This is a genomic window from Pseudomonas extremaustralis, from assembly GCF_900102035.1.
GTDB classification, from domain to species: domain Bacteria; phylum Pseudomonadota; class Gammaproteobacteria; order Pseudomonadales; family Pseudomonadaceae; genus Aquipseudomonas; species Aquipseudomonas extremaustralis.
The window spans coordinates 4,835,001-4,890,766 of sequence record NZ_LT629689.1; the positions used below are offsets into that span (position 1 = coordinate 4,835,001).

Annotated in this window: 54 protein-coding genes and 1 pseudogene (2 of these 55 cut by a window edge); 32 read left to right on the forward strand and 23 right to left on the reverse strand. The window is 60.7% G+C overall.

Annotated features, from left to right (window positions below; genetic code table 11):
* Positions 1-835, reverse strand: partial view of a CaiB/BaiF CoA transferase family protein gene (locus BLR63_RS22160; RefSeq protein WP_010566750.1) — the 5' portion only. 386 nt of this gene lie to the left of the window's left edge; the window shows 835 of its 1,221 coding nt (coding positions 1-835); its start codon is at positions 833-835; the stop codon falls past the left edge of the window.
* Positions 836-848: 13 nt separating this feature from the next.
* A complete protein-coding gene (locus BLR63_RS22165) occupies positions 849-2,030 on the reverse strand; it encodes an acyl-CoA dehydrogenase (RefSeq protein WP_010566749.1) in 1,182 nt (393 codons plus the stop codon).
* Between the two features lie 157 nt (positions 2,031-2,187).
* On the opposite strand from BLR63_RS22165, the gene BLR63_RS22170 reads away from it, so the two are divergent.
* From BLR63_RS22170 to BLR63_RS22260, 19 genes are all read left to right on the forward strand, one after another.
* On the forward strand, positions 2,188-3,087 hold the full coding sequence (locus tag BLR63_RS22170) for a LysR family transcriptional regulator (protein WP_010566748.1): 900 nt from the start codon (positions 2,188-2,190) through the stop codon (positions 3,085-3,087).
* Between the two features lie 452 nt (positions 3,088-3,539).
* Positions 3,540-4,661 (forward strand): Re/Si-specific NAD(P)(+) transhydrogenase subunit alpha, encoded by a 1,122-nt coding sequence (locus BLR63_RS22175; protein ID WP_010566747.1) that lies wholly within the window; start codon positions 3,540-3,542, stop codon positions 4,659-4,661.
* A gap of 15 nt (positions 4,662-4,676) precedes the next feature.
* Entirely contained in the window at positions 4,677-4,997 is a 321-nt protein-coding gene (locus BLR63_RS22180; RefSeq protein ID WP_010566746.1) for an NAD(P) transhydrogenase subunit alpha, read from the forward strand.
* Entirely contained in the window at positions 4,997-6,433 is a 1,437-nt protein-coding gene (locus BLR63_RS22185; RefSeq protein ID WP_010566745.1) for an NAD(P)(+) transhydrogenase (Re/Si-specific) subunit beta, read from the forward strand. Before BLR63_RS22180 ends, BLR63_RS22185 begins: the two co-directional genes overlap by 1 nt.
* Positions 6,434-6,613: 180 nt before the next feature.
* The gene (locus BLR63_RS22190; protein WP_010566744.1) at positions 6,614-8,107 is read left to right on the forward strand and encodes an acetyl-CoA hydrolase/transferase family protein; all 1,494 of its coding nucleotides are present in this window, start codon (positions 6,614-6,616) and stop codon (positions 8,105-8,107) included.
* A 318-nt stretch (positions 8,108-8,425) separates the two neighbouring features.
* A complete protein-coding gene (locus tag BLR63_RS22195; RefSeq protein WP_010566743.1) occupies positions 8,426-8,638 on the forward strand; it encodes a DUF1127 domain-containing protein in 213 nt (70 codons plus the stop codon).
* A gap of 369 nt (positions 8,639-9,007) precedes the next feature.
* Entirely contained in the window at positions 9,008-9,328 is a 321-nt protein-coding gene (locus tag BLR63_RS22200) for a DUF2388 domain-containing protein (protein ID WP_010566742.1), read from the forward strand.
* Between the two features lie 102 nt (positions 9,329-9,430).
* Positions 9,431-9,739 carry a DUF2388 domain-containing protein gene (locus BLR63_RS22205; RefSeq protein ID WP_042947335.1) on the forward strand — a complete coding sequence of 103 codons (309 nt, stop codon included), beginning with the start codon at positions 9,431-9,433 and terminating at the stop codon, positions 9,737-9,739.
* Positions 9,740-9,765: 26 nt separating this feature from the next.
* Complete coding sequence (locus tag BLR63_RS22210) at positions 9,766-10,086, forward strand: DUF2388 domain-containing protein (RefSeq protein WP_010566740.1); 321 nt, start codon at positions 9,766-9,768, stop codon at positions 10,084-10,086.
* Positions 10,083-12,044 (forward strand): DUF7844 domain-containing protein, encoded by a 1,962-nt coding sequence (locus BLR63_RS22215; RefSeq protein ID WP_010566739.1) that lies wholly within the window; start codon positions 10,083-10,085, stop codon positions 12,042-12,044. The genes BLR63_RS22210 and BLR63_RS22215 overlap by 4 nt, the downstream gene beginning before the upstream one ends.
* A gap of 287 nt (positions 12,045-12,331) precedes the next feature.
* Positions 12,332-13,639, forward strand: coding sequence for a CitMHS family transporter (locus BLR63_RS22220; protein ID WP_010566738.1), 1,308 nt, complete (start codon positions 12,332-12,334; stop codon positions 13,637-13,639).
* 68 nt (positions 13,640-13,707) lie between these two features.
* The gene (locus tag BLR63_RS22225) at positions 13,708-14,475 is read left to right on the forward strand and encodes a TerC family protein (protein ID WP_010566737.1); all 768 of its coding nucleotides are present in this window, start codon (positions 13,708-13,710) and stop codon (positions 14,473-14,475) included.
* Positions 14,476-14,746: 271 nt separating this feature from the next.
* Complete coding sequence (locus BLR63_RS22230; protein WP_010566736.1) at positions 14,747-16,405, forward strand: Na/Pi cotransporter family protein; 1,659 nt, start codon at positions 14,747-14,749, stop codon at positions 16,403-16,405.
* A gap of 57 nt (positions 16,406-16,462) precedes the next feature.
* Entirely contained in the window at positions 16,463-17,845 is a 1,383-nt protein-coding gene (locus BLR63_RS22235; protein WP_010566735.1) for a M16 family metallopeptidase, read from the forward strand.
* A gap of 72 nt (positions 17,846-17,917) precedes the next feature.
* Positions 17,918-18,949 carry a DUF5924 family protein gene (locus BLR63_RS22240; RefSeq protein ID WP_010566734.1) on the forward strand — a complete coding sequence of 344 codons (1,032 nt, stop codon included), beginning with the start codon at positions 17,918-17,920 and terminating at the stop codon, positions 18,947-18,949.
* A 54-nt stretch (positions 18,950-19,003) separates the two neighbouring features.
* On the forward strand, positions 19,004-20,152 hold the full coding sequence (locus tag BLR63_RS22245) for an ABC transporter permease (RefSeq protein WP_010566733.1): 1,149 nt from the start codon (positions 19,004-19,006) through the stop codon (positions 20,150-20,152).
* Entirely contained in the window at positions 20,149-20,952 is an 804-nt protein-coding gene (locus BLR63_RS22250) for an ABC transporter ATP-binding protein (protein WP_010566732.1), read from the forward strand. Before BLR63_RS22245 ends, BLR63_RS22250 begins: the two co-directional genes overlap by 4 nt.
* A gap of 1 nt (position 20,953) precedes the next feature.
* Positions 20,954-21,892 carry an MlaD family protein gene (locus BLR63_RS22255; RefSeq protein WP_010566731.1) on the forward strand — a complete coding sequence of 313 codons (939 nt, stop codon included), beginning with the start codon at positions 20,954-20,956 and terminating at the stop codon, positions 21,890-21,892.
* Positions 21,889-22,503: an ABC-type transport auxiliary lipoprotein family protein gene (locus tag BLR63_RS22260; RefSeq protein WP_010566730.1), complete on the forward strand. Its 615-nt coding sequence runs from the start codon at positions 21,889-21,891 to the stop codon at positions 22,501-22,503. The genes BLR63_RS22255 and BLR63_RS22260 overlap by 4 nt, the downstream gene beginning before the upstream one ends.
* 100 nt (positions 22,504-22,603) lie before the next feature.
* Here the strand turns inward: BLR63_RS22260 and BLR63_RS22265 are convergent, their stop codons facing one another.
* The 5 genes from BLR63_RS22265 to BLR63_RS22285 all read right to left on the reverse strand — a co-directional run bounded on the left by BLR63_RS22265 (position 22,604) and on the right by BLR63_RS22285 (position 26,987).
* Entirely contained in the window at positions 22,604-23,833 is a 1,230-nt protein-coding gene (locus BLR63_RS22265; protein WP_010566729.1) for a nucleoside recognition domain-containing protein, read from the reverse strand.
* Between the two features lie 95 nt (positions 23,834-23,928).
* Entirely contained in the window at positions 23,929-25,260 is a 1,332-nt protein-coding gene (gltP, locus tag BLR63_RS22270; RefSeq protein ID WP_010566728.1) for a glutamate/aspartate:proton symporter GltP, read from the reverse strand.
* Between the two features lie 729 nt (positions 25,261-25,989).
* Entirely contained in the window at positions 25,990-26,454 is a 465-nt protein-coding gene (locus tag BLR63_RS22275; RefSeq protein ID WP_010566727.1) for an inhibitor of vertebrate lysozyme family protein, read from the reverse strand.
* Positions 26,455-26,456: 2 nt separating this feature from the next.
* Entirely contained in the window at positions 26,457-26,621 is a 165-nt protein-coding gene (locus BLR63_RS22280) for a DUF1328 domain-containing protein (RefSeq protein ID WP_003170804.1), read from the reverse strand.
* 81 nt (positions 26,622-26,702) lie between these two features.
* Positions 26,703-26,987 carry a hypothetical protein gene (locus BLR63_RS22285; protein WP_010566726.1) on the reverse strand — a complete coding sequence of 95 codons (285 nt, stop codon included), beginning with the start codon at positions 26,985-26,987 and terminating at the stop codon, positions 26,703-26,705.
* 377 nt (positions 26,988-27,364) lie between these two features.
* Between BLR63_RS22285 and algB the strand changes: the two genes are divergently transcribed.
* A complete protein-coding gene (algB, locus tag BLR63_RS22290; protein ID WP_010566725.1) occupies positions 27,365-28,711 on the forward strand; it encodes a sigma-54-dependent response regulator transcription factor AlgB in 1,347 nt (448 codons plus the stop codon).
* Between the two features lie 10 nt (positions 28,712-28,721).
* The gene (locus BLR63_RS22295) at positions 28,722-30,509 is read left to right on the forward strand and encodes an ATP-binding protein (protein WP_010566724.1); all 1,788 of its coding nucleotides are present in this window, start codon (positions 28,722-28,724) and stop codon (positions 30,507-30,509) included.
* A gap of 37 nt (positions 30,510-30,546) precedes the next feature.
* Here the strand turns inward: BLR63_RS22295 and BLR63_RS22300 are convergent, their stop codons facing one another.
* The 6 genes and pseudogenes from BLR63_RS22300 to BLR63_RS22325 all read right to left on the reverse strand — a co-directional run bounded on the left by BLR63_RS22300 (position 30,547) and on the right by BLR63_RS22325 (position 36,108).
* A complete protein-coding gene (locus BLR63_RS22300) occupies positions 30,547-31,323 on the reverse strand; it encodes an N-acetylmuramoyl-L-alanine amidase (protein WP_010566723.1) in 777 nt (258 codons plus the stop codon).
* A gap of 88 nt (positions 31,324-31,411) precedes the next feature.
* The gene (locus tag BLR63_RS22305; RefSeq protein ID WP_010566722.1) at positions 31,412-33,463 is read right to left on the reverse strand and encodes a GGDEF domain-containing protein; all 2,052 of its coding nucleotides are present in this window, start codon (positions 33,461-33,463) and stop codon (positions 31,412-31,414) included.
* Positions 33,460-34,338 (reverse strand): endonuclease/exonuclease/phosphatase family protein, encoded by an 879-nt coding sequence (locus BLR63_RS22310; RefSeq protein WP_010566721.1) that lies wholly within the window; start codon positions 34,336-34,338, stop codon positions 33,460-33,462. Before BLR63_RS22310 ends, BLR63_RS22305 begins: the two co-directional genes overlap by 4 nt.
* Before the next feature lie 10 nt (positions 34,339-34,348).
* Positions 34,349-34,984 carry a thiol:disulfide interchange protein DsbA gene (dsbA, locus tag BLR63_RS22315; RefSeq protein ID WP_010566720.1) on the reverse strand — a complete coding sequence of 212 codons (636 nt, stop codon included), beginning with the start codon at positions 34,982-34,984 and terminating at the stop codon, positions 34,349-34,351.
* Between the two features lie 168 nt (positions 34,985-35,152).
* Positions 35,153-35,773, reverse strand: a complete 621-nt coding sequence (locus BLR63_RS22320; RefSeq protein ID WP_010566719.1) for a c-type cytochrome — start codon at positions 35,771-35,773, stop codon at positions 35,153-35,155.
* Between the two features lie 36 nt (positions 35,774-35,809).
* Positions 35,810-36,108, reverse strand: a pseudogene (locus BLR63_RS22325) (c-type cytochrome).
* A 192-nt stretch (positions 36,109-36,300) separates the two neighbouring features.
* Between BLR63_RS22325 and yihA the strand changes: the two are divergent.
* Positions 36,301-36,942, forward strand: a complete 642-nt coding sequence (yihA, locus tag BLR63_RS22330; RefSeq protein WP_010566717.1) for a ribosome biogenesis GTP-binding protein YihA/YsxC — start codon at positions 36,301-36,303, stop codon at positions 36,940-36,942.
* 269 nt (positions 36,943-37,211) lie between these two features.
* Here yihA and polA read toward each other — a convergent pair whose 3' ends face one another.
* The gene (gene polA / locus BLR63_RS22335) at positions 37,212-40,007 is read right to left on the reverse strand and encodes a DNA polymerase I (protein ID WP_010566716.1); all 2,796 of its coding nucleotides are present in this window, start codon (positions 40,005-40,007) and stop codon (positions 37,212-37,214) included.
* Between the two features lie 74 nt (positions 40,008-40,081).
* Between polA and BLR63_RS22340 the strand changes: the two genes are divergently transcribed.
* Together BLR63_RS22340 and BLR63_RS22345 are read left to right on the forward strand one after the other, a co-directional pair.
* A complete protein-coding gene (locus BLR63_RS22340; protein ID WP_010566715.1) occupies positions 40,082-40,372 on the forward strand; it encodes a DUF2782 domain-containing protein in 291 nt (96 codons plus the stop codon).
* Between the two features lie 57 nt (positions 40,373-40,429).
* Positions 40,430-41,383: a homoserine kinase gene (locus BLR63_RS22345; RefSeq protein ID WP_010566714.1), complete on the forward strand. Its 954-nt coding sequence runs from the start codon at positions 40,430-40,432 to the stop codon at positions 41,381-41,383.
* Between the two features lie 65 nt (positions 41,384-41,448).
* On the opposite strand, the gene BLR63_RS22350 is transcribed toward BLR63_RS22345, so the two are convergent.
* Complete coding sequence (locus tag BLR63_RS22350) at positions 41,449-42,378, reverse strand: zinc ABC transporter substrate-binding protein ZnuA (RefSeq protein WP_042947329.1); 930 nt, start codon at positions 42,376-42,378, stop codon at positions 41,449-41,451.
* A gap of 58 nt (positions 42,379-42,436) precedes the next feature.
* Here BLR63_RS22350 and BLR63_RS22355 point away from each other — a divergent pair, with 58 nt between their 5' ends.
* The 4 genes from BLR63_RS22355 to BLR63_RS22370 are packed head-to-tail and all read left to right on the forward strand — an operon-like array spanning position 42,437 to position 45,242.
* Positions 42,437-42,919: a Fur family transcriptional regulator gene (locus BLR63_RS22355; protein WP_010566712.1), complete on the forward strand. Its 483-nt coding sequence runs from the start codon at positions 42,437-42,439 to the stop codon at positions 42,917-42,919.
* Positions 42,919-43,704, forward strand: a complete 786-nt coding sequence (znuC, locus tag BLR63_RS22360) for a zinc ABC transporter ATP-binding protein ZnuC (RefSeq protein WP_010566711.1) — start codon at positions 42,919-42,921, stop codon at positions 43,702-43,704. The genes BLR63_RS22355 and znuC overlap by 1 nt, the downstream gene beginning before the upstream one ends.
* The gene (znuB, locus tag BLR63_RS22365; protein WP_010566710.1) at positions 43,697-44,485 is read left to right on the forward strand and encodes a zinc ABC transporter permease subunit ZnuB; all 789 of its coding nucleotides are present in this window, start codon (positions 43,697-43,699) and stop codon (positions 44,483-44,485) included. Before znuC ends, znuB begins: the two co-directional genes overlap by 8 nt.
* Positions 44,486-44,522: 37 nt before the next feature.
* Positions 44,523-45,242: a PA5502 family lipoprotein gene (locus BLR63_RS22370; protein WP_010566709.1), complete on the forward strand. Its 720-nt coding sequence runs from the start codon at positions 44,523-44,525 to the stop codon at positions 45,240-45,242.
* Between the two features lie 94 nt (positions 45,243-45,336).
* Here BLR63_RS22370 and katE read toward each other — a convergent pair whose 3' ends face one another.
* On the reverse strand, positions 45,337-47,478 hold the full coding sequence (katE, locus tag BLR63_RS22375) for a catalase HPII (protein ID WP_010566708.1): 2,142 nt from the start codon (positions 47,476-47,478) through the stop codon (positions 45,337-45,339).
* Between the two features lie 265 nt (positions 47,479-47,743).
* On the opposite strand from katE, the gene BLR63_RS22380 reads away from it, so the two are divergent.
* Genes BLR63_RS22380 through BLR63_RS22390 form a run of 3 tightly spaced genes read left to right on the forward strand, consistent with a single transcriptional unit; the run spans position 47,744 to position 50,247 of the window.
* Positions 47,744-48,751, forward strand: a complete 1,008-nt coding sequence (locus tag BLR63_RS22380) for a methionine ABC transporter ATP-binding protein (RefSeq protein ID WP_010566707.1) — start codon at positions 47,744-47,746, stop codon at positions 48,749-48,751.
* Positions 48,751-49,425, forward strand: coding sequence for a methionine ABC transporter permease (locus BLR63_RS22385; protein ID WP_010566706.1), 675 nt, complete (start codon positions 48,751-48,753; stop codon positions 49,423-49,425). Before BLR63_RS22380 ends, BLR63_RS22385 begins: the two co-directional genes overlap by 1 nt.
* 51 nt (positions 49,426-49,476) lie before the next feature.
* Entirely contained in the window at positions 49,477-50,247 is a 771-nt protein-coding gene (locus BLR63_RS22390; protein WP_010566705.1) for a MetQ/NlpA family ABC transporter substrate-binding protein, read from the forward strand.
* Between the two features lie 75 nt (positions 50,248-50,322).
* Here BLR63_RS22390 and BLR63_RS22395 read toward each other — a convergent pair whose 3' ends face one another.
* Genes BLR63_RS22395 through BLR63_RS22415 form a run of 5 tightly spaced genes read right to left on the reverse strand, consistent with a single transcriptional unit; the run spans position 50,323 to position 54,246 of the window.
* Positions 50,323-50,958, reverse strand: coding sequence for an SCO family protein (locus BLR63_RS22395; RefSeq protein WP_010566704.1), 636 nt, complete (start codon positions 50,956-50,958; stop codon positions 50,323-50,325).
* Positions 50,955-51,854, reverse strand: coding sequence for a heme o synthase (gene cyoE / locus BLR63_RS22400; RefSeq protein ID WP_010566703.1), 900 nt, complete (start codon positions 51,852-51,854; stop codon positions 50,955-50,957). Before cyoE ends, BLR63_RS22395 begins: the two co-directional genes overlap by 4 nt.
* Positions 51,842-52,921 carry a COX15/CtaA family protein gene (locus BLR63_RS22405; protein ID WP_010566702.1) on the reverse strand — a complete coding sequence of 360 codons (1,080 nt, stop codon included), beginning with the start codon at positions 52,919-52,921 and terminating at the stop codon, positions 51,842-51,844. Before BLR63_RS22405 ends, cyoE begins: the two co-directional genes overlap by 13 nt.
* A gap of 10 nt (positions 52,922-52,931) precedes the next feature.
* Positions 52,932-53,516, reverse strand: coding sequence for a hypothetical protein (locus BLR63_RS22410; RefSeq protein WP_010566701.1), 585 nt, complete (start codon positions 53,514-53,516; stop codon positions 52,932-52,934).
* Entirely contained in the window at positions 53,482-54,246 is a 765-nt protein-coding gene (locus BLR63_RS22415; RefSeq protein WP_042947326.1) for an SURF1 family protein, read from the reverse strand. The genes BLR63_RS22410 and BLR63_RS22415 overlap by 35 nt, the downstream gene beginning before the upstream one ends.
* Before the next feature lie 45 nt (positions 54,247-54,291).
* On the opposite strand from BLR63_RS22415, the gene BLR63_RS22420 reads away from it, so the two are divergent.
* On the forward strand, positions 54,292-54,495 hold the full coding sequence (locus tag BLR63_RS22420; RefSeq protein ID WP_010566699.1) for a twin transmembrane helix small protein: 204 nt from the start codon (positions 54,292-54,294) through the stop codon (positions 54,493-54,495).
* A 6-nt stretch (positions 54,496-54,501) separates the two neighbouring features.
* Here BLR63_RS22420 and BLR63_RS22425 read toward each other — a convergent pair whose 3' ends face one another.
* Both BLR63_RS22425 and BLR63_RS22430 read right to left on the reverse strand, forming a co-directional pair.
* Positions 54,502-55,389: a cytochrome c oxidase subunit 3 gene (locus BLR63_RS22425; RefSeq protein ID WP_010566698.1), complete on the reverse strand. Its 888-nt coding sequence runs from the start codon at positions 55,387-55,389 to the stop codon at positions 54,502-54,504.
* 34 nt (positions 55,390-55,423) lie between these two features.
* Positions 55,424-55,766, reverse strand: partial view of a cytochrome c oxidase assembly protein gene (locus tag BLR63_RS22430; protein ID WP_010566697.1) — the 3' portion only. 209 nt of this gene lie beyond the right edge of the window; the window shows 343 of its 552 coding nt (coding positions 210-552); its start codon lies off the right edge, out of view; its stop codon occupies positions 55,424-55,426.

Here is a 55,766-nt window from a genome sequence, read left to right on the forward strand (position 1 = left end):
CAGCCCACTGCGGGTGCCCGGCCACCTCTGCAAACTTGCGGAACTGCCCGTCATTACCCACCGTCAGGATGAAATCACCATCGGCAGTGGGGAAGTCCTGATAAGGCACGATATTCGGATGGGCATTGCCAAGCCGCCTGGGTGGCAACCCCGTTGTCAGGTAATTCATGGCTTGGTTAGCCAGACACGCCACCTGAACATCGAGCAGCGCCATATCGATATGCTGCCCACCGCCCTCATGATCCCGATGAGCCAGCGCTGCCAGGATCGCCACGGTCGAATAAAGCCCCGTGAGAATATCAGTCAACGCCACGCCAACTTTCACCGGCCCGGCGCCATCATCCCCCTCGGGTCGACCGGTCAGACTCATCAGCCCACCCAACCCCTGGATCATAAAGTCATAACCTGCGCGCGCCGCGTAGGGCCCCGTCTGGCCAAAGCCCGTGATCGAGCAATAGATCAACTCCGGATTGGCCTCCTTGAGCGACTCGTAGTCCAGCCCATATGCCGCAAGCCCACCCACCTTGAAGTTCTCGATCAGGATGTCGGACTTGGCCGCCAGATCGCGCACCAGCTTCTGCCCTTCAGGCCGCGTGAAGTCGATAGTCACCGACTCTTTATTGCGATTGGCCGACAGGTAGTACGCCGCCTCACTGGTGTTTTCACCGTTGGCATCTTTAAGGAAGGGCGGCCCCCAGGCGCGCGTGTCGTCACCGCTACCGGGCCGTTCGACCTTGATGACCTCAGCCCCCAGGTCTGCAAGGATCTGCCCGGCCCAGGGGCCCGCGAGCACTCGCGATAAATCCAGTACCCGCAGGTGGGAAAGCGCGCCCATGCCCATGCTCCTATTAATAGAACGCCTGAAGACCGGTTTGCGCACGCCCCAGAATCAAGGCATGCACGTCATGAGTACCTTCATAGGTATTCACCACCTCCAGATTGACCAAGTGTCGTGCCACCCCGAACTCATCGGAGATACCGTTGCCACCCAGCATGTCCCGCGCCATACGAGCGATGTCCAGGGACTTGCCGCAAGAATTGCGCTTCATGATCGAGGTAATCTCGACCGCCGCCGTGCCCTCATCCTTCATCCGCCCCAAACGCAGGCAACCTTGCAGAGCCAGGGTGATCTCGGTCTGCATGTCGGCGAGCTTCTTCTGGATCAACTGTGTAGCCGCCAATGGACGACCGAACTGCTGACGATCAAGGGTGTATTGGCGAGCGGTGTGCCAGCAGGATTCGGCAGCGCCCAACGCACCCCAGGAGATGCCGTAACGCGCTGAGTTAAGACAGGTAAAGGGCCCCTTCAAACCACGCACGTCCGGAAAGATGTTCTCTTCTGGCACAAATACATTGTCCATGACGATTTCGCCGGTGATGGAGGCTCGCAGGCCGACCTTGCCGTGAATCGCCGGAGCACTCAGCCCTTTCCAGCCTTTCTCCAGGACAAACCCACGTATATCGCCAGCATCGTCTTTGGCCCAGACCACAAATACATCAGCAATCGGGCTATTGGTGATCCACATCTTGGCGCCGGTCAGGCTGTAGCCGCCATCTACCTTGCGCGCACGCGTAATCATCGCGCCTGGATCGGAACCATGGTTAGGCTCTGTCAGACCGAAGCAACCAATCCATTCGCCCGACGCCAATTTCGGCAAATATTTCTGCTTTTGCGCTTCAGTACCAAACTCATTGATCGGCACCATCACCAAGGAAGACTGCACGCTCATCATCGAACGATAGCCGGAGTCGACCCGCTCCACTTCGCGAGCAATCAGCCCGTAGCTGACATAGTTCAAACCACTGCCGCCGTATTGCTCGGGAATCATCGCGCCGAGCAAGCCGGTTTCGCCCATCTCACGAAAAATGGCCGGGTCGGTCTTTTCATGACGGAAGGCTTCAAGCACGCGAGGTGCCAACTTGTCCTGAGCGAACTGCTCAGCACTGTCGCGCACCATGCGCTCTTCTTCGGTGAGCTGTTGATCCAGCAGCAGTGGATCGATCCAGTTGAAGCTTGCCTTGCCAGCCATGAATAAGTCCTCGTGAAGAAAATCAGAAGTCGTGGATGGAGCCTAGGCCGTACCTACCCATAGAGCAAACGAGGTTTCCGCATAGGCTTGTGCTAATTTGTCACTTCGTAACCATCGTAAAAGGCGCAGAAGCGCTTTATATGTGAGCACAAGGTACATGCGTAGAAAAATCCCCAGCACCACCGCCCTTGTCAGCTTTGAAGCCGCAGCCCGTCACGAGAGCTTTACCAAGGCGGCGCAGGAGCTTTCCATCACCCAAGGCGCTATTTGCCGACAGATCGCCAGCCTTGAGGATTTTTTAAGTGTCGAGCTGTTTCGACGCTCACGGCGCGGAGTGAAACTGACGGAAGCAGGACTGTCTTACAGCCGTCGAGTGGCGACGCAATTGGATGCCGTAGAACGCGATACCTTGTCCGTGATGGGGCAGCAGGGCACGAACGTCATTGAACTGGCCGTGGTGCCCACCTTTGGCACCCAGTGGCTGATCCCACGCCTTAAAGACTTTCAGCGCCAACACCCTGAGGTAACGGTGAACCTCACTAACCGCACCCGCCCTTTTTTGTTTGCCGATACCGAATTCGATGCCGCTATCTACTTCGGTGATGCCGACTGGTCGGGTACCGAATCTCACAGGCTGATGGGAGAAAACCCAGTCCCCGTTTGCAGCCCCAGATTGCTGGGCGCGCGGCCGCACTTCAGCCCACAGGAGATTGCAGAGTTGCCGCTGCTTCAGCAGACCACGCGACCCTATGCCTGGCGCCAATGGTTCAACGCCCAACAGATGAATATCCCTCGCGACATGACAGGCCCTCGTTACGAGCTATTCTCGATGCTGTCCCAAGCCGCCATGCATGACATGGGTATTGCACTGATCCCTCCATTCCTTATCCAACGAGAGTTGGAGGATAAAGACTTGGTGGTCGCCAACCTCGAGGCACTGAGTAGCTCGAAAGCTTATTACTTGATGATTCCAGAGCGGAAAGTCGAATCCGCATCATTGCGCGCATTCAGGGATTGGCTGATCGACCAGTCAGAACGCTACAGCCCCAGCAATTAAAGACCAAAGCGCCAATACTGATCATGTAGTCAGATAATTATTGTTCCTACAGATATATGTTTATGTCGCTTTTAAGCAAACTGTACCGCTTACCTAAAAATTCGGCTAAAAGCCTTATGGATGTTGGCTTGTAGCGACTTTCGCTTACCAATGTCCGACCATTCATGCCGAGCATGGCAAAGGAATCATTATTTGCCGTAAACCCAATAACTCATTGTATTTAAAAAGATTATTTCCTACCGTTGCGGCAATCAGTCACAGGATGACTTGTAGTTAATTTTTCGTCACCCGTCATAATCCCTTGAAGGCCGTAAAGTTCGCCTGCAAAATGCCGCGCCCCGCTGTCATTTCAGCGGGATCGTGCTGATCGGCCGCCCCAGATGCGCCACTCACGGTGCACTGGCCTTTTTACAAGAAGATCAAAAGCAAAAAGATCATGCAGGAGATTTGACGTGCACATTGGTGTTCCTCTCGAAACCCAGACCGGTGAAACGCGGGTGGCTGCCACCCCGGAAACCATCAAAAAGCTGATCGGCCAGGGCCATAAGGTCACTGTACAAAGCGGTGCAGGCATTAAAGCCAGCATCGTCGACAGTGCCTATGAAACGGCAGGTGCAACCATTGGCAGTGCCAACGATGCATTTGGCGCCGAGCTGATCCTCAAAGTGGTTGCCCCCAGCGACAGCGAACTGACGCTGATCAAAAGCGGCACCGTGTTGGTGGGCATGCTCAATCCGTTCAGCAATGAAACCATCGCCAAGCTGGCCGAGCGGGGCGTCACGGCCTTCGCGCTCGAAGCCGCGCCGCGTACTTCGCGGGCCCAGAGCCTTGACGTGCTGTCGTCCCAGGCCAACATTGCCGGTTACAAAGCTGTGTTGCTCGCCGCCCATCACTATCCACGCTTCATGCCGATGCTGATGACTGCCGCCGGGACGGTAAAAGCCGCGCGCGTGCTGATCCTTGGCGCTGGCGTCGCGGGCCTGCAAGCCATTGCCACGGCGAAACGCCTGGGAGCAGTGATCGAAGCGTCCGACGTGCGCCCGGCAGTGAAGGAGCAGATCGAATCCCTCGGCGCCAAGTTCGTCGACGTGCCCTATGAAACCGACGAAGAGCGTGAATGCGCCGTCGGCGTCGGCGGTTACGCGCGCCCGATGCCGACCAGCTGGATGCAACGCCAGGCCCTGGCCGTGCACGAACGCGCCAAGCAGGCCGACATTGTCATCACCACCGCCCTGATCCCCGGTCGCAAGGCCCCGACTTTGCTCAGCGCCGAAACCGTCGCACAAATGAAGCCGGGCTCGGTGGTCATCGACCTCGCTGCCGCCCAAGGCGGCAATTGCCCACTTACGGTCGCTGACCAGGTGGTGGTGGAAAACGGTGTGACCATCTGCGGCCCGACCAACCTCGCCGGTGCGGTCGCCGCGGACGCTTCGGCCTTGTATGCGCGCAACCTGCTGGACTTCCTGAAGCTGGTGTTCACCAAGGAAGGGCAGTTTGAAATCAACCTCGAAGACGACATCGTCGCCGCGTGCCTGATGTGCCGCGACGGCCAAGTCATCCGCAAAAACGCCTAAGCAGGGATTCAGACGATGGAAGAGCTTATCTCCCCCGGTATCTACAACCTGATCATCTTTGTGCTGGCGATTTATGTCGGTTATCACGTGGTCTGGAACGTTACCCCCGCACTGCACACGCCGTTGATGGCCGTGACCAACGCAATCTCGGCGATCGTGATCGTCGGCGCCATGCTGGCCGCCGCCCTGACCGTGACGCCACTGGGCAAGACCATGGGCACCCTGGCCGTGGCCCTGGCGGCGGTCAACGTGTTCGGCGGCTTCCTGGTGACTCGCAGGATGCTTGAGATGTTCAAGAAGAAAGCGCCCAAAGCTAAAGAAGAGGTGCAACCGTAATGAGCATGAATCTGGTAACGACGCTCTATCTGATCGCGTCGATCTGTTTCATCCAGGCCCTCAAAGGCCTGTCACACCCGACTACTTCGCGGCGCGGCAACCTGTTCGGCATGCTCGGCATGGCGCTGGCGGTACTCACCACCGTAGGCCTCATCTATAAGCTGGGCGCTGAGCTTGCCACCGCCGGCATCGGCTACGTGATCGTTGGCCTGCTGATCGGCGGCACCGCTGGCTCGGTCATGGCCAAGCGCGTGGAAATGACCAAGATGCCGGAACTGGTCGCCTTCATGCACAGCATGATCGGCCTGGCAGCGGTATTTATTGCCATTGCCGCCGTGGTCGAACCGCAATCCCTGGGCATCGTCAAACACCTGGGCGATGCGATCCCTGCTGGTAACCGCCTGGAGTTGTTCCTCGGTGCCGCCATCGGCGCCATCACCTTCTCCGGTTCGGTGATCGCGTTCGGCAAACTGTCGGGCAAGTACAAGTTCCGCCTGTTCCAAGGCGCACCGGTACAGTTCGGCGGTCAGCACAAGTTGAACCTGGTGTTGGGCCTGACCACGCTGGGCTTGGGCCTGACCTTCATGTTCACCGGCAACCTCACCGCCTTCGCGCTGATGCTGGCCCTGGCATTCGTACTGGGTGTGTTGATCATCATCCCGATCGGCGGCGCCGATATGCCGGTGGTGGTGTCGATGCTCAACAGCTACTCCGGCTGGGCAGCGGCAGGGATCGGCTTTTCGCTGAACAACTCGATGCTGATCATCGCCGGCTCCCTGGTGGGCTCCAGCGGCGCGATCCTGTCCTACATCATGTGCAAGGCGATGAACCGCTCCTTCTTCAATGTGCTGCTCGGCGGTTTCGGCAACGCGCCGGATGCCGGTGCCGCGACAGGCTCGAAAGAAGCGCGTCCGGTGAAGTCCGGCTCAGCCGACGACGCCACGTTCCTGCTGACCAACGCCGACACCGTGATCATCGTGCCGGGCTACGGCCTGGCGGTCGCCCGAGCGCAGCATGCGCTTAAAGAGTTGACCGAAAAGCTGACCCACCGCGGCGTGACCGTGAAGTACGCGATCCACCCGGTGGCCGGCCGCATGCCCGGGCACATGAACGTATTGCTGGCCGAGGCCGAAGTGCCTTACGACCAAGTGTTCGAGATGGAAGACATCAACTCGGAATTCGGCCAGGCTGACGTCGTACTGGTGCTCGGCGCGAACGACGTGGTCAACCCGGCCGCCAAGAACGATCCGAACTCGCCGATTGCCGGTATGCCGATCCTGGAAGCGTTCAAGGCCAAGACCATCATCGTCAACAAGCGCTCGATGGCCAGCGGCTATGCCGGCCTGGACAACGAGCTGTTCTACCTGGACAAAACCATGATGGTTTTCGGCGACGCCAAGAAAGTTATCGAAGACATGGTCAAGGCTGTCGAGTAACACTGCGCCAGCGCAATACCCGAAACCCTGGCCTCCCGTAGGCTAGGGTTTTTTTATTGGCGCATGAAAACCGACCAAAGGCCCTAATTGACTGCCCGGCATTCGACCATGGTAGCGGGCCGAAAACTTTTGAAATCACTAAACTGCGCACCTTGCCTCCGTATCTCGAGATAACAATCCATGTACCGTGATCGTATCCGCTTGCCTTCGCTGTTGAACAAGGTCATGAGCGCGGCTGATGCCGCCGCACTGATCGAGGACGGCATGACCGTCGGCATGAGCGGCTTCACCCGTGCCGGTGAAGCCAAGGCCGTCCCCCAAGCCCTGGCCGAACGCGCCAAGACGTCGCCGCTGAAAATCACCCTGATGACCGGTGCCAGCCTGGGCAACGACCTCGACAAGCAACTGACCGAAGCCGGCGTGCTGTCGCGACGCATGCCGTTCCAGGTCGACAGCACACTGCGCAAGGCGATCAATGCCGGCGAAGTGATGTTCATCGACCAGCATTTGTCGGAAACCGTCGAGCAGCTGCGCAACAACCAGCTCAAGCTGCCTGACATCGCTGTGATCGAAGCCGTCGCGATCACCGAACAAGGGCATATCGTGCCGACCACTTCCGTGGGCAACTCGGCCAGTTTCGCGATTTTCGCCAAGCAAGTGATCGTCGAGATCAACATGGCGCACCACTCGAACCTGGAAGGCCTGCACGACATCTACATCCCGACCTATCGGCCGACGCGCACACCGATCCCGCTGGTAAAAGTCGACGACCGCATTGGCAGCACCGCGATCCCGATTCCGCCGGAGAAGATCGTTGCGATCGTCATCACCAACAAGCCCGACTCGCCTTCCACAGTGTCGTCGCCGGACGCCGAAACCCAAGGCATCGCCACCCACCTGATCAACTTCCTCAAACAGGAAGTGGACGCTGGTCGCATGACCAATAAGCTCGGCCCGCTGCAGGCTGGGATCGGCAACATCGCCAACGCCGTGATGTGCGGCTTGATCGATTCGCCGTTCGAAGACCTGACCATGTATTCGGAAGTGTTGCAGGACTCGACGTTCGACCTGATTGACGCTGGCAAGCTGACCTTCGCCTCCGGCAGTTCGATCACCTTGTCGGAGCGGCGCAACAGCAACGTGTTCGGCAACCTGGAGCGCTACAAAGACAAACTGGTACTGCGCCCGCAGGAAATTTCCAACCACCCGGAAGTGGTTCGCCGCCTGGGCATCATCGCGATCAACACTGCGCTGGAGTTCGACATCTACGGCAACGTCAACTCCACGCACGTATGCGGGACGCGGATGATGAACGGGATTGGCGGCTCGGGCGACTTCGCTCGGAACGCTCACCTGGCGATCTTCGTCACCAAGTCGATTGCCAAGGGTGGGGCGATTTCCAGCGTGGTGCCAATGGTCAGCCACGTCGACCACACCGAGCACGACGTCGACATCCTGGTGACCGAGGTGGGCCTCGCCGACCTGCGTGGCCTGGCGCCACGTGAGCGCGCACGGGTGATCATCGACAACTGTGTGCATCCCGACTACCGCGATGCGCTGAACAAATACTTCAACGCCGCTTGTGCAATCGGTGGTCACACCCCGCACGTCCTGCGCGAAGCCCTGAGCTGGCACATCAATCTGGAAGAAACCGGGCACATGCTCAAGGATTGATCGATACACAACCGAGCTGATGCCCACACAGTTTCATCAGCTCGGTTGCACCACCCCTCCTTTTTTAAAAAACTGTACTGCTGTACCGGTATTTTCCTACCGAACCCTCCTACAAATTCCTTCCAATCGACCTTTTTTGCACACATTCAGTGCGGACAGGTACAGTTGCCCCATTTCCGTACAGTACAGCCGCCATAAACAGTTAACTGGCCCCTCACAATACAGGTGAACTGTATCTAGAGAGTCTTGTGCGGGAGGAGGATCATTGGCACCAGTTAAACCACTACCTAATCCCGCCACAAGCGGAAGGATGCCATCATGGAACGTACACTCAGTTCCGAACTGTTCTCCGACAAAGCTGTAAACAACCAAGCTGCACTGCCTTTGCGCGTTCTTGCCAACCTGATGTTGTGGCAGCGCCGCATTTCCAGCCGTCACCAACTGGCTCGCCTGGATTCGCGTCTGCTGGCTGACGCTGGTATCAGCGAAGCTCAACGCTACGAAGAGCTGAGCAAGCCGTTCTGGCGCTGATTGGCGCTCGCTGGCACTGACCCACCGGGTCCCCAGCCAGCACTGATTTGTTAAAACAAAGCCCGCCCCGGGAAACCGGAGGCGGGCTTTGTCGTTTCCAGCGTTGACTATTTGGCAGACCAAACGTAGCGGTTCGCGCAAACAGATACAGTTTTAAAAACACAAAATTAAAGCAGTACAATTTAACGTTCCTGAATCTGTATCGGTCATTCCTGGCCGCTCTGGCGTGACCAGGCAGTCAAGAGGCTTTCCGAACGGATAAACGGCGGCTTAATATCCCGCCATTACGTGGCGAGCCTTGCTGGAGACGCGTCTGATCCCAAAGGCTGCCTTGCACCACCCTATTTGTTCATCTACAGGAGTCACCCCATGTCCCGTCTTCGCCTGCTGAGTGCTGCCGCCCTGCTGGTCCTGGCTGCCAATGCCAATGCAAGCAGCTTTCTTGTGACCACTGACTCCATCGTCGGCGCACTGAAGGCTACTTCCGACGCCAGCTCCGATGCCACTTCGTCGCTGCGTGACAACAAGGTCGTGCGTGCGGCCCGTGACGACGCGGCCAGTTTTGTTGCCAGTGAAGGCGCCATCCGTGGCGTGAAACTGGAAAGTGCGCTGGCCCAGATCCGTCAACAAGCTCCGCAACTGAACGCCGCGACCGACACACAGCTGGCCCAGGCCATCCTGGCTATCTGAGTCGCAATGTCATGGGAGCGCCCCCACGCTCCCTGACGCCGCCACTGGCTCTCGCCCGGGCATTGCGCTAGCCTTGGCGCTCGCTTTCAGTTGTCGAGTCCCATGGCTTTTTCACACCGCCTGTTAATCGTTCCGATGCTGCTTACTGCCTGCTGGTCGCCATTGGCTTTGGCTTTTGACCTGACCCTCCAGAGCACCGTCTCGAGTGCGTATGCCACCAGTAAGGTGACCTCCGCACCCTTCGACAAGAAAGTCGTATTGGCCGCTCAGGACGACGCTGCCGCTTTTATTGCCACTGACGGCCAATGGCGCGGCGCACGACTGGAATCAGCGTTCGATTATCTGCGTCGCACCCAACCAAAACTTAACGCCAGCGACCTTGAACTGGCGCAAGCAATTCTCGTCCAATAATCACCTTTGTATTTCGGAGTCATTCCATGCGTAGCCCGCTGATCGCCGCCACCCTTGGCCTGCTGTTGTTGGCCGACGTTGCCCAGGCGCATACCCTGGTGGCCACCAGTAACATCATTGTTCGCGCCTCAGGCCGTACCATTGATTTCACCTCGGACACCACCACCTCCATCCGCGATTCCAAAGTCGTGCGCGAAGCCCACGATGACGCCGCCAGTTTCGTCGCTACCCACGGCGAGATCCGCGGCGCGCAATTGGAAGCCGCATTCGACACCCTGCGGACCCGCTTGCCGGAAGCCCGCGACGCCAGTGACCAGACCCTCGCCGAAGCCATTCTCGCTCTGTGAGGCGCCTTGTCGCCTGGCTCCTGGCCGGTGCTGTGCTGCTATGTGCCAACGCAGCCCAGGCCAGCCTGCAACTGCGGCTCAAGACAGAAGGCTTGAGCCCGGCTGAGCAGCAGGCCAGCCAGGCATTGCTCGATGAGGCGATGCGCGCCTTGCCGCCGCGCTTTATCGAGCAGCTTGACCGGCGCATCGATGTCGGCTGGACCGACAAGATGCCCGACAACGCTTACGGCCAGGCTTCCCTGGTGTCCGAGCTGGACCTCAATAGCAACCTCCTCGCCAGCCTGGCCGACGGCAGCGCTGCCACCCGTAAAACCAATCGCCCCCACGGCACCGTGCGCCGGGAAATGCTCGCCACTGTGCTGCATGAACTGACCCACATCTATGACCGTGCGCGCTTGTGGCCCAACGATGAGCGCGCGCTCATTCGCCGCTGCAGCCGCCAGAACAGCATCACCGGGCTGATCGGCCTGCCGGATGAATGCCGTGGCCAGAATGACCGACGCTTCACCCTCAGCGATGATCCGCGCCTGCTGGACCTCGCCGGTTGGCCGCAATATGTCGGCCGTCGCGGTGAACGCGAACAGCACAACCGCCAGGTCGCGCGCAGCCCCGATATCTACGAAACCAGCAGCCCCCTGGAGTTCGTCGCGGTCAACATGGAGTACTTCCTCCTCGACCCGAGCTACGCCTGCCGCCGCCCCGCGCTGTTCCGCTACTACAAGGATCACTTCGGTTGGGCGCCGCCCAAGCAGGACACCTGCGCCAACACCTACGCATTCCTCAACGCCGGTAACGATTTCGCCAAGACTCCGCTGGGCCACGTCGACCCGGAGCGCGTCTACGAAATCGACTACCTGCTGGCCGAAGCCAACCAGAACCTGGTCAGTCGCTGGGGCCACAGCATGTTGCGCCTGGTGATCTGTGCGCCCGGTCGCCCACGCGGCCCGGATTGCCGGCTGGACCTGGACCAGCACCTGGTGTTGTCCTACCGCGCCTTCGTCGGTGACGTACAACTGTCGAGCTGGGACGGCCTGGTGGGCAAATACCCGTCACGACTGTTCGTGCTGCCACTGGCCCAAGTGATCGACGAATACACCAAGACCGAGCTGCGCGGCCTCGCGTCCGTACCCCTGAAACTCACGCGCCAGGAAATCAACGATACCGTCGAGCACGCCGCTGAAATGCACTGGAGCTATGACGGCAACTATTACTTCCTGTCCAACAACTGCGCGGTCGAAAGCCTGAAGCTGTTGCGCAGCGGCAGCGCCAACCCGCAATTGACCGGGCTGGACAACATCACGCCCAATGGCCTGCTGGAAGTGCTGCAGGCCCGTGGCCTGGCCGATACCAGCGTACTGAATGACAAGCGCGAGGCGATGCGCCTGGGCTATCACTTCGACTCGTTCCGCGAGCGCTATCAAGCGATGTTCGACGTACTGCGCAAGCACCTGCCGATCAAGCAGACCCAGGTCGAAGACTGGTTGTCCCTCAGCGCCGAGGAGCGCCGTCAGTGGTTCGACCAGGCCGACCTGCGCACCAGCGCCGCCCTGTTGCTGCTGGAACAGGCGAGCTTTCGCAAGCAGTTGATGCTGGCCCAGGACGAAGTCAAACAACGCTACCTCGGTGCCCGCGAGCTGAAAAACGGCGGCATGGAGAAAGCCAACGCCACGCTGCAACAAATCCTCGCCAACAGCGGCTTCCTCAGCCGTCCGGCGGAACTGCTGGGCAGCGGCGGCTACGGTCTGCCGCAACCGTCGGAGTCCAAGCGCCTGGAATCGGAAAGCGCCGAACGCCAGAAACAGCTGCAATCGCTTACCGGCGAGCTGGATAAAGAGGTGAGAGCGCTGCTGGACCCTTCCCGCGCCGACGAGATTGCTGCCTGCGAAGCCAACCTCAAGCAGGTGGGCGAGCATCTGCGCAAACTGCACAAAGCAGCGGGCGGCCTCGAATTGCCCTGAAAATGTGGGAGCAAGCCCCCACACATTTTGATCTGTGCATGCCTGAAGACCGTGCGTCTGCCCACATCACCTGTTTTCTCAGCGAAAGCTGGCTGAAAGCTTACGCGTCTAGGATCGCCCCCACTGCCGGCAACAGACCGGCTGTTAACAACAACAATGGTGATTCCCGATGTCCGCCCGTACCCGCCTGTTCGCTCCCACTCCACCCGTAAGCCTCGTGCCTTTCGTTCTGCGCTGACCCCACCCGGTTCGCCATTCCCTAGCCGCGCTACGCCTGGAGTATTCCTATGCTGACTTTCCTTGGCTTTGCCATGGTCATCACGTTCATGTTCCTGATCATGACCAAGCGCCTGTCCGCGCTGATCGCCCTGATCATCGTGCCGATCCTGTTCGCGCTGTTCGGCGGTTTTGCGCCGAAGATCGGCCCGATGATGCTCGAAGGCATCACCAAGCTCGCGCCGACCGGCGTGATGCTGATGTTCGCCATCCTCTACTTTGCGCTGATGATCGACTCCGGCCTGTTCGACCCGGCCGTGCGCAAGATCCTCAAGATGGTCAAGGGCGACCCGCTGAAAGTCTCGGTCGGCACCGCTGTGCTGGCCCTGGTGGTGTCCCTCGACGGTGACGGCGCCACCACCTATATGATCTGCGTAGCCGCCATGCTGCCGCTATACCAGCGCATCGGCATGAGCCCGCGGATCATGGCCGGCCTGATCATCCTCGCCGGTGGCGTGATGAACATGACCCCCTGGGGTGGCCCGACCGCCCGCGCCGCCAGTGCGTTGCATGTGGACCCTTCGGATATTTTCGTCCCGATGATCCCGGCCATGGCTGCCGGTGTACTGGCGATCCTGGTCATCGCGTACCTGTACGGCAAGCGCGAACGTGCGCGCCTGGGCGAACTGCATCTGCAAGGCGACGAGATCGACCATAGCGAGATCAGCGTGTCGCAATTCCCGGACGCTCGCCGTCCCAAACTGATCTGGTTCAACGGCGCCCTGACCCTGGCGCTGATGTGCACGTTGATCGCCGGCCTGTTGCCGCTGCCCGTGCTGTTCATGGTGGCGTTCAGTATCGCGATGATCGTCAACTACCCATGCCTGCAACAGCAGAAAGACCGCGTCGCCGCGCATGCCGGCAGCGTATTGGCGGTGGTCGGGCTGATCTTCGCCGCAGGGATCTTCACCGGCATCCTCTCGGGTACCGGCATGGTCGATGCCATGTCCAAGAGCCTGCTGGCGGTCATTCCTGAAGCCATGGGCCCTTACCTGGCCGTGATCACGGCCCTGGTGAGCATGCCGTTCACCTTCTTCATGTCCAACGATGCGTTCTACTACGGCGTACTGCCGGTCCTCGCCGAGGCCGCCAGCCACTACGGCATCACCGCCGTGGAAATGGCCCGTGCATCCATCGTTGGGCAACCCGTGCACTTGCTCAGCCCGCTGGTCCCATCGACTTACCTGCTGGTCGCCCTGGCCGGTATCGAATTTGGCGATCACCAGCGCTTCACCCTGAAGTGGGCAGTGCTGGTGTGCCTGTGCATAATGTTCGCCGCGCTGCTGATGGGGATTTTTCCGCTGTTCAGCACTCTATAGTCGTACCGACTCACTCACCGCGCGGCGCTGCAGCTTGCGCGGTTTAACATTTGTTCAAAGGAATACACATGGAATGGCTGACCAATCCGGAAATCTGGATTGCCTTCTTCACCCTGACAGCCCTCGAGATCGTCCTGGGCATCGATAACATCATCATGATTTCGATCCTGGTCGGCCGCATGCCCAAGCACATGCAGGCGCGCACCCGGATCTTCGGCCTGGCCCTGGCCATGGTCACGCGCATCCTCTTGCTGCTGTCGATCACGTGGGTCATGCGCCTGACCGACGACCTGTTCGTGGTCTTCGGCCAAGGCATTTCCGGGCGCGACCTGATCCTGTTCTTCGGTGGCTTGTTCCTGCTGTGGAAAAGCTCCCAAGAGATGTACCACGCCCTGGAAGGTGAAGACGAAACCCACGAAGAGCCGAAGGGCACCGGTGGCAAGTTCATCTACACCATCATCCAGATCGCGATCATCGACATCGTGTTCTCCCTGGACTCGGTGATCACCGCCGTCGGCATGGTGTCCCACGTACCGGTGATGATTGCGGCGATCGTGGTCGCGGTACTGGTGATGATGGCGGCGGCCGGCACCATCAGCGACTTCATCGACAAGCACCCGTCGCTGAAGATGCTGGCGCTGTCGTTCCTGGTGGTGGTGGGTACCGTGCTGATCGCGGAATCCTTCGACGTGCATGTGCCTAAAGGCTACGTCTACTTCGCCATGGCGTTCTCGCTGGCGGTGGAAGCGGTGAACATCAAGATGCGCACCGCCATCGCGAAAAAGCAGAAACAGCAGGACCCGGTAAAACTGCGCAAGGACATTCCGGGCCAATAACCCCGTCCCCGCGCCCTCACGCCCCATAGGAGCGAGCTCGCTCGCGAATAACCCAAGGACACCGCATCACCCCAGGCAGTACGCGGTATCACTGAGGTTTTTCGCGAGCACGCTCGCCCCACATATGACAGTTTTGTTTCAATCCCCACTTTAGCTATGCGATGCTGGCGCACAGTCCATTCGCCAACTACAGCTTAAATACAAGACGTAGAACGGCACGCGGCAATTCTCATTGGCTCCTGTGGGAGCCCACCCACACGGGGGGCCGAGCATGCTGACCTTGCTCAATCTGCTTTCCGCCGTGACCCTGCTGATCTGGGGCACGCACATCGTGCGCACTGGCATCCTGCGGGTCTACGGTTCCAACTTGCGTCAAGTCATAGGACAGAACATGTCCAAGCGCTGGCTGGCGTTCGTCGCCGGTATCCTGGTGACGGCCATGGTGCAGAGCAGCAATGCCACCGCGATGCTGGTGACCTCCTTCGTCGGCCAGGGCCTGATGGGGTTGATGCCCGCCCTGGCGACCATGCTCGGTGCCGACGTCGGCACCGCGCTGATGGCCAGGGTGCTGACCCTTGACCTGTCGTGGCTGTCGCCGCTGCTGATCTTTCTCGGGGTGATCTTCTTTCTGTCGCGCAAGCAGACGCGGGCAGGGCAGTTGGGCCGGGTCGGAATCGGCCTCGGGCTGATCATCCTCGCGCTGCAATTGATCGTCGAAGCCGCCGGGCCGATCACCCATGCCCAGGGCGTGAAAGTGCTGTTTGCCTCACTGACGGGCGACATTTTGCTCGACGCCCTGGTCGGCGCCTTGTTCGCGATGATTTCCTACTCCAGCCTCGCCGCTGTATTGCTGACCGCCACCCTGGCCGGCGCCGGCGTGATCGGCTTGCACGTGGCCATCGGCCTGGTGATCGGCGCCAACATCGGCAGCGGCGTACTGGCCTTCCTCAGCACCAGCATGCAGAACGCAGCCGGCCGCCAGGTGGCCCTGGGCAGCCTGCTGTACAAGTTGATCGGCCTGTTGCTGATCATCCCCGTACTCGACCCGCTGGTACGGTGGATGGATGGCCTGGACTACAGCGCCCAAGGCATGGTCATCGCCTTCCACTTGCTCTACAACGTCAGCCGCTGTCTGATCCTGCTGCCCACCATTGGTCCGATGGCGCGCATCTGCACATGGCTGCTGCCGGAACGTGAAGAGGCCAACGGCACAGCCAAACCGCGTCACCTGGACCTCGCAGCCCTTGCCACGCCCAGCCTGGCACTGGCCAACGCCGCACGGGAAACCCTGCGCCTGGGCGACCTGATCGACAACATGCTCACCGCCATGCAGGAAGTGCTGCGCGGCAAACAGACCGCCATCACCCAGGAAATGCGCAGCCTCAGCGACGATGTCGAGGCGCTCTACAGCGCGATCAAACTCTACCTGGCGCAAATGCCCCGCGAAGACCTCAGCGAGCAGGACAACCGCCGCTGGGCCGAAATCATCGAGTTGTCGATCAACCTGAAACTGGCAGGCGACTTGATCGAACGCATGCTGCGCAAAGTCCAGCAGCAGAAAACCTCCCAGCGCCGTCAATTCTCGGAAGTGGGCCTGGAAGAACTCACCGGTCTGCACAGCCAATTGATCGCCAACCTGCGCCTGGGGCTGTCGGTGTTTCTCAGTGGCGACCCGGAAAGTGCCCGGCAATTGCTACGCGAGAAACGTCGCTTTCGCGCCCAGGAACGCCGCCTTGCCCACGCCCACGTCAGCCGTTTGCAACGCAAGATCGTACAAAGCCTGGAGACCAGTTCTCTGCATTTGGAACTGATGGCCGACATGAAACGCTTGAACTCGTTGTTTTGCAGCAGTGCTTATGTAGTGTTGGAAACGTCCGACACCGGCGCGCTCTCCACCGAAGATATTGCCGACATCACACATTCGCCCTGAACGTAAGATGGCCCGTGAAGTCAGTTAAAGCTGACCTCACTCGCCAGGAAGCCAGTTATGCGTCGCCTGTTATTCGCCTGCCTGCTCATGGGCTGCGCCCATGCCTTTGCCTTTGACCGCCTGCAAGTCGAGGGCTACACCTTGCCCAACGGCCTGCAATTACTGCTCAAACCGGGCACCGAGCGGGGGCACGTGGCGATCCGCCTGGTGGTGGGCGTAGGCCTGGATGACTTCCCCTGCGAAGACAAAGAACTGCCGCACCTGCTCGAACACCTGCTGTTCAGCGGCCTCGACGGCGGCGGCGAAGCCGACCTGGAAGATCGCATGCAAGCCCTGGGCGGCGAGTGGAACGCCTACACCAGCAACGCCGACACCACCTTCGTCATCGAGGCGCCCGCTCAGAACCAGCGCAAGGTGCTCGACCTGCTGCTGGCGATCATCACGCGCACTGAGCTGACCGACGCCAATATCAACGCCGCCAAACAGGTGGTCGAGCGCGAAGACGGCGGCCATTACTCCCACTTGCAACGCCTGCTCGACCGCCAGGACCTGGGACCCGCCGCCAGTCATCAACTGGCCGTCGAACTGGGGCTCCAATGCGCCGAACGCGCCGAAGTCGATCACTTGACCCGCGACCAGTTGGAGAGCCTGCGCAAAAACTGGTACGCCCCCAACAACATGACCCTGATCATCGTCGGCGACCTCGACAAACTGCTGCCGGCCTACCTGGAACGCACCTACGGCCAGCTCAAACCGGTAGACCCCACCGAGCACTTGGCCCTGCCGGAAATCCAGCACACCGCCGCCGGCCGCCGCGACCTGATCCGTGGCTGGCTGGGCGACAACGCCAAACTGCACTGGCTGTTCCCCGAGCCGGTGCTCGAAGACCAGCACGACGAGACCTACGACCTGCTCAAGGATTACCTGGACTGGGCGCTGTACCGTGAACTACGCCTCAAGCATGGTTTGTCCTACGGTCCACGCAGCGAACGCGAACTGCTCGGCGGCGTCGGCTTCCTCAGCCTGAATGCCGACCTCGAACGGGAAAACCTTCCCGAAGCCGAACAGGTGCTGCAAGACCTCAGGACCCAATTGCTCGACAAAGGTCTTGACCCCGCCGTCTTCGCGCGCCTGCAACAAGCCGCCATCGCCCGCCAGGCGTGGGCCGTGCAGGGCAACAGCGGCCTGGCCGACTATTACTGGAGCGCCGCGGGCGACTATGACAACGGCCACTTCGGCGACCCGGCCAAACGTATCAAGGCCGTGAGCCTGGCGCAGACCAACCAGGCCATGCGCCAGCTGTTCAAGCAACCCGGCTACTGGCGCATAGAGAAACCGCTGCTGAGTGACGACATGCTCAGTTGGATCGGCGCAGGCGTGCTCGGGCTGATCGCCATTGTGTTGATCGGCGTGCGGGTTTATCGCAAACGGATCGCGTAATGACGCACCGGACCCAGGGCTAAGACGTTATTCTGTCGGGGATTTTTTCCTACAAAGACTGTGAACCGCCGAATGCCGAACCTGACCCACTACATCCAGCGCGTCCTTGAACTGATGAAGCGCTATCCAGGGGTGATTGCACTCGGCGGGTTTATCTCCGGTGTGTGCAGCTTCATTCTGGTGGACCGCCAGCAGGGCATGGCCAGCTGGATCGCGGTGATCATGTTGGTGAGCTGGTTGTGGCTGATGCTGGAAAACAGCTTCACCCAGCTGTTCACCAAGGTTTTCAAGCGCGAAATCCCCGAACCCCTGCTGCGTTACGCGACCCAGATGATCCACCAGGAAAGTCTGTTTTTTGTGTTGCCGTTCTTTTTCATCACCACCGCCTGGAACAGCGGCCAATCGATTTTCACCGGCTTGCTCGGCGCGGCCGCGCTGGTGTCGATCATCGACCCGCTCTACTACAAGTGGCTGGCGCCCAAGCGCTCGCTGTTTCTGGCGCTGCATACCCTGACCTTGTTCGCAGCGCTGCTCACCGCGCTGCCGATCATCCTGCACCTGACCACCGCCGAAAGTTACAAACTCGCCCTCGGCGTCGCCATGGTGCTGTCGATTCCGAGCCTGGCGGTGAGCTTGCCGCTGCGTAGCCTCAAGGGCTGGGCCATGCTGCTGGGGGTCACAGCCACCATCGGCTGCGCCGGTTGGTTCCTGCGCAGTTGGGTGCCACCGGCCACCTTGTGGATGACCGAAGTGGCCATCAGCACCCAACTGCAAGACCGCACCCCTGGCGATGACCTCAAGGAAGTCAGCGCCAACCAGTTGCGCGGTGACGGGCTGTACGCCTACACCGCGATCAATGCCCCCCGCGGGTTGGATGAGCGGATCTACCACGTGTGGAAATTCAACGGCAACGAGGTCGACCGCATCGCCCTGGATATCCATGGCGGCCGTAAAGAGGGCTACCGCGCCTGGACTCACAAGCAGAACTTCCCAGGCGACCCGGTGGGGCGCTGGCAGGTTCAGGTATTGACGGAAGACGGGCAGGTGATCGGCGTCCTTCGCTTCAAAGTGACTGACGCAGCACAGACGGACAACCCAAAGTAGGCCGGATCGTGCTATTACGTAGGAATTGTGGATAGCCAGACAAGCTTGGAGCTTATGACCAGTAGTCCGACGGCCGGCGCCGCCCACCTCGATACGTCCACCGCTCCTCCGTTACTCAGGATTACGGGGGACTGGACGCTTGCCCACTACGCCAGCCTGAAGAAGCTGTCGGACAAGCTCGATGGAAAATACGACGCGGGCGCGCGCATCGACCTCAACGGCCTCGGCGCCCTGGATACTGCCGGTGCCTCGCTGCTGGTGGAACTGCTGGGACCGACCCGTATCGAGCAATCCGCCGAGCAGACCGATTGCAGCCTGTCCGCCGCCGACCGCGCCCTGCTCAAAACCGTCTATCGCTCACTCAATGATTTCTGCGTACCGGAGAAAGCGCCGGAAGAAGCCGCCGGCATCCAGTTGCTCGCGCGCATCGGCCGCGCCGTGGACGCCGTCTGGCAGGACAGTAAACAACTGCTGGGCTTTATCGGCCTGATCCTGGAGACCTTCGCCCGCAGCATTTTCCGGCCCAAGCGCTGGCGTGTGACGCCCATGGTCGCCCATATCGAGCAGACCGGCCTCGACGCCGCGCCCATCGTCGCCTTGCTGACCTTTCTGGTGGGCGCCGTGGTGGCATTTCTCGGCGCCACGGTGCTCAAGAGCTTTGGCGCGACGATTTTTACCGTGGACTTGGTAGCGTTTTCCTTCCTACGGGAATTCGGCGTTTTGCTGACGGCCATCCTGATCGCCGGCCGCACCGCCAGTGCCTTTACCGCACAGATCGGCTCGATGAAGGCCAACGAAGAAATCGACGCCATCCGCACCCTGGGCCTGGACCCGATGGAGCTGCTGGTCTTGCCCCGCGTGCTGGCGCTGCTGGTGTCGCTGCCAATGCTGACATTCCTGGCAATGCTCTCGGGGATCGTCGGCGGCGGGGTAGTGTGCGCGCTGACCCTGGATATCTCGCCGGCGATGTTTCTCTCGCTGCTGCAATCGGACATTGGCGTGAAGCATTTCCTGGTGGGCATGGTGAAAGCACCGTTCTTCGCCTTCCTGATCGCCGCCATCGGTTGCCTGGAAGGCTTCAAGGTCAGCGGCAGCGCCGAGTCGGTCGGTGCCCACACCACCTCCAGCGTGGTGCAATCGATCTTTGTGGTGATCGTGTTGGACGCCGTCGCCGCGCTGTTCTTCATGGAGATGAGCTGGTGAGCCGCCTGCCCCGAGCGCCCAGCGAGGCGGTGATCGAGGTGCGTGGACTGTGCAACCGCTTTGGCAGCCAGAGCGTGCACGAGAACCTCGACCTGGATTTGTACAAGGGTGAGATCCTCGCGGTGGTCGGCGGCTCCGGCAGCGGCAAGTCGGTGCTGTTGCGCAGCATCGTCGGCCTGCGCCGGCCCAGCGCGGGCGAGGTGCGGGTGTTCGGCAAGAACCTGTCGAACCTGCCGGAGCAGGAGCGCTCCCTGGTGGAACGACGCTTTGGCGTGCTGTTCCAGAAGGGCGCGCTGTTTTCCTCGCTGACCGTGACCGAAAACGTCGCACTGCCGCTGATCGAACACGCCGGCCTGAGCCGCGCCGACGCCGAGCACCTGGCCGCGGTCAAGCTGGCCCTGGCCGGGTTGCCGCTGTCGGCAGCCGACAAATACCCGGCGTCGCTGTCCGGCGGCATGATCAAGCGCGCCGCCCTGGCCCGCGCGTTGGCGCTGGACCCGGACATCCTGTTTCTGGATGAACCCACCGCCGGCCTCGATCCGATCGGCGCGGCGCAATTCGACCAACTGATCCTGACCCTGCGCGACGCGCTGGGTTTGAGCGTGTTCCTGGTCACCCATGACCTGGACACGCTGTACACCATCACCGACCGCGTGGCGGTGCTGTCGCAGAAGAAAGTGCTGGTGGCCGACGCCATCGATGTCGTCTCGGAAACCGACGACGCCTGGATTCACGAATACTTCCACGGCCCCCGTGGCCGCGCGGCATTGGATGCCGCTCAATCGCTCAACGAGGTATGACATGGAAACCCGAGCCCATCATGTGATGATCGGTTTGTTCAGCGTGATCGTGGTGGTCGGCGCGATGCTGTTTGGCCTGTGGCTGGCCAAGTCCAGCGTCGACACGGCCTTCCAGGATTACGAAGTGATCTTCAACGAAGCGGTCAGCGGCCTGTCCCAAGGCAGCTCCGTGCAATACAGCGGGATCAAGGTCGGCGATGTGATCAGCCTGAGCCTGGACCCCAAGGACCCGCGCCGCGTGCTCGCACGCATCCGCCTCTCCGGCCAGACACCGATCAAGGAAGACACCCAGGCCAAGCTGGCCCTGACCGGCATCACCGGTACGTCGATCATCCAGCTCAGCGGAGGTACGCCGCAAAGCCCGAAACTCAAGGGTAAGGACGGGGCACTGCCGCAAATCATCGCCTCGCCATCACCCATCGCGCGCCTGCTCAATAACAGCAATGACCTGATGACCAGCGTCAACCTGCTGCTGCACAACGCCAACGAGATGTTCTCCCCGCAGAATGTCGAACGTCTGAGCAACACCCTGGACCACCTGGAACAGACCACTGGCGCCATCGCCGACCAGCGCGGCGATATCAAGGTGGTGATGCAACAACTGATGCAGGTGAGCAAACAGGCCGGTGCCGCCCTGGAACAGACCACCGCGCTGATGCGCAATGCCAATGGCCTGCTCAGCGATCAAGGCAAGCAAGTGTTCGGCAGCGCCGAGCAAGCGATGAAATCCCTCGAGCAAAGCACCGCAACCATCAACACCTTGCTGACCAACAACAAGGACTCGGTGAACAGCGGCATGCAGGGCCTCAACGAACTGGCGCCGGCCGTGCGCGAACTGCGCGAAACCCTCGGCTCGCTGCGCGCCATCTCTCGCCGCCTGGAAGCCAACCCCAGCGGTTACCTGCTGGGCAGCGACAAGAACAAGGAGTTCACGCCATGAAGCGTGCTTACCGACTGATTGCCCCTGTGGCGCTGGCGGCGCTGGTCAGCGCCTGCTCGATCTTGCCCAAAGCCGAGCCCTCGGACGTATACCGCCTGGCGTCCGCCCAGACGACCAGCCAGGCCACGCCAGTGACCTGGTCGCTGCGCGTCAACAAACCCCAGACCAGTGAGTTTCTCGACAGCCCGCGTATCGCCGTGGTGCCCAATGGCGACCTGATCAGCAGCTACGCCAGCTCGCGCTGGAGCGATCCGGCGCCGGTGCTGCTGCGCAACCGCTTCATGGATGGCTTCCAACGCGATGGCCGGGTGACGCTGCTGAGTACCGACGACACCAATCTGCAGGCCGACTATGAGTTGGGCGGACAATTGCAGGCGTTCCAGAGTGAATACCGGGGTAATGCGCTGGAGGTGGTGATTCGCCTGGATGCACGCCTGGTACGTGGGCGCGATCAGCGCATCGTGGCCAGCCGACGCTTTGAAATTCGCCAACCGGTGAGCGATACCAAAGTCCCGGCGGTCGTGACCGGGTTTGGGCAGGCAGGGGATCAGTTGAATAAACAGGTAGTGGATTGGGTGGTGGCGCAAGGCAACAGTGCGTCGAAGGGCTAGGGCCTCATCGGGAGCAAGCCCCCTACCACAGTTGAGCGTATTCATCCTGACGGAATGCGCTCAAGTGTGGGGGGGCTTGCTCCCGATAGCCTTCCAAGCCTTAACCAAAGAACCAGTAACACACCGAAATCGCCGCCACCACACCGGCAAATTCCGCCAGCAACGCACACCCCACCGCATGCCGCGCGCGCTGAATGCCCACCGAGCCGAAATACACCGCCAACACATAGAAGGTGGTCTCGGTACTGCCCTGAACCGTCGCCGCCACCAGCGCCGGAAAGCTGTCGACGCCCTGGGTCTGCATGGTCTCGATCAACATCGCCCGCGCCGCACTGCCAGAGAATGGCTTGACCATCGCGGTCGGCAGCGCGTCGACGAAGCGCGTGTCCAGGCCGGTCCAGGCCACCACATGGCGAATGCCTTCGAGGCCGAAATCCAGCGCCCCGGATGCACGCAACACGCCCACGGCACACAACATCGCCACCAGATAGGGCAGCAGGTTCTTGGCGACATCGAAGCCTTCTTTGGCACCTTCGACAAAGGCCTCGTACACCTTGACCTTGCGCAACGCGCCGATCAGCAGGAACACCATGATCAGCCCGAACAGCGTGAGGTTGCCGAGGATCGACGACAGCCCGGCCAGCGCAGTCGCCGACAGAGTCGCCAGCAGCGCCATGAACCCACCGAGCACCAGTGCCCCCGGAATCAGGTACGCCAGCACCACCGGGTCCCACAGCCGCAGGCGCTGCATCACCGCCACCGACAGCAAGCCCGTCAGGGTCGACGCGCTGGTGGCCAGCAGGATCGGCAGGAACACCAACGTCGGATCAGCCGCACCTTGCTGGGCGCGGTACATAAAGATGGTTACCGGCAACAGCGTCAGCGAAGACGCGTTGAGCACCAGAAACAGAATCTGCGCGTTACTGGCGGTGTTGGGGATCGGGTTGAGTTCCTGCAGCGCTTTCATGGCCTTCAAACCGATGGGCGTGGCGGCGTTATCCAAGCCCAGGCCGTTGGCCGCGAAGTTGAGAGTAATCAGGCCGATGGCGGGGTGGCCGGCGGGCACTTCCGGCATCAGGCGACGGAACAAGGGGCCAAGCGCCTTGGCCAGCCATCCGACGATCCCGGCCTTCTCGGCGATGCGCAAAAAGCCCAGCCATAGCGTCAGGGTGCCGAACAGCAGCACCATCACTTCCACCGACAATTTGGCCATGGCGAAAATACTCTCCACCATTGCCGCGAAAATCCCAGCGTTACCGCCAACCAGCCATTGCGCCAGTGCTGACACCATTGCCACGACAAAGAAGCCAAGCCACAGGCCATTGAGCATCAGTTGAATCCCCCGAAAGATGGGCCGAATGATAGCGGGGTCGGCAGAAACGACAAACCCCGGATTTCCCGGGGTTTGTTCGCATCACGCCAGCATCAGCCGCGGCTGGTCTCACCGACCGGCAGCGCTTCCTTGCTGCGCCAGTGCGGCAGGGAGTTCCAGTAGCGCTCGCCCTTGGCGTCGTCGTACATGCCTTCCCAACGGGAGATGATCAACACTGCCAGGGCGTTGCCGATTACATTGAGTGCGGTACGCGCCATGTCCATGATGCGGTCGACACCGGCGATGAACGCCAGGCCTTCCAGCGGAATGCCCACGCTGCCCAGGGTAGCCAGCAGCACCACGAAAGACACGCCCGGCACACCAGCGATGCCTTTGGAGGTGACCATCAAGGTCAGCACCAGCATCAGTTGCTGACCGATCGACAGGTCGATGCCATACAACTGAGCGATAAAGATCGCGGCGATGCTCTGGTACAGGGTCGAACCGTCGAGATTGAACGAGTAACCGGTCGGTACCACAAAGCTGCAAATGGCCTTCGGCGCACCGTAGGCTTCCATCTTCTCGATCACACGCGGCAGCACGGTTTCGGAACTGGCGGTGGAATAGGCCAGCACCAGCTCATCCTTGAAGATGCGCATCAGCTTGATCACCGAGAAGCCGAACAGGCGGGCGATCAGGCCCAGGACCACAAAAGCGAAGAACAGGATCGCGACGTAAACCAGGATCACCAGCTTGGCCAGCGGCAGCAAGGAGGCGAAGCCGAAGTTGGCGACGGTCACCGCGATCAGCGCGAACACACCGATAGGCGCGTACTTCATGATCATGTGGGTGACTTTGAACATGCTTTCGGACACGCCCTGGAACATCGTCACCAGCGGTTCGCGCAGCTCGGGCTTGAGGCTCGACAGGCCGAGGCCGAACAGCACGGAGAAGAAAATGATCGGCAGCATCTCGCCACGGGCGACGGCGGCAAAGATGTTCGACGGAATCAGGTTGAGGATGGTCTGGACGAACGCATGCTCATGTTGCACTTCCGCCGCGGTCGCCTGGTACTTGGAAATGTCCACGGTACCCAGGGTACTCATGTCGATACCGGTACCCGGATGGAAGAAGTTGGCCAACAACAGGCCGACCACGATCGCGATGGTGGTGACGATTTCGAAGTAAAGGATGGTTTTGACGCCGATGCGCCCGAGCTTTTTCGCGTCGCCCACGCCGGCAATACCAACGATCAGCGAGGAAATCACAATCGGGATCACGATCATCTTGATCAGGCGGATAAAGATATCGCCCGCGGGCTGCAACACATTGCTGATCCACCAGGCCTTTTCAGCACTGAAATGGTTGAGCACTGCCCCGATTGCGATCCCCAACACCAAACCGATGAGGATCTGCCAGGCGAGGCTTAGCTTTGCCTTCTTCATGTCATTACCCTTACTTCAAGTGGACCTAAGGCAAATGCGCCAGCTGCAACGCTCGTAAGCGAAAAAGTGTGTGCATCTGCCTCCATGGAAGGTCACCGCAGCGTGGCCGAAATGGCTTACTGGCAGGCGAAAAAAGGCGCAACTATTCCCATGCAAGGGAGCGACGTCTAATGCCGTAAACGCCTACCCTATGCCGAATCGGCATGAGTTTTTTTGATAATAACTGTCCGAATGGTCAGTTCAAATGCGACATTTTGCCTGGCAGAAATGCCGTTAACCGGCCATTTCAGGCTTTCGCAGAGATTTTGTGGGACTTCGGGCCATTGGCAGAAATGTCTGGCAATTCAGGGCCATGGCGTCAGAAATGTCCTATGGCGCGGACAAAACTTTCTCGATAGATGGTCGCGTGGACACACCAGGTAATGGTTGTGAACGTGCGAAAAGCCAATTCTGGACTAAGAGCGGCATAAAAGGCGGGAGGGTAATTTCATAAGCCCGCCGCAAGTTCAGCAAGCTTGAGGACTTGTGAACTTGCGTCGCAGCTTTTTGCCTGACCCGGCCCTTGCGCAGGTACTCCCTGTACCCGTAGGTCACGCCGATCCCGATTGATCAGAGCAACCCGGCCCCCTGGTCATGCATCACCCTTGGCGAGCGATGCAGACAGAAAGAAGCGAGGGGCTTCTTTCTATAGAAGCAGGTGCCGTTGATGACAGACGTATCAGACGGCACCTAGTACCAATTCGGATCTTTCTTCAGTTGCTCCATCAGCAACTTCTGCATGCCTTCGTCCGGCTTACCGATAAAACGGTAATCGGCGTGCCGCGTGGGCGACTTGTCCGCCGGCAATCCCGCAGGAACTTCCACCAACATGGCGTAGGCATCTTCCTTGTCGAAGCTGAAGGCGACGATCAGGCGCTTGTTCAGGCACGTGTCGGCAGTCTCGCAGAGTGGCCCGACCAAATACTTGTCGCCATCTTCTTCCACGGCATTCATTTGCTCGGCCGTACCCGACAGGTTCATCACCCATTCCGGCAGGCGCTCTTCTTTCTTCACCACGCCTTGCCAGGTCTCGCGGTATTGCGGGTCCGCACTGAGCAGTTCGTTGGCCCGCGATTGGCCGTCGTTGGCGGCCATCGCCAGACCGCTGCCGCCCACAAGCAGGGCGGCAACCATGGCTTTAAAGGAAGGGGTCATGTTCAGCCTCGGCCGCGACGACCGAAGAAGAACGATGCGATAAACATCACCAGGAAGACGACAAAGAGAATCTTAGCGATACCCGTGGCGGTGCCCGCGATACCACCGAAGCCCAGGACAGCAGCCACAATGGCGATGATCAGAAATGTGATTGCCCAACTCAACATGGTGATTCTCCTTACGCTTCTATAAGAGGTAACAGCGGTAGTGCTGTACGAACGCTCAACACAAGCGCCCGATTTTGTTGCCTAGAAAACCCAACGTTCTTGGGTGGGCAGCTCGCCCAGGCTCGAATCCTGGTCGGCCACACGTAATTGCTTGGCGGCTCCATCGGCAGAAACGCTGCCGATGGAACTGAAATGAGTCTGGGTCGTCACCGGGCGTTCGAACGACGGGGCTTGCTGCGGACTCTGCTGCCAATGCTGCAGTTGCTGACCGGCAATCAGCGTGACCATCAGCGCCAGGCTGGCAAACAGGCCTTGCTGCAAGCGTAGTGGCGATAAACGCAGTTGGCTGAGGCTGTGGCGAGTCATGCTGAAGTTCTCCCGCGTTCTGATTATTCGTTGGGAAAGCTATTGCAGAGCGCATGCCAGCTTTTTTGTAAAATAAATATCAATAAAATCAATAAGTTAAATATAAGCGTTTTGCCAATCACCCAGCATCCTGCACGATGCCCCCCTGTGCGCCGTGCGAATTGCACGACGGCCAGTGGTCGGATAAAGGGACATAAAGCGGATATCGAGTTGCCGAAGTGGCAAGAAGGCATGAAAACGCCAGCAGGCCGGGCTTTGTAGGACGTATGACAGATACGTGCACGACGCTTCTTTTTATCGATCAGAATCAACCATGCAACTTGCCCGATTATTCCGGGACTAAACACCATCATTCATAGTTAAGGAGCGCGGGACAGATGGGATCAGCCAAGGAACTTCAAGGCCGCATTCTTTTAGTGGATGACGAATCCGCAATCCTGCGCACCTTCCGTTATTGCCTGGAAGATGAAGGCTACACCGTCGCCACCGCCAACAGCGCCGCCCAGGCCGATGCGCTGATGCAGCGCCAAGTGTTCGACCTGTGCTTCCTTGACCTGCGCCTGGGTGAAGACGATGGCCTGGTGGTGCTGGCGCAGATGCGCATCCAGGCCCCCTGGATGCGCGTCGTGATCGTGACGGCCCATTCGGCGGTCGATACTGCGGTGGACGCGATACAGGCGGGCGCCGCCGACTACCTGGTAAAACCCTGCAGCCCCGACCAACTGCGCCTGGCCACCGCCAAGCAGCTGGAGGTGCGCCAACTCTCCGCGCGCCTGGAAGCCTTGGAAGGCGAAGTGCGTCAACCAAAAGACGGCCTCGACTCTCATAGCCCGTCGATGATGGCGGTGCTGGAAACCGCGCGCCAGGTGGCGGGCACCGACGCCAACATCCTGATCCTGGGCGAGTCCGGTACCGGTAAAGGCGAACTGGCTCGCGCCATTCACGGTTGGAGTAAACGGGCGAAGAAATCCTGCGTGACCATCAACTGTCCATCGCTGACAGCAGAACTGATGGAAAGCGAGCTGTTCGGCCATAGCCGCGGCGCTTTTACCGGTGCCAGCGAGAGCACCTTGGGCCGCGTCAACCAGGCCGACGGCGGTACATTGTTTCTCGACGAGATCGGCGATTTTCCCCTCACACTGCAACCTAAGTTGCTGCGTTTTATCCAGGACAAGGAATACGAGCGCGTGGGCGACCCGGTCACCCGCCGCGCCGATGTGCGCATCCTCGCCGCCACCAACCTGAACCTGGAGGACATGGTGCGCGACGGCCGCTTCCGCGAAGACCTGCTCTATCGCCTCAATGTCATCACCTTGCACCTGCCGCCGCTGCGCGAACGCAGCGAAGACATACTGACCCTCGCCGACCGCTTCCTGGCGCGCTTCGTCAAGGAATACGCGCGACCGGCACGCGGCTTCAGTGATGACGCCCGCGAAGCGCTGCTGAACTATCGCTGGCCGGGCAATATCCGCGAGCTGCGCAACGTGGTGGAACGCGCCAGCATTATCTGCCCTCAGGAAAAAGTCGAAATCATCCACCTCGGCATGGCCGAGCAACCGACCAACAACGCCCCGCGCATCGGCGCCGCACTGAGCCTGGACGAACTGGAAAAAGCCCACATCGGTGCGGTGCTCGCCACCAGCGATACCCTGGACCAGGCAGCTCGCACCCTCGGTATCGACGCGTCGACCCTGTATCGCAAACGCAAACAGTACAACCTGTGAGCGGCACCTTATGAAGCTAGCGATGACACTGCGCACTCGATTGTTCCTGAGTATCTCAGCGCTGATTACCGTCGCCCTGCTCGGATTGATCCTCGGTCTGGTGAGCGTCATGCAGATGGCCAAGACCCAGGAGTCCTTGATTCGCAGCAACTTCACCACCCTGGACCTGGGGCTCAAGCTGCGCCAGAGCCTGGGCGACCAGTTGATGATGATGCTGGAGCAGCGCCCCGATCCTGAGGCGCTGAACGTCGCCAAGCAGCACTACTTCGACCTGCTGGACCAAGGTGTCGCCCACGAACAGCGCAATGGGCAGGGCATCGGTTTCAGCCAGGCCCGAGGCGAGTACCAGAATCTGCTGGAAGCGTTTGACCAATCCCAGCAACCGTCGCCGCCACCGGGCAGCAAGGAAAAACTCACCGAAACCTTCAACGTACTGCGCAACAGCCTGATCGACGAACACAAGCAGGCGCTGGAAAACATCAGCAACAGCGAACACAAGTCCCGCGAACGCGCGTTGCTGATCGCCGGTCTGCTGGGTTTGGTGGGGCTCGCGGTGCTGATCATCGGATTTGTCACCGCCCATGGCATCGCCCGGCGGTTTGGCGGACCGATCGAAGCGCTGGCCAAGGCCGCGGACAAGATCGGGCAGGGCGACTTCGAAGTGACGCTGCCGATCTCTTCGGCGGCCGAAATGAACCAACTGACCCGTCGCTTCGGCATCATGGCCGAGGCCCTGCGCCAACATCAGGCGACCAATATCGATGAACTGCTAGCCGGCCAGCAGCGCCTGCAAGCGGTGCTCGACAGCATCGATGACGGCCTGCTGATGATCGACCGCGAAGGCCGCCTGGAACACCTCAACCCCGTCGCACAGCGCCAACTGGGCTGGGATGAAGATCGTCTCGGCCAGGGATTGGGCGAGGCACTGGTGCGTCCGGAACTGGACGAACAACTGCGACTGGTGCTGCGTGGCGGTAACCTGGAACGGGCCCCCGATGACCTGGAAGTGGAAGTCGAGGGCGAACTGCGCTTGCTGACCTACAGCCTTACGCCCGTCAGTCATACCCAGGGACATATTCTCGGGGCGGTGATGGTGCTGCATGACGTCACCGAACAGCGCGCCTTCGAACGGGTGCGCAGCGAGTTCGTATTGCGCGCCTCCCATGAGCTGCGCACGCCGGTGACCGGTATGCATATGGCGTTCGGGTTGTTCCGCGAGCGGGCGAAGTTCCCCGCCGACTCCCGTGAAGCGGACTTGCTGGATACGGTCAATGAAGAGATGCAGCGCCTGATGCAGTTGATCAACGACTTGCTCAACTTCTCGCGCTACCAGAACGGCCTGCAGAAACTGACCCTGGGGCCGTGCGACGTCATCGACCTGCTTGAACACGCCCGTGCGCGCTTCCTGGAGCAAGCCAACACGCAACATATCGAACTGCTGGTAGAAGCCCAATCCGACCTGCCGCGGCTCTATGCCGATCAGCCGCAACTGGAACGGGTACTCGACAACCTACTGGGCAACGCCCTGCGCCACACCGCCGAAGGCGGGCAGATTCGCCTGCAGGCGCGTCGCCATGGTGAACGGGTGATTATCAGCGTCGAGGACAACGGCGAGGGTATTGCCTACGGACAGCAGGGACGGATCTTCGAGCCCTTCGTCCAGGTCGGTCGCAAGAAAGGCGGTGCCGGCCTGGGGCTGGCGTTGTGCAAGGAGATCGTGCAATTGCACGGCGGCCGCATGGGCGTGTATTCGCGGCCGGGGCAGGGCACCCAGTTCTATATGGCGCTGCCCCTTTAGGAACCGCCTTTTGTGGCGAGGGCGCTTGCTCCTGCAATTAACGCCGGTTCAATGCCCGCAAGATCGCAGCACTTTCGGCATCCGGCGTGCCATCAAACAGCGACGGGCGGAAATGCATCTGGAACGCGGCAATCACGTGACGCGTGGCAACATCCAGCTCACCGGTCTGAGGGGTCTGGTAGCCCAGACGGGCCAACTCTTCCTGGAACCAGGTAATGCTCGGCAGCTCCGTGGCGTACTGCGCCTTGAAGCGCGCAACGGCCTGGGCCTCGGGCCACATGCCCAACCCTTCGGCAGCCAAGCGTTTCCAGGGGAACAACGGACCGGGGTCCAGCTTGCGCAGTGGCGCGATGTCGCTGTGACCAATGATGTTCTTGGGGTCGATGCCATTACGCTTGCTGATGTCCTTGAGCAGCACCACCAACGATTTCACCTGCGCTTCTGAATACGGGTACCACAAGCGCCCGGTCGGGGTGTCCTTGTAGCCAGGGTTCACAATCTCGATACCGATGGAGCTGGAGTTGAGCCAGGTGCGGCCCATCCACTCGCTTTCCCCGGCATGCCAGGCGCGCTGGCTTTCATCAACCAGCTTGTAAATGGTGGCGGAGGCGTCGTCGCCGATCAGGTAATGGCTGCTGACCTGGCCATGGGTGAGCAGCGCCAGGGAGCGGTCGAGGCTGGCCGAGGTGTAGTGGACGACCACGAACTGCACGCGGTTGTCGTAGTTCACCGAGGGGTGGCGGGTATCGAATCGAGGGCCGCTGGCGCAGCCCGAGAGCAGGAGAAAAACAAAGGCGAAGTACAAGGATTTCATGGCGGAAGGCAATACACAGAAGAGAGTAATGCAACAGTGTAACGTACCGTTTATGGCTCGGCGGTCAAATTACAAAATGGCACATCTTTTAAGCCGCCTGCACTTGGTTGCGCCCCGCAGCCTTGGCCCGATACAACGCCGCGTCGGCACGCTTGAGTGCCACATCGCTGCGTTCTCCCGGCTGGAACTGCGCCACCCCCATGGACACGGTGATCGTCACCGGCTCCCCCTTGAAGTGAAACGGGCACGCTTCGATCGCCGCGCGCAACACCTCGCCCGCGGCCAGCGCATCCGTCAGCGATGAGTTGGGCATCAACATTACAAACTCTTCACCGCCGAAGCGCGCAATGAAGTCGCTTGCGCGCAGACGCTTGCGCAGCACGCTGGCGATAATTTTCAGCACCTTGTCGCCGGCCAGGTGGCCATAACCGTCATTGATGCGCTTGAAGTGGTCCAGATCGAGCATCGCCAGCGACAGGCTGTTGCCGCGCTGGTGCCAAAGGTTGACCTCCTGATCGAGGCGCTCGCTCCAGGCTGCGCGGTTTGGCAGGCCGGTGAGCGGGTCGAGCAGTGCTTTCTGGCGTTGTACCTCCAGGTGCTCGCGATAACCCTGGGCCTCCTGCTCCATGTTGGAAACGCGCTCGGCCAGCCCTTTCAGGCGCGCCGCCACTTCCTGCTCGCGCTGGTCTCGTTGCTGCTGGTGCTCGTCCATCGTGCCGAGCAAGCCTTCCAGATGGCTTTCCAATACATGCTTGAGGCTGTCCAGGTCGGCAGCCTCCTGCACGCTGCTTTGCATGCCATCCACCTGTTCGCGGATCTGCGTATCCAGCTCCCTGGCGGCGGAACGACTGTCGGCATGGTCGTCACTGGCGATCTGCAAGTGCCCCTGGAACGCTTCAAGGCGCTCGTTGAGTTGCTTGAGATACGCCTCGAACTCATGCTGGCCGCTGTCGGTGACGGCCAGCATCAACACCGCCAGGTCATCGAGGATCGGCAACAATTCGTACCAGTTCAAACCATGGGCCAGACGCTCGCGCATGGCTTCGGCCTGGGGCCGATGGCGCTCAGGCAAAGACAGGTCTTCCAGCAAACCGAGCAGGGTACCTTCGATGTGCTTGGCCACGGAGCTGTAGGAAGGCTCCGGCGAATCGGGCAAAGAATACAGGCCACCGGATAGCAGCTCATCGGGGTCAGGCTCCTGCGCCTCAAGCACAGGAGGCAGTGACAGGCTGCCGATGACCGTCTCATCGGGCGTATCACGCTGAACCACAGGTGCCTCGATAAAGGCGGCGAGGGCGCTCTCGGGCGCGGTTTTCTCTGCCTGAGGCTCGGGCTTCCCGGGCTCGACACCTGCGACGGGAACCTCAACCGGCGCCACCTGAGCCGGGGCCTCGTAGACGAACGTTTCGCTGGCAACCCCGACATTGGCCGGTGCTGCAGGCTCAGGCTGCGGGGTAACCGGCGCTTGAGGCTGTGGCGCAAAGGCACGCAGCGCGAGTGCCAGTTCCTCGGATTGTTCGGGCGCCTGAGGCTCGACGACAGGTTTGGCCGCGACAGGTTGCGGGGCCGGGATGGGAGCCGGCTCACTTGCCGCCGTCTCAGTCGCCACTTCCTTGGTCCCAAACAGGCGCTGCAAGAGCCCAGGACCGGGGCGCGTGGTTTCGCCGTCCGGTTCCAGGTTATTCAGCGCCTGCCCTTGCAGACCGCTCAACTCGCTGAGCAACAGAGGGATCTCGCGGGCCTGGCTGACTCGCCCGTCCAACTGCTTGGCAAAGGTTTTCAGCGGCCGCGCGACCTCACGTGGCAGCGGCAGTTTTTGCAATTGGGTGACCAGGGCGGTCAGCGCGGTGTTGATCTGCTCCACACGGGTTTCGCGACGCTGCTCCGAATCCAGCACGGCTTTTTCCAGGCGCGGCAGCAAGGCGGTAAGGGCCGCATCCATATCATCCGTGCGGACAACTTCACGCATTTCCTTCATGCATTGATCGACCGCGCGGTCGGTCCCTTCAGCCGCCAGCGTGCTGCGCACCAGACCACGGCGCAGCAGGTCGAGCCGGGCAGCCCAACGGCGTTCGAGCTTCTCTTGTTGCTCGATACTTTGCAGGTATTTTTCTTTCCAGCGCTGGGCGTCGTCGCTCATGCAAGGGGTCCGCGAGGGCCTGGGCTCAACGCGGGCAATGCATCAGCCGAGAGCGAACCCGGCAGACGAATCTCTACCGCGACCGGCAGGTGATCGGAGATGGGCTGCGCCAGAACCTGCACGCTTTCGAGCGTGAGGGTCGGGCTTAGCAGGATATGGTCAAGACAGCGTTGCGGACGCCAGCTGGGAAACGTGGCTTCGACTTGCGGTGCCAGGAGCCCAAGGTCGCGCAACGGGGAATTCAGCAACAGGTCGTTGGCATGGGTGTTCATGTCCCCCATCAATACCTGGTGCTTGTAATTGCCAATCAGCTCGCGGATGTAGGCCAGCTGCAGGGTGCGGGCACGTGCACCCAGCGCCAGGTGCATCATCACCACCACCAAGGCTTCAGGGCCTTCGCCAAAACGCACGAGGATTGCCCCCCGGCCCTTGGGGCCTGGCAAGGGATGATCCTCGATGGCCGATGGCTTCAAGCGACTGAGCACGCCATTGCTGTGCTGCGCCAGGCGCCCGAGGTTGCGATTGAGTTGTTGGTACCAATAGGGGAAGGCACCCAGTTGGGCCAGATGCTCCACCTGGTTGATATAGCCGGAGCGCATGCTGCCGCCGTCGGCTTCCTGCAGGGCAACCAGGTCGAAGTCATTCAACAGGTTGCCGATCTTTTGCAGGTTGTCGGCACGCCCCTGGTGGGGCAGCAGGTGCTGCCAGCCACGGGTGAGGTAGTGCCGGTATTTTTCGGTACTGATGCCTACCTGAATATTGAAGCTGAGCAATCGCAGACGACTGTCCTGCGCCAGTCCCGTGGATTCCAGGTGATGTTCGTTGACCTGCGGATCACGCAGGCCGACAACGCGTTCGGTACGCCAGCGGCGCATGGCGGGCCCCTTACTTGGCTGCCCGTTCTTTGGCGATCAACTGGTCGGCGACGTTGAGGGTCTGCTCAGGACCACCGGAGGTGCCCAGGTCGAAACGGTATTTGCCGTTGACGATCATGGTCGGTACGCCTTGCACGCCATACTTCTGCGCCAGCTCCTTGGCTTGCTTGATCTGGCCTTGGATGGCGAAGGAGTTGAAGGTGGCCAGGAACTTGTCCTTGTCGACACCTTGGGTAGCGACGAAGTCAGCCATATCCTCAGGCTTGGTCAGACGCTTGCCTTGTTTCTGGATGGCGTCGAATACCGCGTTATGGACCTTGTGCTCCACCCCCATGGCTTCCAGGGTCAGGAACAACTGGCCGTGGGCATCCCACGCGCCGCCGAACATGGCAGGGATACGCTTGAAGTTCACGTCGGAAGGGAGTTTTTCGACCCATGGATTGATGGTCGGTTCAAAAGCGTAGCAATGCGGGCAACCGTACCAGAACAGCTCCACCACTTCGATCTTGCCCGGTACCGATACGGCAACAGGGTTGGCCAATTCAACGTAGGTTTTACCGGCTTCAAGCGGCACATCGGCGGCTTGTGCGGTGATGCCGAAGAGGCTGGCAGTGACGAGAGCGGCGCTGAGGATCAGATTACGCATGCTTTACTCCTAGACAAATAAAGTCGCCTCACGCGACCTTTGTTGTGACAGGTCCACGGGGGCATGAGTTCGTTAGTGTAACGGCACCGGCCACAAAAAAGGGCGGCCTGGGCCACCCTTTTTATGCTTGCATCACGGGATTAATCGAGTGTTAACGTTGCGCCTCGATCAGTGCAGGCCCTGGATGTATTGGGAAACAGCTTCGATATCTTTGTTGCTGAGCTTGGCCGCGATGCTTTGCATGATTTTGGTATCGCCGTCGTTGGTGCGATTACCTTCACGGAAGTCCGTCAGTTGCTTGGCGACATACTGCGCATGTTGCCCGCCCAAATGCGGGAAGCCTGCTTCGGCAAGACCTGCGCCGTTAGGCGAGTGGCAGCCGATGCAGGAAGGCATGCCTTTTTCCAGGTTGCCGCCGCGGAACAGATCCTGGCCACGTGCGACTTGTTTCGGATCAGCAGCTCCCACACTGCCTTTCTGGCTGGAGAAGTAAGCGGCGATATCCGCCAGTTCCTGGTCGCTGAGGTTGGTCAGCAAACCGGTCATTTCCAGCACCACACGCTTGCCACTCTTGATGTCGTGCATCTGCTTGGTCAGGTAACGCTCACCCTGGCCGGCCAGTTTAGGGAAGTTCGGTGCCGGACTGTTACCATCCAGTCCATGGCAGGCACCACATACGCCGGCTTTCGCTTGACCGGCAGTGGCATCACCTTTAACAGGGTCCCCTGCAGCGACGGCAGCGCCGGTGATGCCCAAGGTCAACAGCAGACTCACGATCAGTTTGTTCATCAGCTAATCCAACTACGGCTAAGGGTTTAAGAGTTATCAACCGGGTTTACTCACCATCATTTCAATGACGGCCTGGTAATCCTCGGTCCAGCAGTCCATGCACAAACCACGCGGCGGCATTGCCTTGAAACCCTGAGTCGCGTGTCGCACCAGCGTCTCCATGCCATGCGCCAGTCTTGGCACCCAGGCTGCCTGGTCACCCCGTTCGGGGGCGTTCGGCAGTTGGCCGGCATGGCAAGCCACGCAAACTCGGTTGTACACCACTTCCGGATCCTGTGTAGCCTGAGCGCCGAAAAACGGAATCAGGACACCGAAGCGAGCAACCATCTGGTCATACATCGACCTTTTCAGGGTTTGAGAGCGTTTTGCGTTCTAATGCGCAATAAAGGTCTATCGCTCCCGTGAACTCCGTCCTTCGCTGGGACAAAGCACACACAAAATCTGCGGCATTATATACTGGCGCTACTGAAACGGAAACGACACCGCTTGCCGCACCCTTTCTCGGCACCGCCCACATCGGAAATCTCATGCAACTCAAGAACCCCATCCTCGGCCTGTGCCAACAGTCCACCTTCATGCTCAGCGCCGCCAAAGTGGACCAATGCCCGGATGACGAAGGCTTTGAAGTCGCCTTTGCCGGTCGCTCCAACGCCGGTAAATCCAGCGCACTGAACACCCTGACCCACGCCAGCCTGGCGCGCACCTCGAAAACCCCGGGCCGCACGCAGTTGCTCAACTTCTTCAAGCTAGACGATGATCGGCGTCTGGTCGACCTGCCGGGCTACGGTTATGCAAAAGTACCTATCCCGCTGAAACTGCACTGGCAGCGTCACCTGGAGGCTTACCTCGGTGGCCGGGAGAGTTTGAAGGGGCTGATCCTGATGATGGACATCCGCCATCCAATGACCGACTTCGACCTGCTGATGCTCGACTGGGCCGTCGCCAGCGGCATGCCGATGCACATCCTGCTGACCAAAGCCGACAAGCTGACCTACGGCGCGGCCAAGAACACGCTGCTCAAGGTGCAGGCGGAAATCCGTAAAGGTTGGGGCGACACGATTACTATCCAGCTGTTCTCGGCTCCCAAGCGCCTGGGCCTGGAAGAGGCTTACACCGTGCTGGCCGACTGGATGGAATTGGCGGACAAGGGCGCGCAAATCGCGGAATGACTTTTCTGCGGGCAAAAAAAACCCCGGACTTCGTATGGGGAGGGGAAGTTCGGGGTTCAAGTTCCGGACCGCTAGGGCGGGGTCCAGATATCTGCCAACACTTAACACAACATAGGAGCATTGAAGGGCTTCACCACCCATTCAGTAACTCTGAGTAGCGATTCACGGGTTAAGTTCCAGCAGGCTAAAAAAACTATTGGGAATAACCGACGTCGATTTCCGGACTAAAGCACTCTGCCACCACGCCACGTGGTGGCAAAACCCCGGAATCAGTGGGCTTCGTCCCAGTTATCCCCCACGCCCACGTCAACCAGCAGCGGTACATCCAGTTGCGCTGCCGCACTCATGTGCTCGCGAATCTTCGCGCTGACTTCTGCGACCAGATCCTCACGCACCTCCAGCACCAGTTCGTCGTGTACCTGCAGAATAACCTTGGCGTCCAGGCCCGACTCGGTCAGCCAGTTGTCCACACGCACCATGGCTTTCTTGATGATATCTGCCGCAGTGCCCTGCATGGGCGCGTTGATCGCGGTGCGTTCTGCGGCCGCGCGCTCCTGAGGCTTGTTGGAGTGGATATCCGGCAGGTACAACCGGCGGCCGAAGAGGGTTTCCACATAGCCTTGATCGGCAGCCTGGGTGCGGGTGCGCTCCATATACTCACGAACCCCGGGATAACGGGCGAAGTAAACATCGATATACGCCTTGGCCGTCTTGGTATCGACGCCGATGTCCTTGCCCAGCTTCTGCGCGCCCATCCCGTAGATCAGGCCGAAGTTAATGGCCTTGGCGCTGCGGCGCTGATCAGAGGTGACCTTATCCAGCTCAACCTTGAACACTTCGGCCGCCGTGGCCGTGTGCACATCCAGGTTATGGCGGAAGGCATTCATCAGCCCTTCGTCCTTAGACAGGTGCGCCATGATTCGCAGCTCGATCTGCGAATAATCCGCCGCCAGCAGTTTGTAGCCCTTGGGCGCGATAAATGCCTGGCGGATGCGCCGCCCTTCAGCGGTGCGCACCGGAATGTTCTGCAGGTTCGGGTCGCTGGAAGACAGGCGCCCCGTAGCGGCCACCGCCTGGTGATAAGACGTGTGGATACGCTTGGTACGCGGGTTGATCTGTTCCGGCAGACGGTCGGTGTAGGTGCTTTTCAGCTTGCTCATGCTGCGGTACTGCATCAGCACCTTGGGCAGCGGATAGTCATCTTCGGCCAGCTTGGCCAGCACTTCTTCGGCCGTCGAAGCCTGCCCCTTGGCGGTCTTCTTCAGTACCGGCAGGCCCAGCTTTTCGTAGAGGATAGCGCCGAGCTGCTTGGGCGAACCGAGATTGAACTCCTCACCGGCGATCTCGAAGGCCTGGCGCTCGAGTTCAACCATCTTGTTGCCCAGCTCAATGCTCTGCACGCCGAGCAACTGCGCATCCACCAGGGCGCCCTGGCGCTCGATGCGCGCCAGCACCGGCACCAGCGGCATCTCGATGTCCGTCAGCACACTGGCCAGGCTCGGAATGGCCGCCAATTGGGCGAACAGCGCCTGATGCAAGCGCAGGGTCACGTCGGCGTCTTCGGCGGCGTAGGGGCCGGCCTGTTCCAGCGGGATCTGGTCGAACGTCAGTTGCTTGGCGCCTTTGCCGGCGATGTCCTGGAAGCTGACGGTGTCATAGTCCAGGTACTTCTTGGCCAGGCTGTCCATGTCATGCCGGGTCGCGGTGGCATTCAACACATAGGACTCAAGCATGGTGTCGAAGGCAATGCCGCGTACGGTTATGCCCTGGGCAGGGTCGCCGCCGATGGCGCAGTTCGCGAGAATGTTCATGTCGAATTTGGCGTGCTGGCCGACCTTGAGCTTGGTCGGGTCTTCCAATAGCGGCTTCAAGGCCAGCAACACGCTGTCGCGATCCAGTTGCTCCGGGACGCCCATGTAGGAATGGGTCAGCGGGATGTAGGCTGCTTCATGGGGCTGCACCGCGAACGAAACGCCCACCAATTGCGCCTGTTGGGCGTCGATACCGGTGGTTTCGGTGTCAAAGGCGAACAATTTGGCGTCGTTGAGCTTCTTCAGCCAGGTGTCGAAGGTCGCCTGGTCGAGAATGGTGGTGTATGTCGCCTCTGCGGGCGCGACGACCACTGGCTCAGTGACCTCTTTAACGACCGGCGCAGCATCGGTCGACGCCTTGAGCTCCGCGCGCTTGGTATCGCGTTGAATCTCTTCGTACCAGCTCTTGAACTCCAGCAGCGCGTACAGCTCCAGGAGTTTTTCACGGTCCGGCTCGATCAGATGCAGGTCGTCCAGACCCACGTCCAGCGGCACATCGACCTTGATAGTCGCCAACTGATACGACAGGAATGCCATTTCCCGATGCTCTTCAAGCTTGGCCGGCAACGTCTTGGCGCCCCGGATAGGCAAGGTCGGCACGATATCCAATTGTTCATAAAGCTCTTTAAGGCCGCCATTCACACCCACCAGCAAGCCGGAAGCCGTCTTGGGACCAATGCCCGGAACGCCAGGGATGTTGTCGGACGAATCGCCCATCAACGCCAGGTAATCGATGATCTGCTCTGGTGCGACGCCAAATTTCTCCTTTACGCCCTCAACATCCATCGAGCTACCAGTCATGGTATTGACCAAGGTAATGTGCCCGTCGACCAGTTGCGCCATGTCCTTGTCGCCGGTAGAAATCACCACCGGCCGGTTGGCGGCCGCGCTGCTGCGGGCCAGGGTGCCGATCACGTCATCGGCCTCCACGCCTTCGACACACAGCAACGGGAAGCCCAAAGCGATCACGCTCTGATGCAGCGGCTCGATTTGCAGGCGCATGTCGTCGGGCATGCTCGGACGGTGGGCTTTATATTCGGCGTACATTTCATCGCGAAAAGTCCCACCCTTGGCGTCGAACACCACCGCGAACGGGCTGTCCGGGTACTGCTTGCGCAGGCTTTTGAGCATGTTCAACACGCCCTTGACCGCACCCGTCGGCAAGCCTTTGGAAGTGGTCAGCGGTGGCAGCGCGTGAAAGGCGCGGTACAGATAAGAAGAACCGTCCACCAGGACGAGGGGTGCTTGGCTCATGAGCAGGATCAACCTTTTCGGCGGGTCTGGCGCTAGAATAGCCGGACCATTGAAAACAAAGGGACAAGGTTATCATGCGTACACTTAATCGCCTGCTGTTGACCGGCCTGATCGCACTCGCTCCGATGGCTGCCATCGCGGCGGACAGTGCCCCATCGGGTGATCCGGAAGTTACCATTCGCACGGAAGGCGACAGAACCATTCAGGAGTACCGCCAAAATGGTTTCCTGTATGCGATCAAAATTACGAAGAAAGGCTTTCCACCGTATTTCCTGGTGCGCGCGGACGGAACCGATGCGAACTTCATCCGCTCTGACCAGCCGGATATGCTGATCCCGTCATGGAAGATCTTCGAATGGAAATGATTTCTTAACTTCAATTGGCGCCGCGCATCGCGGCGCCCGTACCTGGCAGTTTTAACCATGTCTGTGTTCACCCCCCTGGCTCGGCCCGAGCTGGAAACCTTTCTCGCCCCTTATGGCCTCGGCCGCCTGCTTGACTTCCAGGGGATTGCCGCCGGTAGTGAAAACACCAATTTCTTCATCAGCCTGGAGCAGGGCGAGTTCGTCCTGACCCTGGTTGAGCGCGGCCCGGTCGCGGAAATGCCGTTCTTCATCGAACTGCTCGACGTGCTCCACGACGCCGACCTGCCGGTACCTTACGCCTTGCGCACCACCGATGGCGTGGCCTTGCGTACACTGGCGGGCAAGCCGGCGCTGTTGCAACCGCGCCTGGCCGGCAAGCACATCAAGGACGCCAACGCGCAGCATTGTGCTCAGGTCGGTGAACTGCTTGGCCATCTGCACCTGGCGACTCAAGGCGAGAAGGTGCTGGAGCGCAAGACCGACCGCGGGCTCGATTGGATGCTCAGCGAAGGTGCGCAGTTGATTTCGCACTTGAACGACACCCAGCAACACCTGTTGCAAGACGCATTGACGGAAATCGAAGCCCAAAAGGCTGACATCCTCGCCCTGCCACGCGCCAACGTTCACGCCGACCTGTTCCGCGACAACGCGATGTTCGAAGGCACCCACCTGACCGGCCTGATCGACTTCTATAACGCCTGCTCGGGACCGATGCTGTACGACGTGGCGATTGCGCTGAACGACTGGTGCTCGGATGCCGATGGCATGATCGACGCGCCACGCGCCCGCGCACTGCTGGGCGCCTACGCGGGCCTGCGGCCGTTCACGGCCAAGGAAGCCGAGCTGTGGCCGACGATGTTGCGCGTGGCGTGCGTGCGGTTCTGGCTGTCACGCCTGATCGCGGCGGAATCGTTCGCCGGGCAGGATGTGTTGATCCACGATCCGGCCGAGTTCGAACACCGGCTCGCGCAACGACAGCAGGTCGCCGTCCACCTGCCGTTCGCCCTCTAAAGACCTGCTCGGTCAAGAAAGTGGGAGCGGGCTTGCTCGCTCCCACAAGGGTGATGCGTTGGCGGTCAGAGGGATTCCAGGCAGCCCGCCAAGTCATTACCCAACTTTTCCAATACCTGCTCGTAACCCTGGGCCGTGGCCGGGGTGTAGCCGCCCAATGCGTCCAGCTCGGCCAGTTTCACCGGCAGCCCGGCGACCAACGTCTCGGCCAGACGTGGACGCAGCGGCGGTTCGCTGAACACGCACGTCTTGCCCACTTCCTGCAGACGCGTGCGCATCGCCGCCACGTGCTGGGCACCTGGCTGCACTTCGGCGGCAACGCTGAACACACCGGTGTGCTTGAGGCCATAAGCATCTTCGAAGTAATCGAAGGCTTCGTGGAACACGAAGTAAGGTTTGTCACCGATCGGCGCCAGACGGGCTTTCAAGCGCGCATCGAGGGCGTCCAGGCGCTCGTCGAACGCCTTCAGGTTGCTCTGGTAACGCGCGGCATTGGCCGGATCGGCGCCAGCCAAATCGGCAGCCATCCGCGCAGCAATCACACGGGCGTTTACGGTCGATAGCCACAAGTGTGCATCCAGGCTGCCGGGGCGGTGATCGTGGTCGTGTTCGTCGGTATCGTCGGCGTGGGAATGGCTATCTTCGGCGAAACGGCGGAGTTTCATGCCCAGAAGGTCCTGCACCGCCACTGTTGTCGCCGTACGACCTTTGAGCACGCGAGGCAGGAAACCTTCCATGTCCGGCCCGATCCAGTACAGCAGGTCCACCGACTGCACGCGCCGCACGTCGGATGGGCGCAACGCATAGTTATGCGGCGATGCACCCGGCGGCAACAACACCTCCGGGACCGCCACACCGTCCTGCACCGCCGCCGCAATCAACTGCAACGGCTTGATGCTGGTCAGCACCTTGACCTCGGCCTGAGCGGCGCCGGTGACAAGCAAACTGGCGACAAATACGACAAAAACGGGAAAAAGTCGGGACACGATGACCACTCAATGGCGTAGGAACGGGTAACATAATAACGTCTCTATCAAATATCTGTCGCCGCTCATGCCTATAACACCACTTGCCAGCCGTCCCCATGACCATTCTCACTGCGTGCATACCGCGCTGTCGGAGGCCGACACTCTGTGCGGGCAAAAGGGCTTGCGCCTGACTGCCTTGCGTCGTCGGGTGCTGGAGCTGGTGTGGCAGAGTCACAAACCGCTGGGCGCGTACGACATTCTCGGCGTGCTCAGCGAGCAGGACGGGCGCCGTGCGGCGCCGCCCACGGTGTACCGTGCCCTGGATTTTCTGCTGGAAAACGGCCTGGTGCACCGCATCGCTTCGCTTAACGCCTTTGTCGGCTGCAACCACCCGGAGCACGCACATCAGGGCCAGTTCCTGATCTGCCGCCAATGCCACGCCGCCATCGAACTTGAACAAAAAAGCATCAGCGACGCCATTATCAAGAGTGCCGCCGATGTCGGCTTCCAAGTCGAAGGGCAAACGGTCGAAGTGGTCGGTCTCTGCTCGGGCTGCCAGGGGGCTTGATGAGCAACGCGTTAATCCGCCTGGAACATGTCGGGGTCACATTCGCCGGGCAAAAGGTGTTGGATAACATCGCACTGAGCGTCGAACCGGGGCAGATCGTCACCCTGATCGGCCCCAACGGCGCCGGCAAGACCACCCTGGTGCGCGCCGTGCTCGGCCTGCTCAAGCCCGACACCGGCAGCGTGTGGCGCAAGCCCAAGCTGCGCGTGGGCTATATGCCGCAGAAGCTGCATGTCGATCCGACCCTGCCACTCTCAGTGCTGCGCTTTTTGCGCCTGGTGCCCGGCGTGGATCGCGCTCGCGCCCAGGCAGCCCTCCAGGAAGTCGGCGCCCAACAGGTGATCGACAGCCCGATACAAAGCATCTCCGGCGGCGAAATGCAGCGCGTCCTGCTGGCCCGCGCCCTGTTGCGCGAACCGCAATTGCTGGTGCTCGATGAACCCGTCCAGGGCGTCGACGTCGCCGGCCAGGCCGAGCTGTACAGCCTCATCACCCGCCTGCGCGACCGCCTTGGCTGCGGCGTGCTGATGGTCTCCCACGATTTGCACCTGGTGATGAGCACCACCGACCAGGTGGTGTGCCTGAACCACCACGTATGCTGCTCCGGCCACCCGGAACAGGTCAGCGGCGACCCGGCCTTCGTCGAGCTGTTCGGCAAGAATGCCCAGAGCCTGGCGATTTACCACCACCGTCACGACCACGCCCACGACCTGCATGGCGCCGTGGTCGACGATCCCGCTGCGCCCCACACTCACGTTCATGGAGATAGCTGCAAGCATGGCTGATTTTCTGCTCTACGCCCTGCTGGCAGGCTTGGCTCTGGCGCTGGTGGCGGGCCCGCTGGGCTCGTTCGTGGTCTGGCGGCGCATGGCGTATTTTGGCGACACCTTGTCCCACGCCGCGCTGCTGGGCGTGGCCCTGGGCTTCTTGCTGGATGTAAGCCCGACCATCGCCGTGACCGTCGGCTGCCTGCTGCTGGCGGTGCTGTTGGTGACCCTGCAACAGCGCCAGCCGCTGGCTTCCGACACGCTGCTGGGCATCCTGGCGCCGAGCACCCTGTCCCTGGGCCTGGTGGTCCTGAGCTTCATGCATGAAGTGCGCATCGACCTGATGGCCTACCTGTTCGGCGACCTGCTGGCGATCAGTCCGACGGATCTTTCGTGGATTCTCGGCGGCAGCGCAGCGGTGCTGGTGCTGCTGGTAACGCTGTGGCGCCCGCTGCTGGCAATCACCGTGCACGAAGAACTGGCCACGGTGGAAGGCTTGCCGGTACCCGCGCTGCGCATGGCCCTGATGTTGTTGATCGCCGTGGTGATCGCTGTCGCGATGAAGATTGTCGGCGTATTGTTGATCACGTCACTGCTGATCATTCCCGCCGCCGCCGCCCAGCGCCACGCCCGCTCGCCGGAGCAGATGGCGATCGGCGCCAGTGTGCTGGGGATGCTGGCAGTGTGTGGGGGCCTGGCGCTGTCCTGGTTCAAGGACACGCCAGCCGGGCCGTCGATTGTCGTCGCGGCCGCCGCCCTGTTTCTGCTGAGTTTTGTCCTGCCCCGTCGAGGGGTGTAGACTTGCTCGCTTTTTGCGCAAATAGAGAGTCGCAGGAATGAAGCTGTTCACCTTCCGTTATCTGCTCCTTGCCGCATTTTCCCTGCTGCTGGGCGCCTGTCAGAGTACACCGCCCGCCGCCCCCGAAGCCCCGGACGCCCGTGCTGCGGCCATCGCGCAGCTGGAACGAAACCTGGCCAGCAGCGAGCTGGCCACCGCCGAAGACCAGTTGGCCGCCTTGCAGGCTCAATCGCCCAACGACCCGGCATTGGAGGCTTACCAGCGCCAATTGGCCGAAGCCTATCTGCAGCGCAGCCAGATCGTGCTGCAAAAAGGTGATGTCAACGCCGCTGCCACTGCCCTGAGCCGTGCCCGCGCGCTGATGCCCAAGGCCCCGGCGCTGACCGGTGGCGTCAATAGCGCCATTACCCACGCCCGCAAAGCCGAGCTGGATAAAGCCGAGGAAGCCCTTAAAGCCGCTGAAGCCAAGCCCGCCGCCAAAGTCATCGACCCGACCGCACAAAGCACCACCGTGGCACTGAACCTCACCGACATCGAAGCACTGCGTCATCAGTTGGATGCCATCGCCACCGACGTGGTGAATTACCAGTGCGATGTGAGCATCCAGGCGCCACGTACCCAGGATTACCCATGGCTGGCCACGTTACTGAGCAAACGGGTGAAGCGTATCGATTCGGGGTATGACCTGAAGATTCACCGGCAGATTCTGAAGAATATTCCGGCGCAGATCGTACTGATTCCGCGCAAGGCGGAATAAAACCATCGGGAGCAAGCCCCCCCCACATTTGAAATGCATTCCAAGTGTGGGAGGGGACTTACTCCCGATAGCGATCTGAACAACAACCAATGACTTAAGCCGGAATCGCCTTGGCCTTCGGCTCCCGATCCCAGACCCGATGCTGTGCAATCGCGGCAAAGAACGCCTTGAATGCTTTGGCATCCGATCCCACGATCAGCCCCGCATCCGCTTCAAGCTTGAGCAGATCCAACAATGGTTTGGCATCACTGGCAAGCGCGATTGCCTTCAGGTGCTTGTAGGCTTCCAGCAGGAAGTGCAACGCAACCCCGTCACCGCTCAAGGCCTTCACCGAATCCTTCCCGCCAGGGACAAACACCGCATCAAAGGCAATCGACGGCATGCCTTCCATCGAGGCATCCACCTTCAAGTGCTTGCCATCGGCGGTCGTCACCGGCGCCGAGGTCGGCCCCAACAGCTTGGCATGCGCACCCTCGGCTTCCAGCGCCTTCTTCAAGGCCGCAATCGCCGCACCATCTACGCCATCGGCTACAAGAATCGCCACTTTGCGCGTTTTGATATCGCCCGACAGCAGGTTCACCTGGCTCAACGCCGGCGACGCTTTCAACGACGTCTTGCGCGGCGGCACTGTGCCTTGGGTCGGCGCCGGCAAGCCCAGGTTCTGCGCAACGCGCTTGGCCAGCTCCAAGTCGATATTGGCCAGAATCTCGTTGACCTGACGGACGCGGATAAACTCGCGCTCCACCTTGCCCAACTCGAAGCTGTAGGCCGCGATGATGTGCTCCTTCTCGTGGTGGCTCATGCTGTTGAAAAACAGCGTGGCCTGGGAGAAGTGGTCGCCAAACGACTCACTGCGTTCGCGCACCTTGTTGGCATCGACGCGCTCGTAATAGGTTTCAAAACCACCGCCCTGGGCCGCAGGCGGCGTTTCTTTCGGCCAGCCGCCGTCAATCGAATTCGGCTCATACGCAGCTCGGCCCTTATCGATCACGGTGCGATGCTGGGCATCACGCTGGCCATTATGGAAAGGCACTACGGGCCGATTGATCGGCAGCTCATGAAAGTTCGGCCCACCCAGTCGGCTGATCTGGGTATCCGTGTAGGAAAACAGCCGGCCTTGCAGCAGCGGATCATTGGTGAAGTCGATACCCGGCACGATATGCCCAGGGCAAAAGGCAACTTGCTCGACTTCGGCGAAGAAGTTGTCCGGGTTACGGTTAAGCACCATCTTGCCCAGCGGCGTAATCGGCACCAACTCTTCAGGGATGATCTTGGTTGGATCGAGCAGGTCGAAATCGAACTTGTGCTCGTCTTCTTCCGCGACGATCTGCACCCCCAACTCCCACTCCGGGTAATCGCCGCCCTCAATCGCTTCCCACAGGTCACGACGGTGGTAATCGGTATCTTTGCCGGCCAGCTTTTGCGCTTCGTCCCACACCAGGGAACAGGTGCCGACTTTGGGATGCCAGTGGAATTTCACAAAGCTCGACCGACCTTCGGTATTGATCAAGCGGAAGGTATGGATGCCAAAACCCTGCATGGCGCGCAGGCTTTTTGGAATGGCACGGTCAGACATTGCCCACAGCACCATATGGGCCGATTCAGGCTGCAGCGAGACAAAATCCCAGAACGTGTCGTGGGCCGAGCCGCCGGTCGGAATTTCGTTATGGGGCTCGGGTTTTACCGCGTGGACGAAGTCGGGAAACTTGATTGCATCCTGAATGAAAAATACCGGCATGTTGTTGCCCACCAGGTCGAAGTTGCCTTCGTCGGTGAAGAACTTCACCGCAAAACCGCGCACGTCGCGCACCGTGTCGCCCGAACCGCGCGGGCCCTGCACGGTGGAGAAACGCACGAACACCGGGGTTTTATGCGCTGGGTTACACAGGAAAGCGGCCTTGCTCAGGGTCGAATGGTTTTCATAAGTCTGGAAATACCCATGGGCGCCTGTGCCACGGGCATGCACGATGCGCTCCGGGATACGCTCATGGTCAAAGTGCGTGATTTTTTCACGCATGATGAAGTCTTCCAACAACGACGGCCCACGGGCGCCGGCTTTCAAGGTGTTCTGGTTGTCGGAAATCTTCACGCCTTGATTGGTCCGCAAGGCCTGGCCGGTGGCGTCGGAACGGAAGGCCTCCAGGGCCTGCAGCTTGGCGTTGGTGTTGCCACGGTCAACGGTATCGGTGCCCGCAAGCTCACTCTTCGTCGGGGTGGCTGGCTTCTTGGTACTCATCAGTCAAAACTCCTTATCCAAAGTGGCCAGAGCGGTCCCCGGCTCGTTTGAGCAAAACCCCAGGCACGGCACCCGGGAAATCGCGTTGCCTAAGTAGTGACTGACACAGTTTTGCGCCGTTCCTTTTTTATGACCTTTGATCGCGTTATTGCCCAATCGCTGGATGAATGCGAAATAAATGCTAAGAAACGCTAAACGGACAGGCTAAAATGCGCGCCCGGCTAACCGCTGATCCCTTTTCAATGCGCCCCACAAGGTTCGCTACGTGATCGAGTTTCATAACGTCCATAAAACCTACCGCGTCGCCGGTAAGGAAATCCCCGCGCTGCACCCCACCAGCCTGCGCGTCGAGAACGGCCAGGTGTTTGGCCTGATTGGCCACTCCGGTGCGGGAAAAAGTACCTTGCTGCGTCTGATCAATCGCCTGGAACAACCCAGCGGCGGACAGATCAATGTCGACGGTGAAGAAGTCACCGCACTGGACGCCAACGGCCTGCGCCGTTTCCGTCAGCAGGTCGGGATGATCTTCCAGCACTTCAACCTGCTGGCCTCCAAGACCGTCGCCGATAACGTGGCGCTGCCGCTGACCCTGGCGGGCGAACTGTCGCGCAAGGACATCGACCGGCGCGTTGCCGAACTGCTGGCCCGGGTCGGTCTGTCGGACCATGCCAAGAAGTACCCGGCGCAGTTGTCCGGCGGCCAGAAGCAGCGCGTCGGCATCGCCCGCGCCCTGGCGACCAAACCCAAGATCCTGCTGTGCGACGAAGCCACCAGCGCCCTCGACCCGCAGACCACCGCGTCGGTCCTGCAACTGCTGGCCGAGATCAACCGCGAATTGAAGCTGACCATCGTGCTCATCACCCATGAAATGGATGTGATCCGCCGCGTGTGCGACCAGGTGGCGGTGATGGACGCCGGGGTGATTGTCGAGCAAGGCTCGGTGGCGGATGTGTTCCTGCACCCCCAGCACCCGACCACCAAGCGTTTCGTCCAGGAAGCCGAGCAGGTCGACGAAAACGAGCAGCACGATAATTTCGCCCATGTCCCCGGTCGCATCGTGCGCCTGACGTTCCAGGGCGAAGCGACCTACGCGCCGCTGCTGGGTACCGTCGCCCGTGAAACGGGTGTGGACTACAGCATCCTGGCCGGGCGTATCGACCGCATCAAAGACATTCCCTACGGGCAACTGACCCTCGCCGTCACCGGCGGCGACATGGATGCCGCATTTGCGCGCTTCACCGCCGCCGACGTCCACATGGAGGTGCTGCGCTGATGGAAGTCCTGATGAGTTTCTTCGCCAATATCGACTGGTCCGAGATCTGGCTGGCCACCGGCGACACCATGATCATGCTGTTCGGTTCGCTGTTCTTCACCGTGCTGCTGGGCTTGCCCCTGGGCGTGCTGTTGTTCCTGTGCAGCCCGCGTCAGTTGTTCGAGCAGAAGGGGTTGTATGCGCTGCTGTCGCTGGTGGTGAACATCCTGCGTTCGCTGCCATTCATCATCCTGCTGATCGTGATGATCCCGTTCACCGTTCTGATCACCGGCACCTCGCTGGGTGTGGCGGGGGCGATTCCGCCGCTGGTGGTGGGCGCGACGCCGTTCTTTGCACGCTTGGTAGAAACCGCCTTGCGCGAAGTGGACCGCGGCATCATCGAAGCCACCCAGTCCATGGGCGCCACGACGCGCCAGATCATCACCAACGCCCTGCTGCCCGAAGCCCGTCCCGGCATTTTCGCGGCGATTACGGTGACGGCGATTACACTGGTGTCCTACACGGCCATGGCCGGCGTGGTCGGTGCGGGCGGCCTGGGTGACCTGGCGATCCGTTTCGGCTACCAGCGCTTCCAGACCGACGTAATGGTGGTCACGGTGGTGATGCTGTTGGTGCTGGTGCAAATTCTGCAAACCGTCGGCGACAAGCTGGTGGTGCACTTTTCTCGAAAATAACGGCCATTGCCGGCCACTGGCCGGCAGATGCCCGAACAAGGAGCTTGCTGGATGAAAAAACTACTGGTTGCCTTCGCTGCCGTCGCGGCGTTTTCCGCCCACGCCGAAACCATCACGGTCGCCGCATCGCCGGTGCCCCACGCCGAAATCCTCGAATTCGTGAAGCCTGCGCTCGCCAAAGAAGGCGTGGATCTGCAGGTCAAAGTCTTCACTGACTACGTGCAGCCCAACGTACAAGTGGCTGAAAAGCGCCTGGACGCCAACTTCTTCCAGCACCAGCCGTACCTGGATGAGTTCAACAAAGCCAAGGGCACTCACCTGGTGAGCGTCGGCGCGGTACACCTGGAACCCCTGGGCGCCTACTCCAGCAAGTTCAAGAAGCTGGAAGACCTGCCAAGCGGCGCCAACGTGGTGATCCCCAACGACGCCACCAACGGCGGCCGCGCATTGTTGCTGCTGGCCAAGCACGACCTGATCACCCTGAAGGACCCGACCAACATCCTGTCGACCATCAAGGACATCACCGCCAACCCGAAAAAGCTCAAGTTCCGCGAACTGGAAGCCGCCACCCTGCCGCGCGTGCTGACCCAGGTCGACCTGGCGCTGATCAACACCAACTACGCGCTGGAGGCCAAGCTGGACCCGTCCAAGGACGCCCTGGTCATCGAAGGCAACGACTCGCCTTACGTGAACATCCTGGTGACCCGCGAAGACAACAAGGATTCGGACGCAGTGAAAAAGCTGGTCGCCGCCCTGCACACGCCTGAAGTGAAGAAGTTCATCGAAGAGAAGTACAAAGGCGCGATCCTGCCGGCGTTCTGATCCGACTCGATCTCCAGCACACCAGCGATCAAAAAAAGTGGGAGGGGGTTTGCCCCTCCCACTTTTTTTTGCCTGCTATTTACGCTGCAACAACCCCGGCAACTGCGCAATCAGCTTCTGATTGTTCAACGGCGCGCGGATAAACCCACGCTGCGTACCATCCGGGCCGATCAGCGCGAGGTTGCCGCTGTGGTCGACGGTGTAGTTGGGCTTGCTGGTGTCCGCCGGGATGAACGGGATGCTCACGGCGTTCGAGAGCTTTTGCACATCGTCCACATTCGCGCCGGTCAGGCCCTGGAACTGCGGATCGAAGTAGCCCAGGTATTGCTTGAGCTGGGTCGGGGTGTCGCGGTTGGGGTCGACGCTGACCAGGATCACTTGCAACTTATCCACAGCCTCTTTGGGCAGCTCGCTCTTGATCTGGCGCAGCTGGGCGAGGGTGGTGGGGCAGATGTCCGGGCAGAAGGTGTAGCCGAAGAACAGCAGGCTCCACTTGCCTTTCAACTCATTGACCAGCACCGGCTGGCCGTCTTGGTTGGTCATGCTCACTGGCGGCAACTGGCGGCTTTGCGGCAGCAGGATGATGCCAGCATCGATGAGCGCGGCGGGGTCGCCCTGGCCTTTGCCCGAAAGCACTTTGTTGACGGTCAGGCCCATGATCAACGCGACGATGGCGACCAGGATAAAGACGGTTTTTTGAGTTCGAGTCATAGGTTCAACAGTAGGTAGTGATCTACGAGCAGGGCGATAAACAGCAAAAACAGGTACGCGATAGAGTACTTGAAGGTGCTGATCGCCGCGTGCGGCTGAGCGCCACGGTACAACACCCAGGCCCATTGCAGAAAGCGCCCGCCCAATACCAGCGCGCAGACCAGGTACAGCAGGCCGCTCATATGGATGACGTAGGGCATCAGGCTCACCGCCAACAGGGCGAAGGTGTAGAGCAGGATATGCACCTTGGTGTAGTGCTCGCCGTGGGTGACCGGCAACATCGGAATGTCCGCCTTGGCGTATTCCTCCTTGCGATGAATGGCCAGGGCCCAGAAGTGCGGCGGCGTCCAAGCGAAGATGATCAGCACCAACAGCAACGGCTCGGCGCTGACATGACCGGTGACAGCGACCCAACCCAATAACGGCGGCGCCGCGCCGGCCAGGCCGCCGATGACGATATTCTGCGGCGTCGCACGCTTGAGAAACCCGGTGTAGATCACCGCATAGCCGAGCAGCGAGGCCAGCGTCAGCCAGGCGGCCAAGGGATTGGTGAACGCCAGCAGCAACGCCAGGCCGGCAACCGCCAGCACCAAAGCAAAGGTCAACGCCGCGATGGGCGACACCCGCCCTTGCGCCAGCGGGCGTTTGTGGGTGCGCGCCATCAGCGCATCGATGCGCCGATCCACCACATGGTTGACCACCGCCGCGCCGCCGGCGCACAGGGCGATCCCCAGGTTGCCGAACACCAGTACCGTCCACGGCACCCCGGCGCGGGTGGCGAGGAACATGCCCACCAGGGAGGTGATGAGCATCAGCACCACCACTTTCGGCTTGGTCAGCTCCAGGTAGTCACGCCAGATCGCCTGGCCGTGACGCGCGCCGATCAAGGTCGCCATGGCATTTCTCCTTTAAGGGTTACAAGGCCCGACGCCGGCTTGCGCGGGCTGAAGCGCCAGCCGAACGGCAATTGATTGCGCACCCGGACCAGGCTGGTGCGGGCGTGGTAATTGACCAGCACCAGCGTCAGCAACAGCGCGGCGCCACCGGCGTTATGAGCGACGGCCACCGGCAATGGCAGGCCGAAAGCCACATTGCTCACACCCAGGCTGATTTGCGCACCCAGGGCAATCAGCAGCAGACCCGCGAGCCGCGTCATGCCCACCGCGCGCAACTGCCAGGCCAGCCCCAGCAGCACCAAGCTCACCAGCACCGCACCGATGCGATGGGTCAGGTGAATGGCCGTGCGCGCCTCGCTGTCGAGCTGGCCGCCGAGATAATTGGGGCCGATGTGCTGGGTCAGGTGAAAGCCGTTGGCAAAGTCCGCCGCCGGCCACCACTGGCCATGGCAGGTCGGCAGGTCGACACAGGCCACCGCCGCGTAGTTGGAACTGACCCAGCCGCCCAGCGCGATCTGACCGATCACCAGCACCAGCCCGGCAGTGGCCCAATATTGCAGGCGCTTGGGCACGATCAACGCGGGGAGCACGCCGGACAGACGCAGGGTCAGCAGAAACAGCAGGCTCAAGGTGGCAAAACCGCCCAGCAAGTGCCCCGTCACCACTTGCGGCCACAGCTTCAAGGTGACCGTCCACATCCCAAACGCCGCCTGGGCGAACACCACCGCCAACAGGAACAGCGGCAACTTCAGCGGCTGGCCGGGATCACGCCGATGCCGCCAGGAACGCGCCGCCAACAGCACAATCAGCAGGCCCAGGGTGCCGGCGAAATAGCGATGGGTCATCTCGGCCCAGCCCTTGTCGGCCTCCACCGGCGTGTCGGGGAAATGCAACTCGGCATGGGCCAGTTGCGCTTCGCTTTGCGGCACGCTGATGAAGCCGTAGCAACCGGGCCAATCCGGGCAGCCGAGGCCGGCGTGGGTCAGGCGGGTATAGGCGCCGAGCAGCACCACAATCAGCGCCAGCAAGGTGGCAAACAACGCGAGGCGAAATCCAGGTTTGGCCATGACGATGCCCTCATCCGATGTTCGACAGTTTCAGCAGGTGGCGCAGGTCGTTGAGCAAGTCCTTGCCATTGACCCCGGCGTCGTAGCGCAGCACCAGGTTGCCATGGGGATCGACGATCCACAGTTGCGCCTCGCCCGGTGCAGCGGCGGCCTTGGTGAAGGTCGACAGGTCCAGCGGATAGCGTTGCAATTGCGGGTACTCGGCCTTGAGTTTGGCGTCGTAGTCAGTGCTGAGGGGCTGGGCGCTGGCCAGGGCGTGACTGGCGCGGGAGGCATCGCGCCCGAGGCCGATCTGCAGTTGCCGCGCCAGGTACACCAGTTGCTGGCAATCCGCAGCGCAGGCGGTGGGCGCGGTGACCAACAGTTGCCAGCGTTGCTCATCGGCCTGCACGCCGATGTCGGTGCGGGTCTGGCCGTTGCCGATCAGCTCGCCGTGATAGCTGCGGCTGTCCGGCACCCAGAACTGCAGCTTGTACATGAAGGTGGCCAGCGCCATCGGGCCGATCACCATCATCAGGATCAGGATCAACTGCCAACGACCTTTGCGCCGGTCGGGCACCTCAGACATGTTGAGTGGATTCATGGCCGCTCCCATGGGGCTTCTCCTTTTTGTTATGCCAGCCGAGGTAGAGGTACAGCGCCAGCAACGCCAGCGCCATGGCGAACCATTGCACCGCGTAGGCCAGATGTTTTTCCGGGCCCATGGCCACGATCGGCCAGGTGGTTTCGTACGTACCGGGCCCGGCTTCGGCGCGCAGTTCGTAGGTAAACCCGCTGCGACCGAGCTCTGCCCATAACGCCGCCGGATGCAACGCCGTCAGCAGACGCGGCCATTGGGTGCTCGCCGGGTCGGCATGCAGTTGGAAGGTTTCGCCGGGCGCGACGTATACCCAGGCGTCGAGGTTCACCGCCTGTTCGGGGGTGCTGAACACCGGCGGCCTGCGCCGATCCGGCCAGGGCAGCCAGCCGCGATTGAGCAACAGCCACAGGCCGCTGGCCTGGTCGTGAAAGGGTTGCAGCAGTTCCACACCGGCCTTGCCGTCGCGCATGCGGTTGTCCAGCAGCACGCTGTGTTCGGCATCGAACAACCCACGCAAATGCACTCGGCGGAAGGCCGGATCGGTCAGTTCATTGAGCTGCGCGCCGCTGATCGGCTCGGCCACGCGCCGCTCGGCATAGCTGTCCACCAGTCGCTGCTTTTCATGACCGCGAGACACTTGCCAGCACCCCAGGCCCACCATCAACGGCAGCAACACCAACACCACCAGCGTGGGTGCAAGGCCGGGGCGAAAGCGTTTCATGGCGCTGGCTATACTTGTTTTCATTGCCCGCCCATCCCCTCAATGCCCAGCGAAGCCAGGAGCCCAACCATGCTCAAAGCAGCCATCGCCCTGATGCTGATCGCGACCGTCGCGAGCCTGTTCAGTGGCCTGTTCTTTCTGGTCAAGGACGAGGGCCACTCCAATCGCCTCGTCACCGCCTTGACCGTACGCGTCGTGCTGGCGGTGATCACCGTGGCGTTGATCGCCTGGGGCTTTTTCAGCGGCCAGCTGGTGTCTCAGGCGCCGTGGTAGGGCGCCTCACAGTACATACACAAAGAAAAACAGCCCGATCCACACCACATCCACAAAGTGCCAATACCAACTGGCCGCTTCGAAGCCGAATTGATGCTCGGCATTGAAATGCCCGCGCAAGATGCGCATCAGCATCACAAACAAAATGATAGTGCCGATGGTCACGTGGGCACCGTGGAAGCCGGTGAGCATGAAGAACGTCGCGCCGTACACACCTGAACCGAGCGTCAGGCCCAGCTCCTTATAGGCGTGGATGTATTCCTCGGCCTGGAACCCGAGGAACGCCAGGCCCAGCAGCACGGTGATCGCCAGCCAAAGCTTGAGCGCGCCGCGATGGCCTTTGCGCAGGGCATGGTGGGCGATGGTGATGGTCACGCTGGAACTCACCAGCAGAATGGTGTTGACCAACGGCAGCCCCCACGGGCTGATGGTGCCTTCCGGCGCGGGGTACAGCTTGGGATCGGGGTTGTTGAGCAACGGCCAGGTGAACTCGAAGTTCGGCCACAGCATGTGCGCGATGCCCTTATGGCCTTCGCCACCCAGCCAGGGACCGGACATGTGCCGCACATAAAACAGCGCTCCGAAGAACGCGATAAAGAACATCACCTCGGAAAAGATGAACCAGGTCATGCCCCAGCGGAACGAACGGTCCATCTGTGCGCTGTACAACCCGGCACGGCTTTCCTTGATCACCGCGCCGAACCAGCCGAACAGCATGTAGGCCAACAGCAGCCCTCCGACGAAAAAGATCCACGGCCCGTGGGATTCTGGCCGTGCAGCTTTCAGATCGTTGAACCACACGCCAAGGCCGTACACGGTGATCAACAGGCCGAACGTGGCAATTATTGGCCACTTGCTTTGCGCTGGTACGTAGTACGTATCATGAGTCGACATGTATTCGCTCTCCTGATTGAGCCCCAAACAGTAGCTAGCCGCCGCTGTGGACAGCCACGGGCGGTTGGCGCGCTGTGATATCGAACAGCGTGTATGCCAGGGTCAGATGCTTCACATCCTTGGGCATGTCGCGGTCGACGATGAAGCGCACCGGCATTTCGATGCGCTCGCCTGGCTGTAGCACTTGCTGGGTGAAGCAAAAACACTCGGTCTTGTGGAAATACATCGCCGCTTCCGCCGGGGAAATGCTCGGGATCGCCTGGGCGGTCATCGGCTTGTCGGTGGGGTTGTAGGCCACGAACAGCATCTCGTTGACCGCCCCCGGGTTGACCACGAGTTCATCGGCCTTGGAATGAAACTCCCAGACCATGTCGATG

What these genes read in the sequence shown, in the direction of transcription:
- BLR63_RS22165 (WP_010566749.1), bottom strand. Translation starts at nt 2,030, where the DNA reads ATGGCTGGCAAGGCAAGCTTCAACTGGATCGATCCACTGCTGCTGGAT.
- BLR63_RS22170 (WP_010566748.1), top strand. Translation starts at nt 2,188, where the DNA reads ATGCGTAGAAAAATCCCCAGCACCACCGCCCTTGTCAGCTTTGAAGCC.
- BLR63_RS22180 (WP_010566746.1), top strand. Translation starts at nt 4,677, where the DNA reads ATGGAAGAGCTTATCTCCCCCGGTATCTACAACCTGATCATCTTTGTG.
- BLR63_RS22185 (WP_010566745.1), top strand. Translation starts at nt 4,997, where the DNA reads ATGAGCATGAATCTGGTAACGACGCTCTATCTGATCGCGTCGATCTGT.
- BLR63_RS22190 (WP_010566744.1), top strand. Translation starts at nt 6,614, where the DNA reads ATGTACCGTGATCGTATCCGCTTGCCTTCGCTGTTGAACAAGGTCATG.
- BLR63_RS22195 (WP_010566743.1), top strand. Translation starts at nt 8,426, where the DNA reads ATGGAACGTACACTCAGTTCCGAACTGTTCTCCGACAAAGCTGTAAAC.
- BLR63_RS22200 (WP_010566742.1), top strand. Translation starts at nt 9,008, where the DNA reads ATGTCCCGTCTTCGCCTGCTGAGTGCTGCCGCCCTGCTGGTCCTGGCT.
- BLR63_RS22205 (WP_042947335.1), top strand. Translation starts at nt 9,431, where the DNA reads ATGGCTTTTTCACACCGCCTGTTAATCGTTCCGATGCTGCTTACTGCC.
- BLR63_RS22210 (WP_010566740.1), top strand. Translation starts at nt 9,766, where the DNA reads ATGCGTAGCCCGCTGATCGCCGCCACCCTTGGCCTGCTGTTGTTGGCC.
- BLR63_RS22220 (WP_010566738.1), top strand. Translation starts at nt 12,332, where the DNA reads ATGCTGACTTTCCTTGGCTTTGCCATGGTCATCACGTTCATGTTCCTG.
- BLR63_RS22225 (WP_010566737.1), top strand. Translation starts at nt 13,708, where the DNA reads ATGGAATGGCTGACCAATCCGGAAATCTGGATTGCCTTCTTCACCCTG.
- BLR63_RS22230 (WP_010566736.1), top strand. Translation starts at nt 14,747, where the DNA reads ATGCTGACCTTGCTCAATCTGCTTTCCGCCGTGACCCTGCTGATCTGG.
- BLR63_RS22235 (WP_010566735.1), top strand. Translation starts at nt 16,463, where the DNA reads ATGCGTCGCCTGTTATTCGCCTGCCTGCTCATGGGCTGCGCCCATGCC.
- BLR63_RS22240 (WP_010566734.1), top strand. Translation starts at nt 17,918, where the DNA reads ATGCCGAACCTGACCCACTACATCCAGCGCGTCCTTGAACTGATGAAG.
- BLR63_RS22245 (WP_010566733.1), top strand. Translation starts at nt 19,004, where the DNA reads ATGACCAGTAGTCCGACGGCCGGCGCCGCCCACCTCGATACGTCCACC.
- BLR63_RS22255 (WP_010566731.1), top strand. Translation starts at nt 20,954, where the DNA reads ATGGAAACCCGAGCCCATCATGTGATGATCGGTTTGTTCAGCGTGATC.
- BLR63_RS22260 (WP_010566730.1), top strand. Translation starts at nt 21,889, where the DNA reads ATGAAGCGTGCTTACCGACTGATTGCCCCTGTGGCGCTGGCGGCGCTG.
- BLR63_RS22265 (WP_010566729.1), bottom strand. Translation starts at nt 23,833, where the DNA reads ATGCTCAATGGCCTGTGGCTTGGCTTCTTTGTCGTGGCAATGGTGTCA.
- gltP (WP_010566728.1), bottom strand. Translation starts at nt 25,260, where the DNA reads ATGAAGAAGGCAAAGCTAAGCCTCGCCTGGCAGATCCTCATCGGTTTG.
- BLR63_RS22275 (WP_010566727.1), bottom strand. Translation starts at nt 26,454, where the DNA reads ATGACCCCTTCCTTTAAAGCCATGGTTGCCGCCCTGCTTGTGGGCGGC.
- BLR63_RS22280 (WP_003170804.1), bottom strand. Translation starts at nt 26,621, where the DNA reads ATGTTGAGTTGGGCAATCACATTTCTGATCATCGCCATTGTGGCTGCT.
- BLR63_RS22285 (WP_010566726.1), bottom strand. Translation starts at nt 26,987, where the DNA reads ATGACTCGCCACAGCCTCAGCCAACTGCGTTTATCGCCACTACGCTTG.
- algB (WP_010566725.1), top strand. Translation starts at nt 27,365, where the DNA reads ATGGGATCAGCCAAGGAACTTCAAGGCCGCATTCTTTTAGTGGATGAC.
- BLR63_RS22295 (WP_010566724.1), top strand. Translation starts at nt 28,722, where the DNA reads ATGAAGCTAGCGATGACACTGCGCACTCGATTGTTCCTGAGTATCTCA.
- BLR63_RS22300 (WP_010566723.1), bottom strand. Translation starts at nt 31,323, where the DNA reads ATGAAATCCTTGTACTTCGCCTTTGTTTTTCTCCTGCTCTCGGGCTGC.
- BLR63_RS22305 (WP_010566722.1), bottom strand. Translation starts at nt 33,463, where the DNA reads ATGAGCGACGACGCCCAGCGCTGGAAAGAAAAATACCTGCAAAGTATC.
- BLR63_RS22310 (WP_010566721.1), bottom strand. Translation starts at nt 34,338, where the DNA reads ATGCGCCGCTGGCGTACCGAACGCGTTGTCGGCCTGCGTGATCCGCAG.
- dsbA (WP_010566720.1), bottom strand. Translation starts at nt 34,984, where the DNA reads ATGCGTAATCTGATCCTCAGCGCCGCTCTCGTCACTGCCAGCCTCTTC.
- BLR63_RS22320 (WP_010566719.1), bottom strand. Translation starts at nt 35,773, where the DNA reads ATGAACAAACTGATCGTGAGTCTGCTGTTGACCTTGGGCATCACCGGC.
- yihA (WP_010566717.1), top strand. Translation starts at nt 36,301, where the DNA reads ATGCAACTCAAGAACCCCATCCTCGGCCTGTGCCAACAGTCCACCTTC.
- polA (WP_010566716.1), bottom strand. Translation starts at nt 40,007, where the DNA reads ATGAGCCAAGCACCCCTCGTCCTGGTGGACGGTTCTTCTTATCTGTAC.
- BLR63_RS22340 (WP_010566715.1), top strand. Translation starts at nt 40,082, where the DNA reads ATGCGTACACTTAATCGCCTGCTGTTGACCGGCCTGATCGCACTCGCT.
- BLR63_RS22345 (WP_010566714.1), top strand. Translation starts at nt 40,430, where the DNA reads ATGTCTGTGTTCACCCCCCTGGCTCGGCCCGAGCTGGAAACCTTTCTC.
- BLR63_RS22355 (WP_010566712.1), top strand. Translation starts at nt 42,437, where the DNA reads ATGCCTATAACACCACTTGCCAGCCGTCCCCATGACCATTCTCACTGC.
- znuC (WP_010566711.1), top strand. Translation starts at nt 42,919, where the DNA reads ATGAGCAACGCGTTAATCCGCCTGGAACATGTCGGGGTCACATTCGCC.
- znuB (WP_010566710.1), top strand. Translation starts at nt 43,697, where the DNA reads ATGGCTGATTTTCTGCTCTACGCCCTGCTGGCAGGCTTGGCTCTGGCG.
- BLR63_RS22370 (WP_010566709.1), top strand. Translation starts at nt 44,523, where the DNA reads ATGAAGCTGTTCACCTTCCGTTATCTGCTCCTTGCCGCATTTTCCCTG.
- katE (WP_010566708.1), bottom strand. Translation starts at nt 47,478, where the DNA reads ATGAGTACCAAGAAGCCAGCCACCCCGACGAAGAGTGAGCTTGCGGGC.
- BLR63_RS22385 (WP_010566706.1), top strand. Translation starts at nt 48,751, where the DNA reads ATGGAAGTCCTGATGAGTTTCTTCGCCAATATCGACTGGTCCGAGATC.
- BLR63_RS22390 (WP_010566705.1), top strand. Translation starts at nt 49,477, where the DNA reads ATGAAAAAACTACTGGTTGCCTTCGCTGCCGTCGCGGCGTTTTCCGCC.
- BLR63_RS22395 (WP_010566704.1), bottom strand. Translation starts at nt 50,958, where the DNA reads ATGACTCGAACTCAAAAAACCGTCTTTATCCTGGTCGCCATCGTCGCG.
- cyoE (WP_010566703.1), bottom strand. Translation starts at nt 51,854, where the DNA reads ATGGCGACCTTGATCGGCGCGCGTCACGGCCAGGCGATCTGGCGTGAC.
- BLR63_RS22405 (WP_010566702.1), bottom strand. Translation starts at nt 52,921, where the DNA reads ATGGCCAAACCTGGATTTCGCCTCGCGTTGTTTGCCACCTTGCTGGCG.
- BLR63_RS22410 (WP_010566701.1), bottom strand. Translation starts at nt 53,516, where the DNA reads ATGGGAGCGGCCATGAATCCACTCAACATGTCTGAGGTGCCCGACCGG.
- BLR63_RS22415 (WP_042947326.1), bottom strand. Translation starts at nt 54,246, where the DNA reads ATGAAAACAAGTATAGCCAGCGCCATGAAACGCTTTCGCCCCGGCCTT.
- BLR63_RS22420 (WP_010566699.1), top strand. Translation starts at nt 54,292, where the DNA reads ATGCTCAAAGCAGCCATCGCCCTGATGCTGATCGCGACCGTCGCGAGC.
- BLR63_RS22425 (WP_010566698.1), bottom strand. Translation starts at nt 55,389, where the DNA reads ATGTCGACTCATGATACGTACTACGTACCAGCGCAAAGCAAGTGGCCA.